General features: G+C 53.1%; 58 protein-coding genes (2 of these 58 cut by a window edge). 36 read left to right on the top strand and 22 right to left on the bottom strand.

The annotated features are described in order from the left end of the window. The 9 genes from metK to ruvX form a co-directional block, all read left to right on the top strand. On the top strand, positions 1-856 hold the 3' portion of the coding sequence (gene metK / locus DFO57_RS11440) for a methionine adenosyltransferase (RefSeq protein WP_013027081.1). The gene continues 296 nt to the left of window position 1, outside the view; only the last 856 of its 1,152 coding nucleotides appear in the window; its start codon lies beyond the left edge, outside the window; it ends in the stop codon at positions 854-856. Positions 857-1,318: 462 nt separating this feature from the next. Beyond that, positions 1,319-2,710: a sugar porter family MFS transporter gene (locus tag DFO57_RS11435; RefSeq protein ID WP_014594508.1), complete on the top strand. Its 1,392-nt coding sequence runs from the start codon at positions 1,319-1,321 to the stop codon at positions 2,708-2,710. 245 nt (positions 2,711-2,955) lie between these two features. Further along, entirely contained in the window at positions 2,956-4,890 is a 1,935-nt protein-coding gene (locus tag DFO57_RS11430; protein ID WP_014594509.1) for a methyl-accepting chemotaxis protein, read from the top strand. Between the two features lie 105 nt (positions 4,891-4,995). After that, positions 4,996-5,508: a SprT family zinc-dependent metalloprotease gene (locus tag DFO57_RS11425; protein WP_042677525.1), complete on the top strand. Its 513-nt coding sequence runs from the start codon at positions 4,996-4,998 to the stop codon at positions 5,506-5,508. A gap of 75 nt (positions 5,509-5,583) precedes the next feature. Continuing rightward, positions 5,584-6,291 carry a deoxyribonuclease I gene (gene endA, locus DFO57_RS11420; RefSeq protein ID WP_014594511.1) on the top strand — a complete coding sequence of 236 codons (708 nt, stop codon included), beginning with the start codon at positions 5,584-5,586 and terminating at the stop codon, positions 6,289-6,291. A gap of 73 nt (positions 6,292-6,364) precedes the next feature. Beyond that, positions 6,365-7,096, top strand: a complete 732-nt coding sequence (gene rsmE / locus DFO57_RS11415) for a 16S rRNA (uracil(1498)-N(3))-methyltransferase (protein ID WP_014594512.1) — start codon at positions 6,365-6,367, stop codon at positions 7,094-7,096. Positions 7,097-7,211: 115 nt separating this feature from the next. After that, a complete protein-coding gene (gene gshB, locus DFO57_RS11410) occupies positions 7,212-8,156 on the top strand; it encodes a glutathione synthase (RefSeq protein ID WP_013027087.1) in 945 nt (314 codons plus the stop codon). 85 nt (positions 8,157-8,241) lie between these two features. Continuing rightward, positions 8,242-8,805 carry a YqgE/AlgH family protein gene (locus DFO57_RS11405; protein ID WP_019104764.1) on the top strand — a complete coding sequence of 188 codons (564 nt, stop codon included), beginning with the start codon at positions 8,242-8,244 and terminating at the stop codon, positions 8,803-8,805. Then, positions 8,805-9,221 (top strand): Holliday junction resolvase RuvX, encoded by a 417-nt coding sequence (ruvX, locus tag DFO57_RS11400; protein WP_013027089.1) that lies wholly within the window; start codon positions 8,805-8,807, stop codon positions 9,219-9,221. Before DFO57_RS11405 ends, ruvX begins: the two co-directional genes overlap by 1 nt. Here the strand turns inward: ruvX and DFO57_RS11395 are convergent. Next, a complete protein-coding gene (locus DFO57_RS11395) occupies positions 9,218-10,213 on the bottom strand; it encodes a type IV pilus twitching motility protein PilT (RefSeq protein ID WP_014605113.1) in 996 nt (331 codons plus the stop codon). The genes ruvX and DFO57_RS11395 overlap by 4 nt on opposite strands. A gap of 15 nt (positions 10,214-10,228) precedes the next feature. Here DFO57_RS11395 and DFO57_RS11390 point away from each other — a divergent pair, with 15 nt between their 5' ends. From DFO57_RS11390 to hemW, 4 genes are read left to right on the top strand one after another with little or no spacing between them, the layout of a single operon-like run. Further along, the gene (locus DFO57_RS11390) at positions 10,229-10,936 is read left to right on the top strand and encodes a YggS family pyridoxal phosphate-dependent enzyme (RefSeq protein ID WP_110015354.1); all 708 of its coding nucleotides are present in this window, start codon (positions 10,229-10,231) and stop codon (positions 10,934-10,936) included. A 12-nt stretch (positions 10,937-10,948) separates the two neighbouring features. Beyond that, entirely contained in the window at positions 10,949-11,503 is a 555-nt protein-coding gene (locus tag DFO57_RS11385; RefSeq protein ID WP_014594515.1) for a YggT family protein, read from the top strand. Between the two features lie 21 nt (positions 11,504-11,524). Beyond that, complete coding sequence (locus DFO57_RS11380) at positions 11,525-12,118, top strand: XTP/dITP diphosphatase (protein WP_110015353.1); 594 nt, start codon at positions 11,525-11,527, stop codon at positions 12,116-12,118. After that, a complete protein-coding gene (gene hemW / locus DFO57_RS11375) occupies positions 12,111-13,250 on the top strand; it encodes a radical SAM family heme chaperone HemW (RefSeq protein ID WP_110015352.1) in 1,140 nt (379 codons plus the stop codon). The genes DFO57_RS11380 and hemW overlap by 8 nt, the downstream gene beginning before the upstream one ends. A gap of 52 nt (positions 13,251-13,302) precedes the next feature. Here hemW and DFO57_RS11370 read toward each other — a convergent pair whose 3' ends face one another. Beyond that, the gene (locus DFO57_RS11370) at positions 13,303-14,037 is read right to left on the bottom strand and encodes a GntR family transcriptional regulator (protein WP_015699576.1); all 735 of its coding nucleotides are present in this window, start codon (positions 14,035-14,037) and stop codon (positions 13,303-13,305) included. Between the two features lie 466 nt (positions 14,038-14,503). On the opposite strand from DFO57_RS11370, the gene DFO57_RS11365 reads away from it, so the two are divergent. From DFO57_RS11365 to DFO57_RS11355, 3 genes are read left to right on the top strand one after another with little or no spacing between them, the layout of a single operon-like run. Beyond that, a complete protein-coding gene (locus DFO57_RS11365) occupies positions 14,504-14,965 on the top strand; it encodes a PTS sugar transporter subunit IIA (RefSeq protein ID WP_105077283.1) in 462 nt (153 codons plus the stop codon). 25 nt (positions 14,966-14,990) lie between these two features. Next, the gene (locus DFO57_RS11360; RefSeq protein ID WP_013027097.1) at positions 14,991-15,260 is read left to right on the top strand and encodes a PTS sugar transporter subunit IIB; all 270 of its coding nucleotides are present in this window, start codon (positions 14,991-14,993) and stop codon (positions 15,258-15,260) included. Between the two features lie 44 nt (positions 15,261-15,304). Continuing rightward, a complete protein-coding gene (locus tag DFO57_RS11355) occupies positions 15,305-16,681 on the top strand; it encodes a PTS ascorbate transporter subunit IIC (RefSeq protein WP_013027099.1) in 1,377 nt (458 codons plus the stop codon). Positions 16,682-16,809: 128 nt separating this feature from the next. Here the strand turns inward: DFO57_RS11355 and DFO57_RS11350 are convergent, their stop codons facing one another. From DFO57_RS11350 to melR, 4 genes are all read right to left on the bottom strand, one after another. After that, a complete protein-coding gene (locus DFO57_RS11350) occupies positions 16,810-17,526 on the bottom strand; it encodes a DUF2884 domain-containing protein (RefSeq protein WP_014605108.1) in 717 nt (238 codons plus the stop codon). Between the two features lie 42 nt (positions 17,527-17,568). After that, positions 17,569-17,895 carry a YggL family protein gene (locus DFO57_RS11345; RefSeq protein ID WP_013027101.1) on the bottom strand — a complete coding sequence of 109 codons (327 nt, stop codon included), beginning with the start codon at positions 17,893-17,895 and terminating at the stop codon, positions 17,569-17,571. Then, the gene (trmB, locus tag DFO57_RS11340; protein WP_013027102.1) at positions 17,895-18,614 is read right to left on the bottom strand and encodes a tRNA (guanosine(46)-N7)-methyltransferase TrmB; all 720 of its coding nucleotides are present in this window, start codon (positions 18,612-18,614) and stop codon (positions 17,895-17,897) included. Before trmB ends, DFO57_RS11345 begins: the two co-directional genes overlap by 1 nt. 198 nt (positions 18,615-18,812) lie before the next feature. Further along, positions 18,813-19,745 carry a transcriptional regulator MelR gene (gene melR, locus DFO57_RS11335; RefSeq protein WP_029569116.1) on the bottom strand — a complete coding sequence of 311 codons (933 nt, stop codon included), beginning with the start codon at positions 19,743-19,745 and terminating at the stop codon, positions 18,813-18,815. Between the two features lie 265 nt (positions 19,746-20,010). Between melR and DFO57_RS11330 the strand changes: the two genes are divergently transcribed. From DFO57_RS11330 to mltC, 5 genes are all read left to right on the top strand, one after another. Beyond that, positions 20,011-21,366 carry an alpha-glucosidase/alpha-galactosidase gene (locus DFO57_RS11330; RefSeq protein WP_029570629.1) on the top strand — a complete coding sequence of 452 codons (1,356 nt, stop codon included), beginning with the start codon at positions 20,011-20,013 and terminating at the stop codon, positions 21,364-21,366. Positions 21,367-21,450: 84 nt separating this feature from the next. After that, positions 21,451-22,863: a melibiose:sodium transporter MelB gene (gene melB, locus DFO57_RS11325; protein ID WP_014594523.1), complete on the top strand. Its 1,413-nt coding sequence runs from the start codon at positions 21,451-21,453 to the stop codon at positions 22,861-22,863. Positions 22,864-23,097: 234 nt separating this feature from the next. Continuing rightward, complete coding sequence (mutY, locus tag DFO57_RS11320; protein ID WP_014605105.1) at positions 23,098-24,183, top strand: A/G-specific adenine glycosylase; 1,086 nt, start codon at positions 23,098-23,100, stop codon at positions 24,181-24,183. Then, a complete protein-coding gene (locus DFO57_RS11315) occupies positions 24,183-24,455 on the top strand; it encodes an oxidative damage protection protein (RefSeq protein WP_013027107.1) in 273 nt (90 codons plus the stop codon). Before mutY ends, DFO57_RS11315 begins: the two co-directional genes overlap by 1 nt. Before the next feature lie 53 nt (positions 24,456-24,508). Beyond that, complete coding sequence (gene mltC, locus DFO57_RS11310; RefSeq protein ID WP_013027108.1) at positions 24,509-25,588, top strand: membrane-bound lytic murein transglycosylase MltC; 1,080 nt, start codon at positions 24,509-24,511, stop codon at positions 25,586-25,588. 973 nt (positions 25,589-26,561) lie between these two features. Here the strand turns inward: mltC and DFO57_RS11295 are convergent. Next, positions 26,562-28,712, bottom strand: a complete 2,151-nt coding sequence (locus DFO57_RS11295; RefSeq protein WP_014605104.1) for an ornithine decarboxylase — start codon at positions 28,710-28,712, stop codon at positions 26,562-26,564. Positions 28,713-29,324: 612 nt separating this feature from the next. On the opposite strand from DFO57_RS11295, the gene DFO57_RS11290 reads away from it, so the two are divergent. After that, complete coding sequence (locus DFO57_RS11290) at positions 29,325-30,308, top strand: MDR family oxidoreductase (protein ID WP_110015351.1); 984 nt, start codon at positions 29,325-29,327, stop codon at positions 30,306-30,308. Between the two features lie 614 nt (positions 30,309-30,922). Beyond that, a complete protein-coding gene (locus DFO57_RS11285) occupies positions 30,923-31,216 on the top strand; it encodes a SelT/SelW/SelH family protein (RefSeq protein WP_013027111.1) in 294 nt (97 codons plus the stop codon). Between the two features lie 14 nt (positions 31,217-31,230). Here the strand turns inward: DFO57_RS11285 and DFO57_RS11280 are convergent, their stop codons facing one another. The 8 genes from DFO57_RS11280 to DFO57_RS11245 all read right to left on the bottom strand — a co-directional run bounded on the left by DFO57_RS11280 (position 31,231) and on the right by DFO57_RS11245 (position 38,086). Beyond that, positions 31,231-31,761 (bottom strand): PadR family transcriptional regulator, encoded by a 531-nt coding sequence (locus tag DFO57_RS11280; protein WP_013027112.1) that lies wholly within the window; start codon positions 31,759-31,761, stop codon positions 31,231-31,233. Positions 31,762-31,844: 83 nt separating this feature from the next. After that, positions 31,845-32,669 carry a siderophore-interacting protein gene (locus DFO57_RS11275; RefSeq protein ID WP_110015350.1) on the bottom strand — a complete coding sequence of 275 codons (825 nt, stop codon included), beginning with the start codon at positions 32,667-32,669 and terminating at the stop codon, positions 31,845-31,847. 199 nt (positions 32,670-32,868) lie between these two features. Further along, positions 32,869-33,063 carry a hypothetical protein gene (locus DFO57_RS11270; RefSeq protein WP_105087643.1) on the bottom strand — a complete coding sequence of 65 codons (195 nt, stop codon included), beginning with the start codon at positions 33,061-33,063 and terminating at the stop codon, positions 32,869-32,871. A 168-nt stretch (positions 33,064-33,231) separates the two neighbouring features. Beyond that, entirely contained in the window at positions 33,232-34,098 is an 867-nt protein-coding gene (locus DFO57_RS11265) for a helix-turn-helix domain-containing protein (protein WP_105087642.1), read from the bottom strand. Positions 34,099-34,329: 231 nt separating this feature from the next. Next, positions 34,330-34,497 (bottom strand): DUF2474 domain-containing protein, encoded by a 168-nt coding sequence (locus tag DFO57_RS11260; RefSeq protein WP_013027115.1) that lies wholly within the window; start codon positions 34,495-34,497, stop codon positions 34,330-34,332. Position 34,498: 1 nt separating this feature from the next. Then, positions 34,499-35,503, bottom strand: coding sequence for a cytochrome d ubiquinol oxidase subunit II (gene cydB / locus DFO57_RS11255; protein ID WP_014605101.1), 1,005 nt, complete (start codon positions 35,501-35,503; stop codon positions 34,499-34,501). Between the two features lies 1 nt (position 35,504). Continuing rightward, positions 35,505-36,917, bottom strand: coding sequence for a cytochrome ubiquinol oxidase subunit I (locus DFO57_RS11250; protein WP_014594530.1), 1,413 nt, complete (start codon positions 36,915-36,917; stop codon positions 35,505-35,507). Positions 36,918-37,702: 785 nt separating this feature from the next. After that, the gene (locus DFO57_RS11245; protein WP_014594531.1) at positions 37,703-38,086 is read right to left on the bottom strand and encodes a helix-turn-helix domain-containing protein; all 384 of its coding nucleotides are present in this window, start codon (positions 38,084-38,086) and stop codon (positions 37,703-37,705) included. Between the two features lie 102 nt (positions 38,087-38,188). On the opposite strand from DFO57_RS11245, the gene DFO57_RS11240 reads away from it, so the two are divergent. The 4 genes from DFO57_RS11240 to DFO57_RS11225 all read left to right on the top strand — a co-directional run bounded on the left by DFO57_RS11240 (position 38,189) and on the right by DFO57_RS11225 (position 40,696). Beyond that, entirely contained in the window at positions 38,189-39,046 is an 858-nt protein-coding gene (locus tag DFO57_RS11240; protein ID WP_014594532.1) for an SDR family oxidoreductase, read from the top strand. A 237-nt stretch (positions 39,047-39,283) separates the two neighbouring features. Continuing rightward, complete coding sequence (locus DFO57_RS11235; RefSeq protein WP_029569123.1) at positions 39,284-39,604, top strand: antibiotic biosynthesis monooxygenase; 321 nt, start codon at positions 39,284-39,286, stop codon at positions 39,602-39,604. Continuing rightward, on the top strand, positions 39,597-39,989 hold the full coding sequence (locus DFO57_RS11230; RefSeq protein ID WP_042677512.1) for an amino acid-binding protein: 393 nt from the start codon (positions 39,597-39,599) through the stop codon (positions 39,987-39,989). The genes DFO57_RS11235 and DFO57_RS11230 overlap by 8 nt, the downstream gene beginning before the upstream one ends. Further along, on the top strand, positions 39,968-40,696 hold the full coding sequence (locus tag DFO57_RS11225; protein ID WP_013027122.1) for a helix-turn-helix transcriptional regulator: 729 nt from the start codon (positions 39,968-39,970) through the stop codon (positions 40,694-40,696). The genes DFO57_RS11230 and DFO57_RS11225 overlap by 22 nt, the downstream gene beginning before the upstream one ends. A gap of 58 nt (positions 40,697-40,754) precedes the next feature. Here the strand turns inward: DFO57_RS11225 and DFO57_RS11220 are convergent, their stop codons facing one another. Further along, entirely contained in the window at positions 40,755-41,261 is a 507-nt protein-coding gene (locus DFO57_RS11220) for a GNAT family N-acetyltransferase (RefSeq protein WP_014605096.1), read from the bottom strand. A 316-nt stretch (positions 41,262-41,577) separates the two neighbouring features. Between DFO57_RS11220 and DFO57_RS11215 the strand changes: the two genes are divergently transcribed. Further along, positions 41,578-43,236: an alpha,alpha-trehalase gene (locus DFO57_RS11215; protein WP_071785178.1), complete on the top strand. Its 1,659-nt coding sequence runs from the start codon at positions 41,578-41,580 to the stop codon at positions 43,234-43,236. Between the two features lie 71 nt (positions 43,237-43,307). Here DFO57_RS11215 and DFO57_RS11210 read toward each other — a convergent pair whose 3' ends face one another. The 5 genes from DFO57_RS11210 to DFO57_RS11190 form a co-directional block, all read right to left on the bottom strand. Then, complete coding sequence (locus tag DFO57_RS11210) at positions 43,308-43,817, bottom strand: ferritin-like domain-containing protein (protein ID WP_013027125.1); 510 nt, start codon at positions 43,815-43,817, stop codon at positions 43,308-43,310. After that, positions 43,814-44,311 (bottom strand): ferritin-like domain-containing protein, encoded by a 498-nt coding sequence (locus tag DFO57_RS11205; protein ID WP_014594535.1) that lies wholly within the window; start codon positions 44,309-44,311, stop codon positions 43,814-43,816. The genes DFO57_RS11210 and DFO57_RS11205 overlap by 4 nt, the downstream gene beginning before the upstream one ends. 503 nt (positions 44,312-44,814) lie before the next feature. After that, entirely contained in the window at positions 44,815-44,979 is a 165-nt protein-coding gene (locus DFO57_RS11200) for a general stress protein (protein WP_006118264.1), read from the bottom strand. A 613-nt stretch (positions 44,980-45,592) separates the two neighbouring features. Further along, entirely contained in the window at positions 45,593-46,411 is an 819-nt protein-coding gene (locus tag DFO57_RS11195) for an alpha/beta fold hydrolase (protein ID WP_014605095.1), read from the bottom strand. A 135-nt stretch (positions 46,412-46,546) separates the two neighbouring features. Next, on the bottom strand, positions 46,547-47,506 hold the full coding sequence (locus DFO57_RS11190) for a sensor domain-containing diguanylate cyclase (RefSeq protein ID WP_013027128.1): 960 nt from the start codon (positions 47,504-47,506) through the stop codon (positions 46,547-46,549). A 440-nt stretch (positions 47,507-47,946) separates the two neighbouring features. Here DFO57_RS11190 and DFO57_RS11185 point away from each other — a divergent pair, with 440 nt between their 5' ends. The 3 genes from DFO57_RS11185 (at position 47,947) to DFO57_RS11175 (ending at position 50,965) form a co-directional block, all read left to right on the top strand. Further along, positions 47,947-48,189, top strand: a complete 243-nt coding sequence (locus DFO57_RS11185; protein ID WP_014605094.1) for a hypothetical protein — start codon at positions 47,947-47,949, stop codon at positions 48,187-48,189. Between the two features lie 112 nt (positions 48,190-48,301). Next, entirely contained in the window at positions 48,302-48,964 is a 663-nt protein-coding gene (locus DFO57_RS11180; RefSeq protein ID WP_013027130.1) for a YfdX family protein, read from the top strand. 417 nt (positions 48,965-49,381) lie between these two features. Continuing rightward, a complete protein-coding gene (locus DFO57_RS11175) occupies positions 49,382-50,965 on the top strand; it encodes a methyl-accepting chemotaxis protein (protein ID WP_072138288.1) in 1,584 nt (527 codons plus the stop codon). A 128-nt stretch (positions 50,966-51,093) separates the two neighbouring features. Here DFO57_RS11175 and DFO57_RS23075 read toward each other — a convergent pair whose 3' ends face one another. After that, positions 51,094-51,150, bottom strand: coding sequence for a hypothetical protein (locus DFO57_RS23075; protein ID WP_353938860.1), 57 nt, complete (start codon positions 51,148-51,150; stop codon positions 51,094-51,096). 1 nt (position 51,151) lies between these two features. Between DFO57_RS23075 and DFO57_RS11170 the strand changes: the two genes are divergently transcribed. The 5 genes from DFO57_RS11170 to DFO57_RS11145 all read left to right on the top strand — a co-directional run. Next, positions 51,152-51,547 carry a thioesterase family protein gene (locus tag DFO57_RS11170; protein ID WP_014605092.1) on the top strand — a complete coding sequence of 132 codons (396 nt, stop codon included), beginning with the start codon at positions 51,152-51,154 and terminating at the stop codon, positions 51,545-51,547. A 295-nt stretch (positions 51,548-51,842) separates the two neighbouring features. After that, complete coding sequence (locus DFO57_RS11165) at positions 51,843-53,129, top strand: PAS domain-containing methyl-accepting chemotaxis protein (protein ID WP_110015349.1); 1,287 nt, start codon at positions 51,843-51,845, stop codon at positions 53,127-53,129. 513 nt (positions 53,130-53,642) lie between these two features. Beyond that, positions 53,643-53,957: a hypothetical protein gene (locus DFO57_RS11155; RefSeq protein ID WP_019104784.1), complete on the top strand. Its 315-nt coding sequence runs from the start codon at positions 53,643-53,645 to the stop codon at positions 53,955-53,957. A gap of 99 nt (positions 53,958-54,056) precedes the next feature. Continuing rightward, positions 54,057-55,343 carry a PAS domain-containing methyl-accepting chemotaxis protein gene (locus DFO57_RS11150; RefSeq protein WP_019104785.1) on the top strand — a complete coding sequence of 429 codons (1,287 nt, stop codon included), beginning with the start codon at positions 54,057-54,059 and terminating at the stop codon, positions 55,341-55,343. A gap of 431 nt (positions 55,344-55,774) precedes the next feature. After that, positions 55,775-56,387 carry the 5' portion of a DUF1868 domain-containing protein gene (locus tag DFO57_RS11145; protein ID WP_028715782.1) on the top strand. It continues 161 nt past the right edge of the window, so 613 of the gene's 774 nt are visible here — the first part of the coding sequence; it begins with the start codon at positions 55,775-55,777; its stop codon lies beyond the right edge, outside the window.

Raw genomic sequence — 56,387 nt, 5'->3', positions numbered from 1 at the left:
GTCTCAGGATATCAACCAGGGCGTTGACCGCAGCGATCCGCTGGAACAGGGTGCGGGCGATCAGGGTTTGATGTTTGGCTATGCGACAAACGAAACCGATGTTCTGATGCCAGCCCCGGTGACCTATGCGCACCGTCTGGTTCAGCGCCAGGCCGAAGTGCGTAAGAACGGCACGCTGCCATGGCTGCGTCCGGATGCCAAAAGCCAGGTGACCTTCCAGTACGACGACGGCAAAATCGTCGGTATTGATGCGGTCGTTCTGTCAACTCAGCACAGCGAAGCGATCTCACAAAAAGATCTGCAGGAAGCGGTGATGGAAGAAATCATCAAGCCCGTCCTGCCTGCCGAATGGCTGAGCGCATCCACCAAATATCACATCAACCCAACGGGCCGTTTTGTTATTGGTGGCCCAATGGGTGACTGTGGCCTGACCGGTCGCAAAATCATTGTTGATACCTACGGCGGTATGGCACGTCACGGCGGTGGCGCCTTCTCAGGCAAAGACCCGTCAAAAGTTGACCGTTCAGCCGCCTATGCCGCCCGCTATGTTGCAAAAAACATCGTGGCAGCGGGTCTGGCCGATCGTTGTGAGATCCAGGTTTCCTACGCCATCGGTGTTGCCGAGCCGACCTCCATCATGGTCGAGACCTTTGGCACTGAGAAAGTGTCTACTGAACAGCTGACCTTACTGGTGCGCGAGTTTTTCGATCTGCGTCCTTACGGCCTGATTCAGATGCTGGATCTGCTGCATCCGATCTATAAAGAAACCGCTGCCTATGGCCACTTTGGTCGCGAACATTTCCCTTGGGAAAAAACTGACAAAGCAGAACAGTTGCGTGAGGCTGCGGGCCTGTAAGCCTGTAAGCCTGTAAGCCTGTAAGCCTGAAAACGTCTCAAAAAGCCCTGCCTCGCGGCGGGGCTTTTTTTTTCTTTTTATTCCTCTCGGGCCTTCAGTTTCCCCCACCTGCACATTTTTTTAACTCAGCTACACTTTCTCTCAGCCTGTGCTCAGCTAATGTGTTAACGCTTACAATTTGAAACGCTTTAGATATCGGCTATTTAGGAATTTATCGCCGTAGTTATTCTTCCTAAAATGCGTTATTTTCAGCGTCATCTGATAGGCGTTAAACAGGGCATTGTCAGAAACTTCGAGGGTGCTATACCTCACTGGTTACTTGACCTTTCTGGGTTATAAATGCTGGATTTCAGGGTTTCAGCAAGTGTAAGCGATTACATCAATGTGATCGGGCTCACTTTTTGCCCAGATAAGGTTTTTTAACATCGATAACAACAATGATGGATAATTTTGGAGGCAACCATGCCTGGCAATTCACATAAAAGCAGAACCTCAAATAAGGCAATGACCTTATTTGTCTGCTTTCTGGCAGCCCTTGCAGGCCTGCTGTTTGGGTTGGATATCGGCGTTATCGCCGGTGCACTGCCCTTTATCGCGAAGGACTTTAACGTTACGGCACACCAACAGGAGTGGATTGTCAGCTCAATGATGTTCGGGGCGGCCATCGGTGCTATCGGCAGCGGCTGGATGTCATCGCGTCTGGGGCGTAAAAAAAGCCTGATGGCTGGTGCGATCCTGTTTGTTATTGGCTCACTGTGGTCAGCCATGGCACCTAACCCAGAAATGCTGATCAGCGCACGCGTGCTGTTAGGCCTGGCGGTCGGTATCGCCTCTTACACTGCGCCGCTCTATCTTTCTGAGATTGCGCCTGAAAAAATCCGCGGCAGTATGATCTCGCTTTATCAGTTGATGATTACCATCGGTATTCTGGGTGCGTACCTTTCCGATACCGCGTTCAGCTTCACAGGTAACTGGCGCTGGATGCTGGGCGTGATCACCATCCCTGCCCTGCTGCTGCTGATCGGCGTGTTCTTCCTGCCAAACAGCCCACGCTGGCTGGCGGCGAAAGGCAACTTCCGTGATGCGCAACGCGTACTGGATCGCCTGCGTGATACCAGTGAGCAGGCGAAGCGCGAGCTGGATGAGATCCGTGAAAGCCTGAAGATCAAACAGTCAGGCTGGGGATTATTTACCAGCAGCAGCCACTTCCGTCGTGCGGTGTACCTGGGCATTCTGCTGCAGGTGATGCAACAGTTTACCGGCATGAACGTCATCATGTATTACGCACCGAAAATTTTTGAGATTGCGGGTTTCGCGAATACCACCCAGCAGATGTGGGGAACGGTGATTGTCGGCTTGGTTAACGTACTGGCAACCTTTATTGCTATCGGTCTGGTGGATCGCTGGGGCCGTAAGCCTACCTTGATTCTGGGCTTCCTGGTGATGGCAGCCGGTATGGGCGTTCTTGGCACCATGCTGCACATGGGCATTCATTCGCAAGGTGCGCAGTACTTCGCGATTGGCATGCTGCTGATGTTTATCGTGGGCTTTGCCATGTCAGCCGGTCCGCTGATCTGGGTTCTGTGTTCTGAAATTCAGCCTCTGAAAGGACGCGATTTCGGTATCACTGTTTCAACCACCACGAACTGGATCGCCAACATGATTGTCGGCGCAACCTTCCTGACCATGCTGAATACGCTGGGCAATGCGCCGACCTTCTGGGTCTACGGCCTGCTCAACGTCTTCTTCATCGTCCTGACGGTGATGTTGATTCCCGAAACCAAAAACGTTTCGCTGGAGCACATTGAACGTAACCTGATGGCAGGTAAAAAGCTGCGCGATATCGGTCAGTAAGCCCTCCTCAGTATGTCCCCTAGAGCCAGTCAAGGTAAGCTGACTGGCTTTTTTCTTGCCGCTTTCCCCACAACTGACAACGAAAAATATCCTACCGTTTCAACGCCCAGACCTTGCCGTTACTGGCTTACACCTCCCCGCTTCGCTTTTCTTTCATTAAAGTCGAAAAAATATACGCCGATAAATTACCTGACGTTTTCATTATAAAAAGCTTTTTTCAGACTTCGCGTTGACCAGGAAATAGCATGAACAATACCAGCCCTAAAAAGACGATGAGCACCCGTGCTCAGATGCTGCTGGCAGGCGGAATGACGATCGTCGTGGGGTTTACTGCGACCATCGGATTACTCAGTTGGCAGTCCTCGAAAGAACAAAAATCTCTTGCCGCTAACTACCTGCAGCAAATTGCTGCTAGTCACGCCGGGCAAATCCAGCAGGAACTGACGCATGCATTGGATGCCGCTCAAAACCTGGGGCAAAGCCTTGCTGCCCTGCCTGCAGCAGGGATAAATGATCGTAAAGTTGCCGACAAGCTGATGGAATATGCATTGAATAAAAACCCTGACTTTGTGTCGATGACCGTAGTGTTTGAACCCGATGCCTTTGATGGCCGTGACAGTGCCTTTGTCGGGCCGCAGGGAACGCCACCGGGTGGTCGCTATGCCTGGTATGTTGACCGGGACAAAGACGGGCGCTACAAAATGAATCCGGCAATGGACTTTCTGCAGCCGGGGGCCGGTAATTACTATTTACTGCCGAAAGAAACGCAAAAGGACACCCTGATTGAGCCTTACAGCTTCGCTTATGATGGCGCAAAACCAGAGTGGTTAACCTCGGTGGCTACCCCTGTTATGGTCAATGACAAACTGAAGCTGGTTGTCAGTTCCGATATCCTGCTTTCCGCCATCCAGAAAAAAGTAAACCAGATCAAACCCTGGCACGAAACCGGCTACGCGCTGCTGCTTTCGAACAGCGGCAACGTGATTTCCTCCCCCAATGCAGGTGAAGCCGGCAAAAAATGGCAGGGAAACAGCAACAGCTACCGTACGGCAGTGACAGAACAGTACGATCCCGTACTGAAAGAAAATGCCATGTACACCTGGTACCCGATAAGCGTGGGCAACAACACGAAACCCTGGTATGTAGGGATTGTGGCACCCGTCAGCCAGGTAATGGCGGCGGCTGACAAGCAGCTTTACTGGGCTATTGCGCTGATGATTGTCAGTATCCTTTCCGTGGGGGCCGTGCTGGGTCTGTTATTCAACCGTAAAGTGATGCGTCATCTTGGCGGTGAACCCGAAGAGGCGGCGCGCATTGCGCTGGCCGTTGCTGAAGGTCAGTTAAACAATGGCATTCAGGTTGCGCCAGGCGACAGCAGCAGCCTGTTTTATGCCCTCAACACCATGCAGACACAGTTGCAGAGCATTGTGGGACAAATCAAAGACGCCAGCACCTCGGTCCAGCAGGGAGCGGGCGAAATTGCCGGTGCAAACCTCAACCTCGCCTCACGCACCGAGGAACAGGCTGCGGCACTGGAAGAAACTGCCGCGAGCATGGAGCAGATTAGTGCAGCTATCCGCATGAACGCGGATAATGCACAGCAGGCAACGAGCCTGACTGAAAATGCCACGCGCATCGCCAGCCGGGGGGAAACCCTGGTCGATCAGGTGGTCACTACCATGGCGCAGATTGATGAAAGTTCAAAGAAAATCGGTGATATCACCACGCTGATTAACAGCATCGCGTTTCAGACCAACATTCTGGCACTTAATGCTGCTGTTGAAGCTGCACGCGCAGGCGAACAGGGGCGCGGCTTTGCGGTCGTAGCCGCCGAAGTCCGGAATCTTGCGCAGCGGACAACCAGCGCCGTGAAAGATATTTCCGCCCTGATTGAGGAATCAGTTGTTCGGGTTGAAAATGGCGTTGTGCTGGTCAACGATGCAGGCAAAACCATGCATGAGATGACAAATGCCGTTTCATCAGTGCAGCGCATCATTGGTGAAATCGTTGCTGCATCCGATGAGCAAGCCCGCGGTATTGCGCAGGTGACCATCGCGGTCAATGAAATGGACGGCACGACCCAGCAAAACGCTGCGCTGGTTCAGCAGATGTCAGCGGCGTCCAGTTCACTTGAGGATCAGGCGCAGCAACTGGCTCAGACAATAAGGCAGTTTCATTAAAATAATGTCATGTCTGCCCGTCGGGTTCGGCGGGTACGACTTTTTTGCAGGACCGATATTGCTGTTGAGTTGAGTTCCACGCCGCTGCCGCTTATGCTGAGCGCCATGAAAACATCCCGTCTTCCCATTGCCCTACAACAAGCCGTTATGCGCGCCCTGCGTAGTGGGCTCGAACGGGCAAATGAAAAGCTCGAACAACATTATCCCGAACCCAGGCTGGTTTATCAGCAGCGCGGCACGGCTGCCGGAACGGCCTGGCTGGAAAAATGGGAAATCCGCCTGAATCCTGTCCTGCTGATGGAAAATCAGCAGGCCTTTATTGATGAAGTCGTTCCCCATGAGCTGGCCCATTTGCTGGTGTGGAAAACCTTCGGCCGCGTTGCACCGCATGGCAAAGAGTGGAAATGGATGATGGAGACTGTGCTGGGCGTGCCGGCGCGGCGCACCCATCAGTTTGAGGTCGAGTCGGTGCGCAGCCGCACCTTTGCTTATCGCTGCCAGTGTCAACAGCACCAGCTTACCGTGAGGCGCCATAATCGTGTCGTTCGCGGCGAAAGCGAGTACCGCTGCGTTCACTGCGGTAGCTTATTGAAAGCCGAGGTTTTTCCCCTTTCCTGAGCGGATTCTCATTCCGCCTGAGCAGGCATTCTGTTACCCTGCCGCCCTTTTAAGGACCAGGGGTAAAACTGGAACATGTCTCGCAAATTTCTCATCACGACTGCACTGTTACTCGCGTCTTTTAACAGCCAGGCCCTAAACCTCAACAACTATCATCAAAATAATTTTCAACAGGCAAAAGCCTACGCCGCAGAGATTAATGACGATGCGCCCGGCAGCTTTTACTGTGGCTGTAAAATTACCTGGCACGGCAAAAAGGGGGAGCCTGATCTGAACAGCTGTGGCTACCAGCCGCGCAAAAATGCCCACCGCGCCGCACGTATCGAGTGGGAACACGTGATGCCCGCCTGGGAGTTCGGCCATCAACGTCAGTGCTGGCAGAACGGCGGCCGCAAAAATTGCAGCAAAGATGCCGACTATCGCCGTATCGAAACCGACCTGCATAATCTGCAGCCGGCAATCGGTGAAGTGAATGGCGATCGCGGTAACTATGCCTACAGTCAGTGGAACGGTACGGATAAACAGTACGGTCAGTGCAGCATGCAGATTGATTTTAAAAACAAGCAGGCGCAGCCGCCCGAACGGGCCCGTGGCGCGATCGCCCGGACTTACTTCTATATGCGCGACCAGTATCATCTGCGTCTGTCACGTCAGCAAACGCAGTTATTTACAGCCTGGAACAAGCTCTATCCGGTCAGCAAATGGGAATGCGAGCGCGACCAGCGCATTGCTCGCGTACAGGGGAATCATAATCCTTATGTGCTTGAGGCTTGCACGCGTTAAAATCCCTGCCCTAAACTAACTGTTTCACAGCCCCGCCGCGTCAACCTCGCGGCGTTTAGCTCTCAGGGACATTATGCGCATACCTCGCATTTATCACTCACAGCCTGTTCATGTTGGCAGTGAAATCACGCTTGATGAAGACGCGTCCGGTCATGTTGGTCGCGTGCTGCGTATGACCAGCGGACAGCATGTAGAACTCTTTGATGGCAGTAATCTGACTTTCGCTGCAGAAATCACGCATGTTGATAAAAAACGTGTAAAAGTATCCATCACGGCAAGTCAGGAAGACGATCGCGAGTCGCCCCTCCATCTGCATCTCGGTCAGGTCATGTCTCGCGGCGAAAAAATGGAATTTACCATCCAGAAATCAATCGAACTGGGCGTTAATGTTATTACGCCGCTGTTTTCTGAACGCTGTGGTGTCAAACTGGATGCCGAACGCCTGGCAAAAAAAATTCAGCAGTGGCAAAAGATTGCTGTTGCCGCCTGCGAGCAGTGTGGTCGTAACCGGGTACCCGAAATCCGTCCGGCCATGGCACTGGAAGCCTGGTGCAGTGAAGCGGAAAGTGGGTTAAAACTGAACCTGCACCCGCGCGCCAGCCACAGCATCAACACATTGCCTCAGCCGGTTGAGCGCGTTCGCCTGCTGATTGGTCCGGAAGGCGGGCTTTCAGCTGACGAAATTGCCATGACGGCGCAGCACGGTTTTACCGATATTCTGCTTGGCCCACGGGTTTTACGTACCGAAACAACGGCCCTGACTGCCATTACGGCACTTCAGGTGAGGTTTGGTGACCTGGGTTAAGCGATACTTTTAGCTCCACTGGGACGCCTGTAATCAACATCGCGTTCTGACTGCTCAGCCCCTTTTTGCCCGAACGAAACGAGACGGTAACCGCCGCCTCCTTCAGGAGATAATAATGATCAAGCTTGGCATCGTGATGGACCCAATCTCATCCATCAACATTAAAAAAGACTCCAGCTTTGCAATGCTGCTGGAAGCACAGCGCCGGGGTTACGAAATCCACTACATGGAGATGAACGATCTCTCCCTGCGCGGTGGTGTGGCTTACGCCCGCACTCGCCTGCTTAGCGTGGAACAGAATGCCGAAAGTTGGTATCAGTTTGGCAGTGAGCAGCAGATTAAACTGGCCGACCTCAACGTCGTATTGATGCGTAAAGACCCGCCGTTTGACACCGAGTTTATCTACTGTACCTACATCCTGGAACGGGCTGAAGAGCAGGGCACGCTGATCGTCAACAAGCCGCAAAGCCTGCGCGACTGTAACGAAAAACTGTATACCGCCTGGTTTGCTGAATTCACACCGGACACCCTGGTCACGCGTTCTAAGCAACAGCTGCGGGCGTTCTGGCAAGAGCATGGCGACGTCATCATGAAACCGCTGGACGGCATGGGCGGCGCCTCTATTTTCCGTGTGAAGCAGGACGATCCGAATTTCGGCGTTATCGCTGAAACCCTGACTGAACATGAAAGCCGTTACTGCATGGCGCAAAACTACCTGCCGGCTATCAAAGACGGTGATAAGCGCGTGCTGGTGGTGGATGGCGAACCGGTTCCTTATTGTCTGGCGCGTATTCCCCAGGGGGGAGAAACCCGTGGAAACCTGGCGGCTGGCGGACGCGGTGAAGCGCGCCCGCTGAGCGAAAGTGACTGGGAAATCGCCCGCCGCGTCGGTCCAACACTGAAGGCCAAAGGCCTGATTTTTGTGGGCCTCGACATTATTGGTGATAGACTGACTGAAGTTAACGTGACCAGCCCAACATGCATTCGTGAAATTGAGGCCGCCTTCCCTGTCTCCATCACCGGTATGCTGATGGACGCCATTGAGAAGCGCCTGAGCTGAGCATAACGCTGGGGCCATGCTCCGTGATCAACCCAACACCGGTGCAGCAATCACGCACCGGTTATCTTTGGTAAAGCATGTGAGAATGAATTTACAGCATCACTTTTTAATTGCCATGCCATCGTTGCAAGATCCCTTTTTTAAACGTTCTGTCGTCTACGTTTGTGAGCACAACGAAGAAGGGGCAATGGGGCTGATTATCAATAAGCCGATGGAAAACCTGACGGTTGAAGGCATTCTGAAAAAGCTCAAGATCGCAGAAGATAACCGCGATCCGGCTATCAATCTTGATAAGCCGGTGTTCAGCGGTGGTCCGCTGGCGGAAGATCGGGGCTTTATCCTGCACTCGGCACAGCGCACCTTTACTTCCAGCATTCGGGTGTCAGACAACACCGTGATTACCACCTCACGTGACGTGCTGGAAGCGATCGGTACAGCCTCACAGCCCGATCATGTGCTGGTCGCGCTGGGTTATTGTGCCTGGGAAAAAGACCAGCTTGAAAATGAGCTGATGGAGAACGCCTGGCTGACCACACCGGCTAACAGTAATATTTTGTTCCAGACGCCCATCGCCGAGCGCTGGCGTGAAGCCGCGCGCAGTATGGGCATTGATATTCACAACATGGCCAGCGATGCAGGTCACGCCTGATGAATACACAAACGTTGTTAGGTTTTGACTTCGGCACCAAAAGCATCGGCGTTGCGGTTGGTCAGCAGCTGACGGGCAGCGCCCGCCCGTTAAGCGCGATTAAGGCGCAGGACGGGACGCCAGACTGGCTGCAAATTGAAAAGCTGCTTAAAGAGTGGCAGCCCGACTTTGTTGTGGTGGGTTTGCCACTGAACATGGACGGCACCGAGCAGCCTTTAACAGCCCGCGCCCGTAAGTTTGCGAATCGCCTGCATGGCCGTTTTGGTATTCGCGTTGAGCTACAGGATGAGCGCCTCAGCACCGTTGAAGCGCGCGCTGGTTTGTTTGAACGGGGTGGCTATCGTGCCCTGAATAAAGGTTCAGTCGATTCCCAGTCAGCGGCGATTATCCTGCAGGACTGGTTTGAAACCCATTAATGAATCACCCCTTCGGCCTGACGGGCTAACCGACTCTGCTCAAAGGTTTGCATTCCGGCCTGCGCGCCGGTTTGCAAAATAGCGGGAATCTGATGCATTTTGCCTTCCCGAATCAGATTGACCACCGCGCTGGTGGCAATCAGCACCTCAAACAGCCCCACGCGTGTCTCATCTGTGGCTGAAACCAGCTGCTGCGCAATAACGGCTTTCAGACTGCCCGCCAGCTGGGTGCGTATCAGCGCCTTTTCATCTGCAGGGAACACATCCACCAGCCGATCCACCGCCTGGACTGCGCCGCGCGTATGCAACGTCGCCAGCACCAGATGTCCGGTTTCTGCCGCGGTTAATGCCTGGCGAATGGTATCGCTGTCGCGTAATTCTCCCAGCATAATCACATCGGGATCTTCGCGTAAGGCCGCTTTCAGGCCCAGACTAAACGAGCGGCAATGCAGCCCCACTTCGCGCTGTTGAATCAGGGACTGCTGGCTGTGATGAATAAACTCAATGGGATCTTCCAGCGTGAGAATATGACGGGCCTGCTGCCGGTTGATGGCATCGACCATGGCGGCGAGCGTGGTGGATTTACCGCTACCGGTCGCGCCGGTAATCAAAATCAGCCCGTCCTGTTTGTTCAGCAAGGTGGGCACGACCTGCGGAAGGCGTAAATCCGCAAGCGAAGGACAGCGGCTGGCAATAATACGCAGCGCCAGAGACAGCCCGTTGCGCTGCATAAACAGGTTCGCGCGCAGGCGCTGCCCGTTAACCAGTGTTAAGGCGAAATCCAACTGCCCTTCTCGCTTCAGCACCTGCTGCTGTTCGCTGTCCAGCCATGACGAGGTAAATCGCGCCATCCAGTCGGATGGCAGGATGGGCTGGCCGGGCAGCGTTTCAAGCCCGCCCTGACGGCGCCAGTACGGCGAATGTCCGTTACAAAGGTGCAGATCGGCGGCGTTATGCTTTACACTAAGCTCCACTAATTCATCCAAATCCATTTTGATCTCCAGACTATGACTTCAATCCAGCACAACTTACAGCAAGTCCGTCAGCGAATCGCTGCTGCTGCAACCCGTTGCGGCCGGTCGCCAGAAGAAATTACGCTACTTGCAGTGAGCAAAACAAAGCCTGCGAGCGCGGTCGAAGAAGCCGCAGCGGCGGGACAGATCGATTTTGGTGAGAATTACGTTCAGGAAGGGGTTGAAAAGATTCAGTCACTGACCTCACATCCTGCCTTGACCTGGCACTTCATTGGCCCGCTGCAGTCCAATAAAAGCCGCCTGGTCGCTGAACACTTTGCCTGGTGTCATACGGTCGATCGTCAGAAGATCGCACAGCGTCTTAACGATCAGCGGCCTGAACATCTGCCGCCGCTCAATGTCTTAATCCAGGTAAATATCAGTGATGAAAACAGCAAATCTGGCATCATGCTGGAGGCGGTTGCCGGACTGGCTCAGGACATCCTGACAATGCCGCGTTTGCGTTTGCGCGGGCTGATGGCGATTCCGGCACCCGAAGAAGATTATCAGCGACAGCTGGCGGTATGCCAGCAAATGGCTGATGCTTTTGACCAGCTTAAACAGCAGCATAGCGACGTTGATACGCTTTCCCTTGGGATGAGCGATGACATGGAGGCGGCAATTGCCGCTGGCAGTACGATGGTGCGCATTGGCACCGCCATTTTTGGCGCGCGAGATTACACACAACCTTCACAACAATAATTGAGGAACTTCATGTTAACAATGACGTTTTTAGTAAAAACGCTAATCGATCTCTACGTCATGGTGCTGCTGCTGCGCATCTGGATGCAGTGGTCACGTTGTGATTTTTATAACCCGCTTGCGCAGTTTGTCGTGAAGATTACTCAGCCGATTGTAAAACCCCTGCGTCGTATCCTTCCGGCTCTGGGTCCGATTGATACGGCCTCCCTGCTGTTGGCCTTTGTGCTGACAACGCTTAAATATCCCCTTCTGCTGCTGATTCAGGTCGGCGTGTTCTCTGTCGATCCCACGAATTTGCTGGTTGGCCTGCTGTCGCTGTTGAAATCTGCAGGTTATCTGGTGTTCTGGGTCATTATCATTCGCTCCCTGATGAGCTGGATCAGTCAGGGCCGCGGCCCGATGGACTATGTGCTGATTCAGTTGACCGAGCCGTTAATGGCGCCGATTCGTCGTATTCTTCCTGCCATGGGCGGCATCGACTTCTCAGCCATGATCGTGATTCTGGTGCTGTATGCCCTGAATTTCCTTGGCATGGATCTGTTCCCGGGTCTCTGGTATTTGCTGTAAATGAATCAAACTGGAACTGTTATGCAAAAAGTTGTTCTTGCCACCGGCAATCCCGGCAAAGTACGTGAGCTGGCGGATCTGCTCGCTGACTTTGGTCTGGATGTCGTGGCGCAAACCGAACTTGGCGTGGAATCCGCCGAGGAAACCGGCCTGACCTTTATTGAAAATGCCATCCTGAAAGCGCGCCATGCCGCGCAGGTGACCGGCCTGCCGGCTATCGCAGATGACTCTGGCCTGGCCGTGAATGCGCTGGGTGGCGCGCCCGGGATTTACTCAGCCCGCTATGCTGGTGAAGACGCCAGCGACCAGCAGAATCTGGAAAAGCTGCTTCAGGCTCTGGAAAACACGCCTGACGGACAACGTCAGGCGCAGTTTCACTGCGTGCTGGTTTATCTACGTCATGCTGCCGACCCAACGCCGCTGGTCTTCCACGGTGCCTGGGAAGGGGAAATTACCCGAACGGCATCCGGTGAAGGTGGCTTTGGTTACGATCCTGTGTTCTGGGTTCCGGCACTGGGTAAAACTGCAGCCGAACTGGCTAAGGCAGAGAAAGGAAAAGTCTCTCATCGTGGTAAAGCATTGACGCTGTTACTGGAAGCGATGCGTAATGCCTGATTTACCGCCTCTGAGTTTGTACATCCACATTCCCTGGTGTGTACAGAAATGCCCCTACTGCGATTTTAATTCTCACGCATTAAAGGATGAGGTGCCGCACGTTGAGTATGTGCAGCACCTGCTGCGCGATCTTGAACACGACCTGCCGCTGATTCAGGGTCGTGAGGTTCGCACGATCTTTATTGGCGGCGGGACGCCAAGCCTGTTAAGCAGCAGCGCCATGCAGATGTTGATGGATGGCGTACGCGAGCGGCTGACGCTGACAGCCGATGCTGAAGTCACGATGGAAGCCAATCCGGGCACGGTGGAAGCGGATCGCTTCAGCGCCTATCAACGCGCCGGTATTAACCGAATCTCGATTGGTGTCCAGAGCTTCAGCCCGCAGAAACTGGAACGTCTGGGCCGTATCCACGGACCGGAAGAAGCGAAGCGTGCCGCAGCACTGACACAGGGTTTAGGGCTGCGCAGCTTCAACCTTGACCTGATGCACGGCCTGCCCGATCAGTCGCTGGCCGAGGCGCTGGATGATTTGCGCCAGGCGATTGCGCTCAACCCGCCGCATCTCTCCTGGTATCAGCTGACGATTGAGCCCAATACGCTGTTTGGCTCTCGCCCGCCAACCCTGCCGGATGATGATGCGCTATGGGATATTTTTGAGCAGGGCCACCAGTTGCTGACTGCGGCAGGTTATGAGCAATACGAAACCTCGGCCTATGCTAAACCGGGCTACCGCTGTGAGCACAACCTGAACTACTGGCGCTTTGGCGATTATCTGGGCATTGGTTGTGGTGCGCATGGCAAATTGACTCAGCCAGATGGCCGTATTGTCCGTACCGTAAAAGTGCGCCATCCGCGTGGCTTTATGAAGGGCAATTATCTTGATAAGCAGTACGACGTTGCAGACGAGGATAAGCCTTTTGAGTTCTTCATGAACCGTTTTCGTCTGCTGGAGGCCGCGCCGCGTGCAGACTTTAGCCGCTATACCGGGCTGCATGAAACGCTGATTCGCCCACAGCTCGACGAGGCCATTGCCGCAGGTTACATCACTGAATCGCCGGAACACTGGCAGATTACAGAGAAAGGGAAACTGTTTCTGAACTCGTTGCTGGAGCTGTTTTTAGCGGAAGCCTAGTGCATTCTGGCCCGGAAGCATCACTAAAGCGACCGGGCCGTTTGCGCGAACATCAACCGCGTTCGGTATTCTGTCTCAGTTGTAACAGCTTCGTATTAATAATGGCGATGTTGACCTCACAGGGCATGCCATCATCCAGATAGACGGTTTCGTTGATCTCCAGCGCCGCCTCATTCGCATTAAAATTCAATAGTCTGAGCTGCTCACCATCGGTAACATTGATGGCATTCAGTTGCTGATCGCGACGCTGAATTTTCTTGCCGGTGATCTGTTCAATGTACGAATATTTTGAGATCTCCAGTCGTCCAAACTCCATGCTGCTAAACAGGCTGACAGGCAGGTGGATATATTCCAGCGCAACGGGGATGTCATCAAAACACATCAGACGAACAATTTTGTAAATCTGGTCACTGTTCTTGATGCGTAAAGCCTGCGCCATATCCGGCCCGGGCACTTTAATGATGCTGGCAGTCAGCACCTTTCTGACCGCTTTATGCCCTTTTTTGTGTGCCTGATAATCAAACGGGGAAAGCGCATGAAACCGGCCTGAGTGATTACTCTTGCCGATGGACCCCACGAACAGCCCGGAGCCTTTCACCCGATAAATACGCTGTTGCTCAATAAGAATGCGGGTGGCTTCCCGCACCGTCGCCCGGGTAATACCAATGTTCTTAGCAATCGCGATTTCCGTGTCCAGCTTATCGCCCGGCAGCAGTCCATCCTGCATGATCTTTGTCAGGATATAGTCGACTACCTCTTTTTGCTTCTCTGTAATGCCATCGAACATCAGCATATTCCCGAATAGTGTGCCCGTGCCTGCGGTGCCCTACAGCAAACCCTGCAGGCCCGGTTTTCGTCACGACGTGCCCGTGAGCAAAGATCCAGATGTGATCCAGCTAACGATTTTGCACTCAAACCCCACGCGCCCCGCCAGAAATGATTCTTGCATATTGTATCTGTACAGGTCGAGGTGCATCATCAAGATGACTAGACAGCTTAAACATGTCTATACGTACAAGCCGGTTTTTGCAACAGCAATTTGTCAGAACTGACGAGTGCAACTTAAATTAATATCTTGTTTTAGAGTAAGTTAATGTCATTTTCGTTTATTCCTCTGTCGTGAGTGGTTTTGTCAGATGAAATAAAAAAGACAAGGCCGCAGGGATAAACAGAGAAAGATGACTGTACAGCTTGATGAATTCTGGAAGCCAGCTGGCTGACTTTTTTGCCTAACCTTTTATCCAGGACATTGTATGCCGAATCTGACCCAATGGCTGAATGCTGAAAAAATTCAATATATTGAGCGCGTATCCGACTGGAAAGCCGCGATTCAGGTCGCGGGCGATCCTCTTCTTAATGAGGGGGCGATTTCACAGGATTACATTGACACCATCATCCGCCTCAAACAGGAAACCGGTCCCTACTTCGTTATTGCGCCGCGCATTGCCATGCCGCATGCCCGCCCTGAGCAGGGTGCCAAAAAGTTGGGATTATCCGTAGTCAAGCTGGCTAACCCGGTCACCTTTGATGCAGGAGAGAATGATCCTGTCGATATCCTTTTTATGTTCTCCGCCCCTGACAGCAACAGCCACATTGAGATGATCTCCCAGCTGGCTGAGGTGCTTACCGATGACGACGTGATGGAACGCGTTTATCAGGCACAAAGCCAACACGCACTCTGTGCCCTGTTGTTAGCAGACAGCATATCCCTTTAACTCGTTAAAATTAAAAGAGGTTTTTATGAAAATTATGGCAGTTTGTGGTTCAGGCCTGGGAAGCAGCTTCATGATGGAAATGAACATCAAAAAAGTGCTTAAAGCGATGGATATGACGGCAGACGTTGAACACGCCGATCTCGGTTCGGTCACGCCAGACGTAGCGGATGTGTTCGTGATGGCAAAAGACATCGCCTACAGCGCTAACCTGCCACCGGAAAAAGTCATCATTATCAATAACATTATCGACCTGAAGGAAGTTGAGCAGAAAATTCGCGACTACTTCAATAAATAACCCTGTCACCCACTTAAAAAAGAACACTTACCGCTGAGGTTATTATGTTTATACAAAACCTTTTACTGGTAGTTGTCGACGTGCTGAAAGTCCCCTCTATTCTGGTCGGGCTGGTCGCCATGTTCGGTCTGATAGCGCAACGTAAACCGCTGCCGGATGTGATAAAGGGTACGGTAAAAACCATCCTGGGTTTTTTAGTACTGGCAGGCGGTGCCACTGTGTTAGTGGGATCGCTGACGCCGCTGGGGGATATTTTCAAACACGCGTTCAACGTCCAGGGCATTATTCCCAATAACGAGGCTATGGTTTCCATCGCCCTGGCGAAGTATGGTGCGCCCACGACGCTGATTATGGCCTTCGGCATGGTGGCCAATATTACCGTCGCCCGCTTTACGCGTCTGAAATATATCTACCTCTCTGGTCATGTCACTTTTTATATGGCCTGCATGATCGCGATTATTCTCTCGGTGGCGGGTTTCGAGGGCGTGCAGCTTATCTATACTGGCTCGCTGACGCTGGGCATGTTAATGGCCTTTTTCCCGGCACTGGCACAGCCCTACATGCGTAAAATCATTGGGCACGATCAGGTCGCGCTGGCGCACACCGGTACGGTTGGCTATGTCCTGTCGGGCTGGATAGGTTCTCTGGTGGGCAAAGGTTCTAAATCCACCGAAGAGATGAACATGCCAAAAAACCTGAGTTTTTTGCGTGACAGCACCATCTCTATTTCCCTGACGATGATGGTCATCTATTTTATTTTGTCCATTTCGGCAGGCAGAGAATACGTGGAGAGTCAGTTCAGCCACGGGCAAAACTATCTGGTGTACTCCTTTGTGCAGGCCATTACCTTCGCTGCCGGTGTTTTTATTATCCTCCAGGGCGTGCGTTTGATTCTGGCCGAAATTGTGCCGGCGTTTACCGGGTTTTCAGAGAAGTTGGTGCCAAGCGCGCGTCCGGCACTCGACTGCCCTATTGTATTCCCCTATGCGCCTAACGCCGTTCTGGTCGGTTTTATTTCCAGCTTTATCGGCGGCCTGGTCGGGCTGTTTATTCTGGGGCAGCTGCACTGGATATTAATTCTGCCTGGCGTGGTACCGCACTTTTTCTGCGGCGCAACCGCAGGCGTTTTTGGTAATGCTACCGGCGGGAAACGCGGGGCCATGTTAGGTGCCTTTGCCCACGGTATTCTGATTACCTTCCTCCCGGTCGCCTTATTGCCTGTCCTGGGCGCCATCGGCCTGACGAATACCACCTTCTCAGACACCGACTTCGGCGTCACGGGGATTCTGTTGGGGAATATGGCCAGATTCCTTGATAAAGGGACCATTACCATGGTGATCACTGGAATTTTTGCCCTGCTGGTTATCTATAACTATGTCGCCCGTAGCAAAACGGTCGTCAAAGAGGCCAATAACGATTGACAGGCATCAGGGGCTGACTCCAGCCCCTTTTTTCAACAACGTGCTAAAGCAGAAAAACGCCAGCCGTGGCGGCGTGACGTTCAGGATGAAAGGCAGACGACCAGGCGGCGCAGGCCGTCTGAAAAGCACTATTTCAGCGAACCGACCAGGGCTTTACGGTCATTCTCAAGCGTAATCACCCGGTTACAAACCGCTTTGCCAAACTGCTGGAAATCGGCTTCCTGATTGTTCCACTCGCTCTGAATGGCGTTTTGCAGGCCGCCAAGATTGCCCATCAAGCCCTGCAAACCGCTACCGCCACCGTTGGACATCGCCTTGCTGCCCATCTCATTGATGCTGTCCTGCAGAATACCGCCCATCGCCTGATTAACCAGCTGTTGACCATCGGCACGCACCTGATCGATCGCCTGATGATGGAAGGTTAAACCATCGCTGCGATGCTCAATAATACGGTTCATCTGGGTTTTTAACTGCGTATTCAGCGTAGCCAGTCGGCTATGTAACCGGCTGGATTCGCCAACCTGCTGAGTAATGATGTTATCCAGCGCGGCACGCCCTTTCTCCAGACGGGATGTTGCTCCGTTATCGATCCAGGGAAGATCGCGGCGTAAGGCATTTTGATAATCAATCGCCTTCTGACGGTTAGCGGCGTTCAGGGCCATCTTCTGACCGTTGAACTGCACATCCCCCAGCGTCGATATCTGCAGATTGCCATTTGCGCCCACCACCTGCACGCTTTGTGGCGTAATCACAACATCATCCTGCGGTTTGACACTGCACTCCCAGGCAGCCTGGGCCTGCGTTGCCGCCAGTAAAAGGCCGGCGACCAGCGCGTTACGAATCATACAATCTCCCTGTCTGGGTGTGAAAGCGACACTGCTGGTAACTTAGTCCCACCAGACGTCAAAGAGTTCGGTAACTTTCACATCCTGCAGCTTGCGGTCTTCCAGCCACTTGCGCACGAGTTCACGATGCTCATCGGTGCATTTACCGGTTTGCTGCAGGCAAATCAGCCCTTCCCACGCCAGATAACCGCTGCCATCGTAAGCCAGACCATTAGGATCGATCGCTTCGTTGATGAACTGGTTCAGGGTTTCATCGATGTCACTTTCAGACGTGCCTTCAGGAAAACGCCAGGCCACGGAAAAGCCCAGTTCCTGGAATTCATCGATATGTAATTTTTTACGTAAACGGCGGCTGCGTTGTGTGGCCATTATTTCACCCTCTCAAACATTAAATCCCATACGCCATGGCCTAAACGCTGCCCGCGCTGCTCAAATTTTGTCAATGGACGCGTTTCAGGACGCGGCACATAGGTGCTGTCTTCAGACAGGTTACGATAACCTGCGATGCTGCTCATGACCTCAAGCATATGTTCTGCATAAGCTTCCCAGTCGGTTGCCATATGGAATACGCCACCCAGCTTGAGCTTACGCATCACCAACTCGGCGAAAGGCACCTGCACGATACGGCGTTTATTGTGACGGGCTTTGTGCCACGGGTCGGGAAAGAACAGCTGAACCATGCGCAGTGAGTTATCAGGGATCATCTTTTCCAGCACTTCAACCGCATCATGGCACATCACGCGCAGATTGCTGACGTCGGCTTCTTTCGCCGAGGCCAGGCAGGCACCTACGCCTGGCGCGTGCACTTCAATTCCCAGGAAGTTTTGGTGGGGAGTGTTTTGCGCCATGGTCACCAGCGAGGCCCCCATGCCAAAGCCGATCTCCAGCGTTACCGGGGCTTCGCGGCCAAACAGCGCGGGCAAATCTACGGGATCAGGCTGATATTCAACACCCATCTCTGGCCAGTAGTTATCCAGCGCCAACTGCTGGCCTTTGGTTAAGCGGCCTTGGCGGCGCACAAAACTGCGAATCCGACGCAACGGGCGTCCATTCTCATCAAATTCCGGGGTGATGACATCATTAATCATGTTGAAGCCTGCTGGTTTGCCTGTTCTGGGAAACGGGCATTATGCAAAGTTCAAAAGCAGAAGCAAGCCTTTGCCACGTTCTGCTTTATTCCTGCGTGCCCTGAAGCGCAATTTCCTGCCTGAGTGTAGAGTAAACCGCAAAAATTTCCTTGTTATGATGCCAGCCTGCAGGCAAAGACGGCCAACGCTATCGGAAACTTATAAAGACATTGTCTGCCGCCGCTGCTGGCTCAGCTTGCGGTACTGCTGAGGAGACATGCCAACATACCTGGCAAACGTGCTGTAAAAACGGCTGCTGGAGCGGAAACCGGCCGTCAGCGCTACATCCAGAACGGTGATATCGGTATCGCTCAGGAGCGCCCTGACATGATTGATCCGCATGGCCGTGATGTACTGTTTTAGCGTCAGCTGCATCACGCGCTGAAAAATGCCCATCGCATAATTCGCATTGAGTTTAACGTGTTCGGCCACGTCATTGATGGTTAAAGCCTGATCGTAGTTATCTGCGATAAACTCCAGCATCTGGCTGACATAAAACTGAGCATGGCGCGAAACGCTGTTCTTGTGCGTGCGCGACGTTTTGTTCACCAGCACCGGCTGCCATCCCGACAAACTAAAGCGCTTAAGCATCAGACCAATTTCATCAACGGCAAGCTGGCGAATCTGTTCGTCGGGACTGTTCAGCTCCTGCTGCCAGCGCTGCACTTCAAACGCGCTGAGCTGCTGCTTCGCCACAGATTTAATCACCATGCCGTGGGTGACATGATTGATTAACTCCCTGTCGAGCGGCCAGGACAAAAACAGATGCATCGGCAGGTTCAGAATAGCCATGTTCTGGCAGCGTCCGGGACGGGTGAGTTGATGTGGCGTACAGGCCCAAAACAGGGTGATGTAACCCTGCTTGATCTGAACGACCTCGTTATTAATGAGGTACTCCACGTCACCGTCAAAGGGCACATTCACCTCAACCTGACCGTGCCAGTGGCTGGTGGTCATGGCCAGCGGCGGACGCAGTTCGATATCCATGCGCTGATATTCAGAATAGAGCGACAGCGGGCTGCGGGTCTGCTTTTCATCGCTGCTGCACATATGCGGGTCGGGCGGAAGTGGTACGACAGGCTGCATAATCATCATTCCCTCTCCTGAATTATCAGAACCCTGCCATATCTGAACGGCTCAGGCCAGTCTCAGAGGCGAGAAATGCGCGGTCAGCATGGCGTTTTCGCCTGTTAGCACACCAGATACTCTTCTTTCCGTGCAAATTTGTCCCGAAAACTCAGATCTGCTCGCCGCCAGCATCAGATCTGAGTTTGTGGGAATGCTCGTTCCGTAAGGCGGAAGTTTCTCGATGAATGGCGTGACATTCTGGCGTTATCCAACCTTGCAATGGAGCGTCCTGATGTCTGCACCCAAAATTACCTTTATTGGCGCGGGTTCCACTATTTTCGTCAAAAATATCCTTGGCGATGTCTTTCACCGCGATGCGCTGAAATCCGCCCATATCGCGTTGATGGATATTGATGCGACCCGGCTTGAAGAGTCCTTTACCGTGGTCAGTAAGCTGATGAGTTCGGCTGGGGCGGCCGGAAGAATCACCTGCCACACCGACCAGAAAGCGGCATTAGCGGATGCCGATTTTGTTGTGGTCGCGTTTCAGATAGGCGGCTATGAACCCTGTACCCTCACTGATTTTGCGGTGTGTAAGCGTTACGGTCTTGAGCAGACCATCGCCGACACGCTTGGCCCGGGCGGCATCATGCGTGCGCTGCGCACCATCCCGCACCTCTGGCAGATTTGTGAAGACATGACGGCAGTATGTCCTGATGCCACCATGCTTAATTACGTTAACCCCATGGCGATGAACACCTGGGCGATGTACGCGCGTTATCCGCATATCAAACAGGTTGGCCTGTGCCATTCCGTTCAGGGAACGGCGGAAGAGCTGGCTTACGATCTCAATCTTAACCCGGCCGATTTACGTTACCGCTCTGCCGGCATCAACCACATGGCCTTTTACCTGGAGCTGGAGCGTAAAACTGCAGACGGGGCTTACGTGAATCTCTACCCGGAACTGCTTGCCGCTTTTGACGCCGGGCAGGTACCGAAACCCAACATGCATGGCAATACGCGCTGTCCCAACATTGTGCGCTATGAGATGTTCAAAAAACTGGGCTATTTCGTCACCGAGTCTTCAGAACATTTTGCAGAATATACGCCCTGGTTTATCAAGCCGGGACGAGAGGATCTGATTGCGCGCTACCAGATCCCGCTGGATGAGTATCCCAAACGCTGCGTCGAGCAGCTGGATAACTGGCGTACCGAGCTTGAACATTACAAGCGCGCTGAGCGTATTGAAAGCAAACCCTCGCGCGAATATGCCAGCGCCATTATGAATGCCATCTGGACAGGTGAACCGGCCGTGATTTACGGCAACGTGCGTAACGATGCATTAATCGACAACCTGCCGCAGGGATGCTGTGTTGAGGTCGCCTGCCTGGTGGACGCCAACGGGATTCAGCCTACGAAGGTGGGAACCCTGCCCTCACATCTGGCAGCCATGATGCAAACCAATATCAACGTGCAGACACTGCTGACCGAAGCCATCCTGACCGAGAACCCTGAGCGGGTTTACCACGCGGCCATGCTGGATCCCCATACGGCGGCGGTGCTGGGCATCGAGGAGATTTATGCGCTGGTGGATGAGCTGATCGCCGAACACGGGGACTGGCTGCCCGCCTGGCTGCACAAATAATGCCTGTGTCTCCGGGCGTGCTGTCCGGCTGCGGCTCTATTCCTTAACAGAAGGCGGGCGCTGGCAACAGCGTCCCGGTACCCGATGAGCATTTCAATAACGACAAAACTCAGCTATGGATTCGGCGCATTTGGGAAAGATTTTGCTATTGGCATTGTTTATATGTACCTGATGTATTACTACACCGACGTGGTGGGTTTGTCGGTTGGCCTCGTCGGTACGCTGTTTTTAGTGGCCAGGATCTGGGACGCAATAAACGATCCGATCATGGGCTGGATCGTAAATGCCACGCGATCGCGCTGGGGGAAATTCAAACCCTGGATTTTTGCAGGCACGCTGGCAAACTCGCTGGTGCTGTTCCTGTTGTTTAGCGCCCATCTGTTTGAAGGCACCACGCAGGTTATTTATGTCTGTGTGACGTATATCTTGTGGGGCATGACCTACACCATTATGGATATTCCGTTCTGGTCGCTGGTGCCTACCATCACGCTGGACAAGCGCGAACGTGAACAGCTGGTTCCCTGGCCACGCTTTTTCGCCAGCCTTGCCGGGTTCGTTACCGCAGGCCTGGCCCTGCCCTTTGTCAGTTATGTTGGCGGCGACAATCGTGGCTTAGGCTTCCAGATGTTTACCCTGGTGTTAATCGCCTTTTTTATCGTCTCCATGTTAGTCACGCTGCGAAACGTGCATGAAGTCTATTCGTCCACCCGCGACGAAACCTCAGGCAGTGACCGCCTGGGGCTAAAAGCCATTGTTGCCCTCATTTACCGTAACGATCAGCTTTCCTGCCTGCTGGGAATGGCGCTGGCTTACAACATCGCGGCTAACATCATTACCGGCTTTGCCATTTACTATTTCACCTACGTCATCGGCGATGCCGGGCTGTTTCCCTACTACCTCTCTTATGCAGGCGCGGCAAACCTCGTCACGTTAATCCTGTTCCCGAAACTGGTAAACATCCTGTCGCGCCGCATTCTGTGGGCGGGCGCGTCCGCGCTGCCGATACTGAGCTGTGGCGTGCTGTTCGCTATGGCACTGGCAGGCTATCACTCAACGCTGCTGATTGTGGTGGCCGGCATCCTGTTAAACACCGGTACCGCGCTTTTCTGGGTGCTCCAGGTCATTATGGTGGCGGACACCGTTGATTACGGCGAATACAAGCTGCACGTGCGCTGCGAGAGCATCGCCTATTCAGTGCAGACGATGGTGGTGAAAGGCGGCTCCGCCTTTGCCGCTTTCTTTATCGCCGTGGTGCTGGGCATGATTGGCTATATGCCCAATATCGTACAGTCGCAGGAAACCCTTGTAGGCATGCAATTTATTATGATTGCGCTGCCGGCTGTGTTTTTTATGCTGACGCTACTGCTCTATTTCCGCTTCTATAAGCTGAACGGCGATATGCTGCGGAAAATCCAGATCCATCTGCTCGATAAATACCGTAAACCGCAAGAGCCAGAAACCCTCCCGCTCAGGATGCAAGACAAGATCAACGTCTGACCAGTAAAAGCCTTTTGCGGGCTTCTGTGAAAGATGTCGCGGGCCGGATTCACATCGTCTGGCCTGCTAATGTCTCCCGGCAGCTCCTGATATTGTCAGGCCCGGCACGACGCTGCCGCACGGGACAGACAGGCCGGTATGAAACAGGCCTTTTCAATCTTCCGGTTTACTCTCACTGGCGCTTATGCTGGAATTCCTGCCCGAATATCGCGTAATCACGGAAATATCCTTTTTATGATGCAAGCCCCGCAGTTCGCGCAACAGGTGCTGGACTGGTATCAGCGCTTTGGCCGCAAAACCCTGCCGTGGCAGTTGGAAAAAACACCCTACAAGGTGTGGCTGTCCGAAGTCATGTTGCAGCAAACTCAGGTTGCCACGGTTATCCCCTATTTTGAGCGCTTCATGGCGCGGTTTCCTGACGTCAGCGATCTGGCCGCCGCGCCCCTGGATGAGGTGCTGCATCTCTGGACCGGTCTGGGCTATTACGCCCGTGCGCGCAACCTGCATAAAGCGGCAAAACAGGTAGTGGACCTTCATGGCGGTGAGTTTCCCCGCCACTATGATGAGGTCGCCGCTTTACCCGGCGTTGGCCGATCCACCGCTGGCGCGATTTTATCTCTGTCGCTGGGTCTTCATTTCCCTATTCTCGATGGCAACGTTAAACGGGTTTTAGCGCGTTGCTACGCGGTAGGCGGCTGGCCGGGTAAGAAGGATGTGGAAAAGCGGCTCTGGCAAATCAGCGAAGAGGTCACGCCTGCTCAAGGCGTCAGCCAGTTTAACCAGGCGATGATGGATCTGGGTGCCATGGTGTGCACGCGATCCAGACCAAAATGCGACATCTGCCCGCTCAACAGCGGATGCGAAGCAAGGGCTAACAACAGCTGGGCCAGCTATCCGGGTAAAAAGCCGAAGCAGACGTTGCCGGAACGCAGCGGTTGGTTTTTGATGATGCAACATGGCGACAAGGTCTGGCTTGAGCAGCGCCCGCCGGTGGGCCTGTGGGGCGGTTTATTTTGCTTCCCGCAATTCACCAGTGAAGAGGCGATGACCGACTGGCTGCATGCGCGCGGCATTCACGCCAAACCCCAGCAGCTTACGGCATTTCGTCATACCTTTAGCCATTTCCATCTGGATATTGTCCCAATGTGGCTGTCATGGCCTTCTGCCGGGGCATTAATGGATGAAGCTGGCGGTCTCTGGTATAACTTAACGCTGCCGCCGCCTGTGGGATTAGCCGCACCTGTAGAGCGTCTTTTGCACGAACTGCGCCATCCCCAGCAGTTGCCTTTAGGCAGCTGTGAGATTAACGAGGAAGAATAATGAGCCGCACTATTTTTTGTACTTTTTTACAACGTGATGCTGAAGGGCAAGATTTCCAACTCTACCCTGGCGATCTGGGAAAACGCATTTACAATGAAATCTCGAAAGAAGCCTGGCAGCAATGGATGGCTAAGCAGACGATGCTGATCAACGAGAAAAAGCTCAACATGATGAACCCCGAAGATCGCAAAGTGCTGGAAAAGGAAATGATTAACTTCCTGTTCGAAGGCAAAGACGTTCACATTGAAGGCTATACGCCACCCGAAGCATAACTTTTTTTGGCCTCAGTACTGGGGCCGTTTTCCAGGTCAGGCACGTATTTTAGATGAATAAAAAGCTGATAGCCCTGCTGGTGATTGCACCCCTTTTAGTTTCCTGTTCCGGCAAAAAGAACCCGACCTATTCAGAAGAGTGGGTGAAGGACACCAACGGATTTGACATCCTGATGGGGCAGTTCGCCCATAACATTGAGAACATCTGGGGTATCAATGAGGTTCTGATTGCCGGACCAAAAGACTACGTCAAATACACCGACAACTATTACACCCGCAGTCATATCAACTTTGAAAGCGGTAACATCACGATTGAGACCATTTCCGGTACCGATCCCGCTGCCAGCCTGCGTCAGGCGATCGTGACCACCTTGCTGATCGGCGACGATCCGGGCAATGTCGATCTTTATTCTGATGTCAACGATATCCAAATCAGTAAAGAACCGCTGCTTTACGGACAGGTGCTGGACAACACCGGACAAGCTATCCGCTGGCAGGGCCGCGCTCAGGCCTTTGCGGACTATTTAATTGCGAATAAATTGCAGCGTCGTAATTCCGGCCTGCATGTAATCTACTCGGTTACCATCCCGATGGTGCCTAACCATCTTGATAAGCGTGCGCATAAATATCTGCCGATGGTGCGCAAGGCTGCTGAGCAATATGGTGTTGATGCGTCTCTGATCCTCGCGATTATGCAGACCGAATCCAGTTTTAACCCCTACGCCGTCAGCCATTCTGACGCACTGGGTTTAATGCAGGTGGTACAGCATACTGCGGGCGTCGATGTATTCCGTATGAAGGGTAAATGGGGCAAACCAAGCCGCAGCTACCTGCTGGATCCCGAGAACAACATTGATGCCGGTACGGCTTACCTGTCATTGCTGCAGCGCAGCTATCTGGCAGGCATTCAGGATCCGCTGTCGCGTCGCTATGCCGTCATTACCGCCTATAACGGCGGTGCAGGCAGCGTGCTGCGCGTGTTCTCCAGCGATAAGGATCGTGCGGTCACTATCATTAACGGCATGTCACCCAGTCAGGTTTATCAGACGCTGTCTAAACAGCATCCGTCTGCGGAATCGCGGCGTTATTTGTATAAGGTGAGCTCGGCGCAGCGGAGCTACCATCGGTATTGATGGCGAAGGGTTTCCCCTGGCGGGGGATTGCTGGTGCAGAGAGGTTTTTGCGCGCAAGGCGCTGGGGTTCTTTTCTGGCTCTAAAAGGTTCCGGCCGCCAGGCGATGGGGTTCTGTCCTCTGGCTCTGAGAGGGTTCCGCCCGCCAGGCGATGGGGTTCTGTCCTCTGGCACTGAGAGGGTTCCGCCCGCCAGGCGATGGGCAGTTTCAGCCTGCCCGTGCAGGCGGACGTGTTAAGGGGCTTACGCCAGCCCCTTAACAATCCCGGCGCCCGGCAGCCGTCGCTGTTCCTTCGTCACTCACTGCGGCCTGACGGGCCGGCCGGATGCGCCTTCCCTGGCGCAGCCGTCCTCTGCGCGGCATCCCTGCCGCTCCGCCCTGGCCTCCATTCTTTCCTCAGCGCTCCGGATGCCTCCTGAAAACCCACGCCTGTAAGATCGAATGTTTTCCCGGAAGACTGGCTTCGCCTGTTGTTAACATGTGCGATCAGAACTGAAGACTGGAAAGCCTGAAGAAACAGAAACAGATGAACCGTAATGAGCCAGAAGGCTTTTCCTGCATCTGAAGCGGCAACGCGGTTTGTTTTACTACAGATATCGAAGCGGGGGTTTTGGGCGGCCTTCCCGACCGCTGAGCGGATGAGGGATTTCCGGATGAGCCGACAGGACGTCGGCGAGAGCCGGGCCGCGCCAGGGATGGCGCGTCCTGGCGGTCCGGCAGAAATCCTGAAGCAGCGAAGGGACCGCGCAGCGGCGGGTGGGCAGGACGGGAGCCCGGGGTCAAGGGGCCGCGGCGGCTGGCGGCCCCTTGTCGGTCGCCCGCAGGGGCAAACTGAAACTCCCTGCCGCCTGGCGAGCGAAACTTTCTCGGAGTCATTAACTGAAAGCTTCGCGAAACGCCCAACCACAGGCACAAACCGATACCTTCTCAGCGCTAACAGTTAAGATCTATGAGCTATCCAGGCGACAGCCCCTTCAACCCACCATCATATTCGCTACCAGATACTTACGTCCGTCAGCGCCTTCCTCGGTGTAAACCCCTTGCAGCTCCGGCGAAAAACCGGGCAGTTGATTGATGCCCGCTTCCAGTGCCAGAAAATAGCGCTGTACCGCCCCGCCCCATGTTTCGCCCGGAACCACACAAAGGACGCCCGGTGGATAAGGCAGAGCGCCTTCCGCCGCGATGCGACCTTCTGCCGTTGCAATAGGTACCAGTTCGACTTCGCCACGAATGTAAGCCTGATGCGCATCCTGTGGGTTCACCTTAACCTGCGGCAGCCCCTGCTCGCGGAACATCATGCGCTGCAGGTCTTTTACGTTATAGCTTACGTACAGGTCGTGCATCTCCTGACACAGACGGCGCAAGGTATAACCCGCATAGCGTTTAGCGTTTTTGCGGTACAGCGTCGGCAACACTTCGGCCAGCAGCGTATCGTCTTTTACATGCTGCTCGAACTGCGCCAGCATCGCCACCAGCATCGCCATTTTTTCCGGACTTTCGGCTGGAGTCAGCAGGAACAGAATAGAATTGAGATCGCATTTTTCCGGCACGATGCCGTTTTCACGCAGGTAATTCGCCAGAATGGTCGCCGGGATGCCAAACTCAGCATATTCACCGCTGGCTGCGTCAATGCCTGGGGTGGTCAGCAACAGCTTGCAGGGATCGACACGGTACTGATCGCGATCGTATCCGGCGAAACCGTGCCATTTAGCGTTGGGTTCAAAGCTGAAATACTGCAGATCGCGAGCGATCGCTTCCGTTGGTGCATCCTGCCAGCGCTGGCCGTTTACCCTTTCCGGCACGAAAGGCAGGATCATGTCACAACGATCAAAGATCGCTTTACGTGCCTCGATCCCCAGCATCACGCACTCATCCCACATGCGGCGCCCCGCCTCGCCCTGATGCATTTTGGCGTTAATATCCAGCGCGGCAAACAGCGGATAGAACGGGCTGGTTGAAGCGTGCAGCATGAACGCGTTATTCAGGCGCTTATGCGGGCAGAAACGCTTTTGCCCACGAATATGGTTATCTTTCTTGTGGATCTGCGAGGTCTGCGAAAAGCCCGCCAGCTGCTTGTGCACTGACTGGGTAACAAAAATGCCGGGATCGTTTTCGTTCAACTCCAGCGTCAGTGGAGAACAGCCTTCCATCAGCGGAATAAACTGCTCATAGCCCAGCCAGGCCGAGTCAAACAGAATGTAGTCACACAGATGCCCAATGCGATCCACCACCTGCCGCGCGTTGTATACCGTGCCGTCGTAGGTGCCCAACTGGATAATCGCCAGCCGGAAGGGACGCGCCTCGTTAGCCCTTTCAGGCGCCACTTTCTTGATCTGTTCGCGCAGGTAGCCATCATCGAAACAGTGCGCATCAATGCCGCCGATGAAGCCAAACGGATTACGGGCCGCTTCAAGGTAAACCGGCGTCGCGCCCGCCTGAATCAGCGCACCATGATGGTTGGACTTGTGATTATTGCGGTCAAAAAGCACTAAATCACCGCGCGTCAGCAACGCATTGGTGACCACTTTGTTCGCGCTTGACGTGCCATTTAACACAAAGTAGGTTTTATCCGCGTTAAACACTTTGGCGGCAAACTTTTGCGCATGCTTAGCCGACCCCTCGTGAATCAGCAGGTCGCCCAGCTTGACGTCAGCGTTACACATGTCCGAACGAAAAACGTTCTCGCCATAGAAATCAAAAAATTGCTTACCCGCTGGGTGCTTTTTGAAAAATGCGCCGCCCTGATGGCCAGGACAGGCAAAGGTGCTGTTCTGCATATCAACATAGCGGGTCAGCGTTTCAAAAAACGGGGGCAGCAGCGCGGCTTCATAAGCCTGAGCCGCCGCTTCCAGCGCTACCCAGTCCTGCGGCTCGCCATTCAGTTCGCCGGTCACGCCGGGCAGGTGCATCACCTCTTCTTCAAAGGCATTAGCAACGAACACCGGTAAATTAAAACCCGTGTGGCGTAACAACGCCAGCACGCCACTGCGCGTATCAGCCAGCGAGACGACAACAGCCGCCACATCGGTAAAATCAGTATTATCCAGCGTGACCACGTCGCGCGCAGTATTCAGGGTCAGGTTAGGCGCAACAGCAGCGCTGGCAGCAATTTTCAGTGGTGTCATAACACAAATCCCTAACAGTCAGGGAGTGGGTGCCTGAGGCACGGCAATGGGGAAATTTCCCCGGCGAATAATGTCTGACGCGATAAACCGATAGACATCAGTAAAGAGTAGTCCTTACTCATGTCCAACAGCAGCGGCCCGGTTGGCCTCACCGCATAGTGAACGATGTGTGTGTAACTGACATGACGAAGAACAGATCGCGCGCGAATTCAGGCGAGTGGGAACACGTGCAGTTGCACATTGAACCGGACATGGCAGCGTCCTCTGTTATCGGGCGGTGGCGAGAAAAAAGTGGCCGTCATAATGTCATTTTTTATCCGCAGGAACAACCCGACAACTTTAAATATCAGGTCAATAAATGAAAAATATAAAACCATTAAATATCAAAAACTTATAAAAATACACCTATGAATAACCGCTTAAGTTTCTGTTATTTATGCGCAATTATGCATTTTTCAGCACGCTGGCAGTCGCTCCCTCATTGCCACTGAAATCGCCACTGAAATGCCTCAGGTTTGCGGCAAGCCTCGCACTTGTCGGGCCAGTGCCCTACCCTAATCGACGCATCGGGCGTAAACTTGCCTGATTATTCTTACGCCTAACGGAGGATACATGTTTAAGGCAATGGTCATTGATAAGGACGAACAAGGTTACCGCTCTCAGCTAAAAGAACTCTCCGAAACACAATTACCCGATGAAGACGTCACCCTCGACGTCAGCTATTCCACCCTCAACTACAAAGACGCGCTGGCCATCTGCAATAAAGGACCGATTGTGCGCCAGTTTCCAATGGTGCCGGGCATTGACTTCGTGGGACAGGTCACAGCAAGTCGCCATCCCGACTGGAAACAAGGCGATGCGGCGCTGCTCACCGGCTGGGGGGTCGGGGAAAAACACTGGGGCGGGCTGGCTCAGAAAGCCAGCGTGCCTGGCGACTGGCTGGTAGCCGTGCCTGAAACGCTAACCCCGTTGAATACCATGGCCATCGGAACGGCGGGCTTTACCGCCATGCTGTGCGTGCTGGCACTCGAAAAACAAGGCATTACGCCTGCCAGCGGCCCGGTTTTGGTGACCGGGGCCAGCGGAGGCGTTGGCAGCTTCAGCGTCTCTCTGCTGGCAAAACTGGGCTATAACGTCATCGCCTCCAGCGGGCGAGCCAGCGATGAAGACTATTTAAAAACCATCCTGGGCGCAGCCGAAGTGATAGATCGCGACGAGCTGGCTCAACCGGGTAAACCCCTCGGGAAAGAGCGCTGGGCCGCCGCCATCGACAGCGTCGGTAGCCATACGCTGAGCAACGTGCTGGCCGGCACCCAGCGTGACGGCGTGGTCGCGGCCTGTGGTATGGCACAAGGCCTGGATCTGCCCGGTAGTGTCGCGCCCTTCATTCTGCGCGGTGTGACACTGGCTGGCGTAGACAGCGTGATGTGCCCTAAACCGCTGCGCCAGCAGGCCTGGCAGCGGCTGGGGCAGCTTCTGGATGACGCGTTACTGAACCAGATAACAACGGTCATTCCATTGCGTGACGTGCACCAGGGCGCACAGGATCTGCTGGATGGCAAAGTTCGGGGCCGTCTGGTGGTTGACTGCGCTTAACGTTCGCCTTCCGCCAGGGGCGACGAAGGCGGGCGCATCAGTCATTCGCTTAGTTCCTGAATTGCCCCGCTCGCCCCTTCCCTTACCACTTCTGGCTGCCGGGAAAGTGCTGCCAGCGGGCGATAACTTCACCTGCTGGCAATGCCCGGCTCATCCAGACTGAGCCTACGGGCGGGCTATCTTCCCCGCCCGCAGGCTCGCATTACTGCTGACAAGCCTGGCTCATGGGCTTACCTGAGCATCCTGAGCATCCTGAGCATCCCGAGCATCCCGAGCATCCCGAGCGTCCCGAGGCATCTTACAGAGGGCCTCCTGACTTACCGCCATCTGTTTTTTTAGGGCTTCCCACTCACGTCAGACAGCCTTACCCCGGCCCCTTCGCTGTCGGTTCCGGAGCCGCTAATTTGATGTTTTATCAGAATAAACGCAGGGGCACACCGGTACCGTTTCGGCCAGCGATGCGGTAAGGTTTGCGCTGCTGTCTGCCACGGGTGAGGATTCGCGTCAGGGTTAGCAACGTATAAAGAAAACAGAAAACCCATGCGAAAAGCCCGGCCGGCATGCTTGCGGCCCCTGCTGGCCTGAGCGTTAATTAATGATAAAGAGAGGGAAAGATGCAAAAACCCGTGGTCGTCATTCACTATTGTACCCAATGTAACTGGCTGCTGCGCTCCGCGTGGATGGCACAGGAACTGTTACAGACCTTCGCACAGGATCTCGCCAGCGTGACGTTGCGTCCCGGCACCGGCGGCGTATTTGAAATCACCCTGGATGAACATCTGCTGTGGGAGCGCAAGCGCGATGGCGGATTCCCGGATGCTCAGGCACTCAAGCAGCGGGTAAGGGATATTTGTTTTCCGGAGCGTTCGCTAGGGCATATCGATAAAAACCGATCGGACGACAGCTGATCGTCCACGTCAGATTAACTGCGGCTGATATCCTCTGCCGCAGTCATCAGAGCAGCGACGATTGTTTGCCGGGTTTCATCGGTAATGTCCTGCTGCGCCAGACGCGTGTTCAGGGCAGTTTTAAAATGATCGATCGCCTGCTCAATTTCAGGAATGCTGCGGTTGTTGACCAGCACTGCCAAAGACGATAACCGGTCGATGAGACCTGACAGCGGCTGTGCATCGTGCTTTAGCATGGCCTGCCCCGTTTCGGTGAGCACGTAAGCCTTACGTGCAGCCTGAGGGTCACTGATGTGAATAGCCCCCATCTCCTCCAGCCATGTCAGATTCGGGTAAATGATGCCTGGACTGGGCGAATACTCGCCCTTTGACAGGTCTTCAATGCATTTAATCAGCTCATAGCCATGTGTCGCGCGCTGCGAGATAAAATGCAGCATCAGCAGACGGATCTCGCTGGCATCAAGCATTTTCTCACGGCGCTTGCGCCGTCCACTGCAGGGCGCATCGCGGTTATCTTGCCCTGAACGTGCCGAATCCATTTTCATTATCTGCCTGAGTCAGTGGAAAGAGCCTGATGGTAGTGGGCCATCAGGCGAAATTCAATCAACGGCAGGTCACTTAAATTCAGTTAACGAACGGCAGCGGGTTTTTGATGCCAGTAGGCCACGGCGCGCACCAGGTCAGCGTCAACCCCGCGCTGTGTGGTGAAATAGTCACACAGCTGTTTTACGAACTGCCCTTCTCCGGTCAGCCAGATAAAAGCGTCGTGCTGCGGAATCGCGATCCTGTCCAGCGCGGCCGTCAAATGTGGTAAATCCGCCAGCGTCATCTTGCCGCTGCCAAGCCAGTTAACAGAGGCATTGCCGGTATCGCCCAGGTAGGCTTGTCCGGTCACCTCATCAGCACAGGCAAACAGATGCAGCGCCTGAGCCTCCACACTACTGCTACGCCGCCTGAAAGCAGGCAACCCGGTTTCGTCACAGACGTAAAGCTGAAAAGCATAATCCGTTGGCACCAGCAGAGAGCCACGCGGTCCACCAACGATCAATCTGTCACCCGGCTGTGCCTGGGTTGCCCAGTCGCTCGCAACACCGCTGTCGTGGATATAAAAATCCAGCGTCAGCGATGACGCACCATCAAACGCCAGCGGCGTATAGTCGCGCGCGACAGGGCGCAATCCGCCTTGCCACTGAATACCGTCATCGTTGATCGTCGGCAGTGCCAGCGGCGCGCCGTCAGCAGGGGGAAAGAAGACCTTAATGTGATCGTCAAAACCGGGAGAATGAAACCCCTTCAGATCGTCGCCCGTGAAGACAATGCGCCAGAACGTCCCGGCAATTCGGGTTTTCTCGGCGACGTGGATAGCGCGGAAGCGCAGTTCGTTACGCACGCGTTCAGGTAAGCGGCGGGAATAAGATGTAGGCACGAGGACTCTCCGTAAACGCGGCTGCATGCAAAGAAGCTGTTTTCGCGCCGCTTAAGTAAATAGAAATCATTCTCATATAAACCCGCTAAGAATAGCCATGATATATCTTAAGAACAATGACGAAAAATGCGATACGTTGTGAAAAAACGCGGACAAAAAGGAAGGAAGCACAGAAAACGAAAAAGGCGCTCAGGCGCCTTTTAAGGGGATAGCGGTAATAACGTGGTTACCGCGCCGGGTTTTGCCCACTGCCTTGCGGCAGGGAGCTGTCACCGAGTATCTCGCTATGCGTCCCCTGCGATCCAGGATGTAACCCTGTGGGCACATTGGCAGGATCGGTCAGTTGTGCGGCAGCCAACGTTGGGGTCGCACACAGCGCGATAGCCAGCAGCATCGCTGATATCTGAGAGATTTTAATCATGTGTTTTAGCCTGATAAGGCGTAGAAAGCAGGTGAATATTCCAGCCCTGAGAAATAAAAGCCGTGGTAATGGCGCCTCTGTGAGCTTCAGGAAGAATTTTACGCCTGCACAGCTAATCCGCTTATAAAATCGTGCGTTTTATCACATTATGGCGCACGTTATGTGCATTCAGCCCTGGGTAACCGGGATGAAAAATACGCCTTCGATTCTGTCCTGCGTGCTTCGGGCCAAGTCCAGACACAGTAAATCCATCCCCGGCCGACAGGCTACGCCCAGCTTGGGCAAATGCAGATAATAAATGTCTGCGATGAACCGCGTGAGCTGGTCCGGCACCCCGCTCCACGCGAGGCTGGCGTAGAGGCCTGGCGCAATGGTGCGAACCGGCAGGGCGGAATGTGCATCAGCCGTTTGCTGTGCTTCCAGGCCACGAAACAGGCTAATATGCTGCTGCTCGACAGAGCCGTTCCCCGGCCCGTACTGGAACCCCAGCCAGCCCTGCGCGGCCCCCTGACGGGCGCGAACAACCTGGCGCACCTGCTCAGCAACGCGATGATGGCGGTCGCTTATATAGTCGCCATAGCGGCACTCCCACTCCACTGTCTCACCCTGTAGCTGAAGGGCTTCTTCACGTATAACCAGCACCGCCTGCTTGACTGGTGCGCGCTGCGCAATGCGGCCGTGAAAATGGCGCACAGGTAAGACTCTGTGGCGACGGAAGGCGCCTGGCGTCATCATAAAGTGGTTTTTAAAGACCCGGTTAAAATTCTGCTGATTTTCGAAGCCGAAGCGCACCGCAATATCAATCAACGGCATCCGGGTCAGCCGCAGCGCCATGGCGGCGAGAGTCAGGCGTCGTTTTCGGGTATAGGCCGCCAGGGTTTGCCCGGTCATCTCTTTAAACAGACGCTGCATATGCCATTTGGAGTAGCCAGACTTGAGGGTAATCTGGTCGATATTGATGTCGTTGGTGAGATTGGCCTCAATCCAGTCGACTAAATCATTAATATGCTGTTTTTTTATGGTTTGACTTAGCATTGATGTATGAACAGAAAACAGAAGGGAAATTCGTCATAAAAGAGTAACAAAAAGCCTTAGGGATTGTAATGAAGCACCGGGTAAACGAGAGGGTGGAAAGGCAAAAAGCGCATTAATTGCCTGGGTTACTATTTAAAAAGCCAGCCCGAAGGCTGGCTGAGTAGACAGGCAGAGTGCAGCCTGGCGTAAAGCGCGCGTACTGCGGTTAAGAAACGTACGGAGAATAAATCCTCAGTGGCTTCGCATACCGGCGGCGGTCATCATCATTCTGAACAGCGTGGCCACCACACCGAGCGCCAGCACACTTGCCCCATAGATGACCACCAGCCACAGCACACGTTTCCACCACGGCGACCGGGTTTCATTCTGACGTTCTTTGCTGTCGACCTGGGTTTGCATATCAATGGTATCCTTCGTCTGCTTTGATTTTTCCGCGGAACACGTAGTAGCTCCAGAAGGTGTAGCCCAGGATCATCGGGATAATCAGCAGGCTACCCACCAGCATAAAGGCCTGGCTCTGAGGCGGTGACGCCGCCTGCCAGATCGATACCGATGGCGGAATAATATTCGGCCAGATACTGATACCCAGACCTGAGAAGCCCAGGAAAATCAGCGCTAACGTGAGAAGGAAAGGCGAATAGTGCGCCTCACGCTTGATCGCCCTTCTCAGCCCCCAGGCACTCAGCACGACCAGGACTGGTACCGGCAGGAACCAGAACAGATTCGGCATGCTGAACCAGCGGTGCGAAATATTCTCATGCGTAAACGGCGTCCAGATGCTGATCACGCCGATAATCACCAGCAGTGCGATAAGCAACGGCGTTGCCAGAGCGGACATCTTGCGATGCAGCTCATGCTCGGTTTTCATAATGAGCCAGGTACAGCCCAGAAGTGCATAGGCCACCACCAGTCCTACGCCGCAGAACAGCGGGAACGGCGCCAGCCAGTCCAGTGTGGAACCGGCGAAGCTACGACCTGATACCGGAATGCCATCCAGCATGGCACCCACCGCAACCCCCTGGCTGAAGGTTGCCAGCAGCGAACCGGCGATAAACGACTTGTCCCAGAACGCCCGGTGATGCTCCACGGCCTTGAAGCGGAACTCAAATGCCACGCCGCGAAATATCAGCCCAATCAGCATCGCGGTCAGCGGAATGGAAAGCGCATCCGCAATCACCGCATAGGCCAGTGGGAAAGCGCCATAAAGGCCCGCACCGCCGAGCACCAGCCAGGTTTCATTACCATCCCAGACCGGCGCAACGGTATTCACCATCATGTCGCGCTCACCTGCATCCTTATTAAAGGGAAACAGCAGGCCGATGCCCAGGTCGAAACCGTCCATCACGATATACATCAGAACAGCAAAGACAATAATCGCGAACCAGATAACAGAGTAATCAACCATCTCAACGCTCCTCATTCTTGTGAGTGGCGGCAGAGAGCGGACGTGCTGGCGTTTTAATCTGGCCGGGACCACCCGTTTCAACAATATCGCCTTCGCCCGTGACCGGACCTTGCTTAATCAACCGCATCATATAGTGATAACCCACACCGAATACGGAGGAGTAAACCAGGATAAAGGCGAGCAGGCTGATACTCATGTGCATTTCACCATGCGGTGACACCGCATCAATAGTGCGCTGCACGCCATAAACCACCCAAGGCTGACGGCCAATCTCGGTGGTGAACCACCCCGCTAAAATGGCAATCAGGCCGGAAGGGCCCATCAGCAAGGCAAACCACAGGAAGGGACGTGACTGATACAGGCGACCTTTATAGCGCAACCACAAGCTGACCACGCCCAGCGTAATCATCAGCAGCCCCAGCGCCACCATCACACGGAATGACCAGAAGATGATGGTTGAGTTTGGACGATCTTCCTTCGGGAAGGATTTCAGCGCCGGCACCTGCTTATCCAGGCTGTGCGTCAGGATGAGGCTGCCCAGGTAAGGAATCTCCAGCGCATACTTGGTGCGCTCCTCCTCCATATCCGGCAGCCCAAACAGAATGAGCGGTGTTGCCTCACCCGGCGGATTTTCCCAGTGGCCTTCAATCGCCGCAATTTTTGCCGGCTGGTGCTCCAGGGTATTAAGCCCGTGCGCATCCCCAATCATTGCCTGAACGGGTGCGACAATCAGGGCCATCCACAGCGCCATCGAAAACATCTTACGAATGGCGGGATTGTCGTTGCCTTTAAGTAAATGCCAGGCGGCTGAGGAGCCGACAAAGAAGGCGCTGGCCAGGAAGGCCGCTACAGACATATGCAGCAGGCGATAAGGGAAAGAGGGGTTAAAGACAATTTTAAACCAGTCTTCCGGCACGACAACGCCGTTCTGAATAAGGTAGCCCTGCGGGGTTTGCATCCAGCTGTTTGACGAGAGGATCCAGAACGTCGAAATCAACGTGCCGAGAGCCACCATGCAGGTCGCAAAGTAGTGCAGGCCCGGACCGACGCGGTTCCAGCCAAATAACATGACGCCCAGAAAACCGGCTTCCAGGAAGAACGCCGTTAAGACTTCATAGGTCAGCAAGGGGCCGGTAATACTGCCCGCGAACTGGGAAAAGCCACTCCAGTTGGTGCCAAACTGATACGCCATCACCAGCCCGGACACCACGCCCATGCCGAAGTTGACAGCAAATATTTTTGACCAGAAATGATAGAGATCGCGATAGGTTTGATTACGCGTTTTGAGCCACATTCCCTCCAGCACAGCCAGAAAACTGGCCAGGCCGATCGTAATGGCTGGAAAGATAATATGGAAGGAAACAGTAAATGCGAACTGGATCCTGGCGAGATGAAAGGCATCTAATCCAAACATTGCTTACCTCTTTGCCACATAGAACACCGTATAGTTACTTATAATTAACAACTTATGTACAAAGAACGTCATTCCATTGCACAGAAAAATTCCATGGCGAATGTAAAACGCTTCGCCTTGGTGAAACAGAGACAATTGGATAAGTAAAAACTATAACAGTATTTTTTGATTTAGATCATTTTTTTGTTGAAAGATCTTTTATTTAAAAAACAACGAGGAAAGGTTAATTACAGCGTAGCTTTGTGACATTATTGTTATTAAATTAGGGGATAAAAAAGTGAGTTCCTGTCCAGACAGGCTTAGCACGAAAAAACGCGCAACCCGCTGTTTTTAGCTGTTATTCAGCACAACTCCGCGCACCTGCCTCGGGCTAAAATGCACATCCCACACTGAAATTATGTGTTTTTTTATATCCTTAGCAGGGTATTTATCTTATCTACCCCTTCTGAGGTTATTTTTCAGATTGGGACATATTTAATGAACTGTAAAAAAGCGTTTATCCGCCGCAGGCGGCCTGGATTAGTTTGCTATTTATGTTAAAAAAATATCGAACATGTAAATGACCCGGTGTTCATTAACTGGCAGTGCCATTATTTACGGGTGCAGCCTTGTCAAAATAATCGCAGTAGTAAAAATGATGTTAAAAGCTACGGGATATCATCGCCAGGTTGCAGATAAGGCCGACGGTTTATCTCCGCTAAGCGTTGCGCATTCGTTAGCGGGCATCGTCTGGTCAGGGAACGTCGCTTCGTCCCGGCAGGCGCTCGCCCGTCAGGATCAACAGGCTATTCAGCGGCAGTGTCCTTTTCGCGGTGAGACAGGATGCGCTCAAGATTCTCTTCTAACCAGTCTGCCAGCCCTACGACCTGCTCCCCGACTTCACGCCCCAGCGGCGTCAGGCGGTATTCCACATGCGGCGGCACGACATCATAGGCTATACGTTGCACAAAGCCGTCCTCTTCCAGATAGCGCAGGCTCTGGGCCAGCATACGTTCACTGACGCCCCCCACCGCACGACGGAGTTCGCTAAATCGCAGCGTTTTATCTTTAAGCGCAAGCAGGATCAGCACGCTCCAGCGACTGGTGATACGCTTTAACAGGTCGCGTGACGGACAGTTAACATTGAGCAACTCGCCCCGGCTAAATTTTTCGCTCAGTTTTTCAGACATTTAACGCTTTCACCCCATGCTAACAATTCTGTAAGTACTTACTAAAAGTTAGTTTATCGCTTAGGCTGCATTTTACCAACTGTCATCTTAAGGAGTAACCTCATGATCGCTGTTACGGGTGCCACTGGCCAACTGGGCCGTTTAGTCATTGATGCATTAAGCAAAAAAGTTGCGGCAGACAAGATTGTTGCTACCGTGCGCACGCCTGCTAAAGCGGCGGATATTGCCGCATTGGGCGTTAACGTGCGTGAGGCGGATTACAATAAACCTGAGACGTTAGCGGACGCCTTTGCAGGAGTCGAAAAATTGCTGCTCATTTCGGGAAGCGAAGTCGGCCAGCGTGAACCTCAACACAGAGCCGTTATTGAGGCCGCCAGGTCCGCAGGTGTGAAATTTATTGCCTATACCAGCCTGCTGCATGCGGATACCTCTCCGCTTTCGCTCGGGATCGAGCACCGCGCAACCGAAGCCATGCTGGCGGCGTCAGGTGTGCCTTATGCCTTGCTGCGCAACGGCTGGTACACGGAAAACTATGCAGCGAGCATCGCACCTGCTCTGGCACATCATGCGTTCATTGGTGCGGCGGGCGAAGGACGGATTTCGTCTGCTGCGCGTCAGGACTATGCCGATGCGGCGGCTGAAGTGATGGTTCGTGACGATCAGGCAGGGAAGGTCTACGAACTGGCAGGCGATCACAGCTACACCCTGGCTGAATTTGCCGCTGAGATTGCCGCGCAAAGCGGTGAGCAGGTTGATTACGTTAACCTGCCGCAGGCAGACTTTGCGGCGGCGCTGAAAGGCGCAGGCTTACCGGCGCCGTTAGCGGACTTACTGGCGGACTCTGATGTCGGCGCGTCTCAGGGCGGTCTGTTCGATGATTCCCGCGCGCTGAGCCAGCTTATTGGTCGTCCAACCACGCCTTACCAGGACGTGATTCGCGCCACGCTGGTACAAGGATAAGATCAGCCGAATCGCAGGCGTTTTGCCCTGCGATCGCGCCGTTGTTTACCGGAGCAGAGTCGCCGGCAGGCAACGGCGGATTTCTCCCCTGTCGGTTTTTACTCTGCCAGGCGCACGTCCCTTCTCTCTTCTCGCCCTGCCCTTCTCCAAATGGAGCACGCCATTGTTCGGTACACGCCGAAGCATCGCATTCTGCCGCGCGTAAACTGCCCGCATGCTTACTCATGGAGATCTAAAATGATTGCTGTTCTTTTTGAAGCAGAAGCCTTACCCGCAGCGCAACAACGCTATCTTGCGCTGGCGGCTGAGTTGTCGTCCGGGCTGGCTGAATTACCGGGGTTTATCCAGATTGAAAGGTTCCAGAGCCTGAGCACGCCCGGAAAGATCTTATCGCTCTCCTGGTGGGAAGATGAGAGTGCGGTAAAAAACTGGCGAGAAAACAGAGAACATCAGTCAGCGCAGGAAGAAGGTAAAAGCCATATTTTTTCACATTACCGGATACGCGTTGCTCAGGTGATGCGCGACTATTCAGGGCCAGAGGGACGTCATCATGTTTGATATTCATGTCGTATTCAGCAACACGCCAGGCGCGCTTGCCGCCTTTGGCACGCTTCTCGGCCAGCATGGCATTGGTCTGGAAGGGGGCGGTGTGTTTTGTACGCCCCAGGAGAGCCACGCCCACTTCCTTGTTGAAGATGGCCCCAAAGCCCAACAGGTATTGTCGCAGGCTGGTTTTGACGTCAGGGACGTTAAAAAGCCACTCATCAGAAAGCTGGCACAGGCGCGGCCGGGGGAGCTGGGCGAAATTGCGCGGATTATTGCGCAAAACGGCATTAATATATGCGTTCAGTACAGCGATCACAGTAACCGCCTCATCCTGCTCACAGATGACGATTTGCGGGCTGGCGACCTGACCCGTCAATGGACATGCGCGACAGAATGAAACTGATCCCTTCCCGCCATCATCAGGATAATCAGCCCTCGCTGGAGATCAGCATGTCTGTGGTCGCCTCGGCGATGGCAGATGCCTCCAGAATGCACATGCTTTGCGCATTGATGGATGGCCGGGCATGGACCGCCACCGAGTTGAGCGTGGTGGCCGATATCGCCCCGTCAACCGCCAGTGGCCATTTGAATAAGCTGCTTGAGACGGGCCTGCTCGTCTGTGTGGTGCAGGGAAGGTATCGTTATTACAGCCTGGCCGGTCGCGAGGTTGCCAGCCTGCTGGAAAATCTGATGGGCGTTTCAGTAGCGCCCGGCACCCCGCTTAAAACCACGACGCCAAACCGTCTGAGGCGAGCCCGAACCTGCTACGATCATCTGGCCGGCGAAATTGCCGTAGCCATCTATGATTTTCTGCAACTGGAAGGCTGGATATGTGAGGACGGCACTGGGCTCACGCCACGTGGCACAGCTAACTTCGCAAATGCAGGGATTGCGCTTGCGCCCCGCTCCCGGCGAAAAGCCTGCTGTCCCTGCCTGGACTGGAGTGAAAGACGCTTCCATGCGGGAGGCGAAGTGGGTGCCGCCTTGTTACGCTTTCTGTTGCAAAAGCACTGGCTGGTTCAGGCGCCGGGATACCGGGAACTGGTTGTGACAGACAGCGGCAAACTGGCCCTTCAGCGCCTGTTCAACATCAGCCTGAGCTGACGCACACTTCACGTCGCCCGTTAGTTCTACGGGTGACGAAGCACGTAAGGCTTATTGCTCAGCGTTCGGGTTCTTTGTCCAGCCGCATCAGCAAGGTATCGTGATAAACGCCGTTGACATAAAGCGCGGCCACATCCGTGCCATAGGTCTGAAACCCTGCCGAGCGGTAAAGCCGGACGGCCGCCGTATTGGTGGTGCTCACGGCGAGCTTCAGGCAGCAGCATTCACCGGCTTCGGCTATCGCGGCCGTAAGTAACGCCTTTGCCAGCCCGCTTCCACGCCATTCCGGGCACAGATACATTCCCCAGATCGTGGCGTAATGGCGCTGTTTCTGCGCGGCATTAAAGCGCACACCGACGATGCCGCCCAACCGGCCCCGATCGTCTGCTCCTGCCAGCACGCAGTTTTCACGTAGCCTTGCCGCAAAAAACGCGTCAGGCTGATGACGCTCAGTGTCATAATCTGCGCCAAAGGCAGCGGGATGACGCTTGAGCCCGTCAAGCCTGATAGTCCGAAATGCCGCCATATCCCGGTCAGTGAGACGCTGTAAGGTATAAGGTTTCACGCTAAATTGTCCTTCGCGGTCTTGTTCACGCCATTGTGCTCCATCGTGACATTTTTGTGTATTATCACCTTCACCTGCGTCATAAACATTACCCTCCGGGTAGATTAAAATTTATTTCGTTGTTACCTAAGAGATTCATCTGAAATGCATTTACGGCTAAACCCGCCATATTTAGTTGAATTGACTGTGTTTTATTCAATGCATACGATTAATAGACAATTTTTATTACGTTCATAGACAATCTGCATTGTTGTTCCTGCCTGCGAGAGGTCTATAATTCCTTCTTTGTGCAACCCCGTTCGCTCAGGAGGCCGTTATTAATACTTATCGCCAGCAACTCAATGCATTCGAAGAGAATCGTGCCGGGGCGGAAGTTGAGTATCAATACGATCCCCATGAACTAAAGCTGGACCGCATGCAAGATTCTGAACCCGAGCCGGAGCTGATTGAAGGCTTACCGGCTCCGGATGCGCTGACGCCTGCCGATCGCTACCTTGAGCTGTTCGAAGCCGTCCAGATGTCAGGCATTTTCGAGGACAGTAAAACTTTCCCCGACTGCTCGCCTAAGTACGATCCTCTGGATGTGCTGATGCGCTATCGTCGTCAAAAGCGCAGCAAGGAGTTCGACCTGTCGCGTTTTGTTGCTGAGCATTTTTATATGCCGGGCATTAATGAAAGCTTTTACGTCTCGAATCCCGACAAGACGCTCAACGAGCATATTGACGATCTGTGGCCGGTGCTGACCAAAATGCCGCAGCAGCATATGCCGCACTCATCGCTGCTGCCGTTGCCCAAACCCTATGTCGTACCGGGCGGTCGCTTCGGTGAAACCTACTACTGGGACTCTTACTTCACCATGCTTGGTTTGGCGGAGTCGGGCCGCGACGACCTGCTGCGCCACATGGCGGACAACTTCGCGTGGCTGATCGATAACTACGGCCATGTCCCAAACGGCAACCGTACCTATTACCTCAGCCGCTCACAGCCGCCGGTGTTCGCCCTGATGGTTGAGCTGTTCGAAGAAGATGGTGTGCAGGGCTCTCAGCGCTATCTGGAGCAACTGATGAAAGAGTATCAGTTCTGGATGGATGGCGCGGGCTCGCTGATGCCAAACCAGGCTTACCGCCATGTGGTCAGAATGCCTGACGGCTCGCTGCTGAACCGCTACTGGGACGACCGCGATACGCCGCGCGACGAATCCTGGATTGAAGATGTGGAAACGGCGCGTCATTCAAAACGTCCGGCAAGCGAAGTTTACCGCGATCTGCGCGCAGGGGCGGCATCGGGATGGGATTACTCGTCACGCTGGCTGCGTAACCCAAAACGCCTGGCCAGTATTCGCACGACACAATTTATCCCTATCGATCTCAATGCGCTGTTGTACAAGCTTGAGTTGATGATAGCCACGCTCTCGCATGCTAAAGGTGAAGAGCTGACTGCGCTGGCCTGGCAGAAAAAGGCCGAGGCGCGTAAGCGGGCGATTACCCGTTACCTGTGGGACAGCACGGCAGGAGTCTTTCGCGATTATGACTGGCGCCGTGCGCGCTTCGGTGCCTTTACCGCCGCCGCCGTCGTGCCGCTGTTTGTCGGGCTGGCAACGCCCTATCAGGCCCACCTGCAAGCTATCGCCCTGCGCCACCTGCTGCTCAGCAACGGCGGCCTGCTGACCTCAATGGTGGAAAGCGGTGAACAGTGGGATAAACCGAACGGTTGGGCGCCCATGCAGTGGATGGCCGTTGTGGGCTTAAACAACTACGGGGAAGAGTCGCTGGCGAACGAGATTGCCGTTAACTGGCTGACCACGGTGAACAATTTCTACCAGCTGCACCATAAGCTGGTAGAAAAGTACGATATCAGCGGCGATCGTGCCCGCCCGGGCGGCGGTGGCGAATATCCGTTACAGGACGGCTTCGGCTGGACAAACGGCGTAACGCGTCGCCTGATGGCGATGTACGGTCATTTAATGGCTGACTAACCGCCGCAGAAGCACGTAAAAAAGCCGGGAACATTTCCCGGCTTTTTACCGCCTGCGGCACCGCAAACGCATTATTTCTTCGCTTCAACGCCCGGCTGCGCGGAGCGCTGCAGGAACTGTTGCGTCACCTCAGGCAGATGCTGGAACAGCCATTCAGCCATCGCAATCTCCTGATTGCGAATTTCGCTCAGCACTCTGACACCTTCACTGTCACCGACCTGTTCTGCTGCCGCAATCAGGCTGGTATAGCTGGCGATCTCTGCGTTCTCGAACACATAGCCGCTCATCGCCCCTTTCACGACTTCATCAGAGGTGAACATACCGCCGATCGCCTGCCCCATTGCCGCCATTTTTCCCATCACGTCTTTCATGATGGAGTGGTCAATGCCGTGACGATCCAGCAGTTGCTCAAGCAGCTGAAGCTGATGTTTGGTTTCTTCCAGATGCTGTGCCAGGCGTTGTTCCAGTGCCGGGTAGTGCTCAAGTCGGCCCGACATTTTGCTCAGCATGCTCTCGGCCTGCTTCTCCATGGCATGCGCATCGCGTAGCCAGTCATGATAGTTTTCAATGGCCGTGGTCATTTTGCTGCTCCTTCAACCGTGCTGATTGCCTGAGCAAGAGTGGTGAGTTTTACATCGGTTTGTTTTTCTTCCTCAAGCGTCAGTGCCAGCAGCTTCGCCGCTTTGGTGTAGCCTAGCTTGAGTGCCAGCGCCTGCAGGGTACCGTAGGTCGCGATTTCATAATGCTCAACTTTTTGCGCCGCTCCGATCAATCCCTGATCGCGTACCTCTCCCTTTTCTACCGACTCGATAATTTCCTGTGCTTCTTCCGCCAGCCCTTCCAGCGCATGACATTTCATACGTTTAATTTTTACCTCGGGCGTGGCCTCAACTAATTCATCCAGACGCTCAATTTGCCCGCGTGTCTCTTCAAGGTGCTGATTAAACGCAGCAACCAGGTTTTCATCACTGGCAGCGCGCGCCATTTTTGGCAGAGCCCGGGCAATCTGTTTTTCTGCACTGTAAACATCTGACAGGTCGTGGATGAAAAGATCATTTAACGTTTTAACAGTCATGAAAAGAGCCTCATTAATTAAACAGCAGCACCGAGGTTTCAGCGCCGCTTCAGTCAATCGCACTTTATATAACCTTAGTGGAGTTGGCGGGAATAGTGTTTAACTTTGCAAAACCTGACAACATAAGTGGCATTAAAAATGCATTTTTTTCTTTCATTACCAGTGATTTATCTTTTTTAATTTAAATTTATTAAAAATGAGGATCTGTTTAAATTCAGCCAAATCTGTACGAATATTCCCATCCGCGTACAACTTAGCACCCAAGGAAAATAATGCCCATTCCGCCCATTGGATTGAGGTTCCATTTTTTTATATTTATTTTTTGATGTCAGCGGAGCGCTGAAAAAGACACCGGAAAGGGGGCGTTCTTTCCGGTAAGATTCTTGCGACCTCACACCAGAGCGTGTTTTCACAACAGGTCAGACGGGAAGACAGAAGCGTACTGAACGTATTTCCCTTTTTTAAACCGCCAAAGATAATAGCAAGTCATTGTAAGTAAATGATTAACTACGACGGCTTACTTTACCTCCTTTGCGGCCTGCTTCGATCGCTCGCTGCGGGTCATTCTTAAAGTTCCCACCGCTGTTCTGCCCGCCTTTACGCCCGGCCTCTGCCGCGCGCTCTTTATCTGCGGCGAAATTACCCGCGCCACCACGATATTGCGTCATTCTGTATTCTCCTCAAATTTCATTATTCAACTGGCACAGTTAAAGCTGCATTACCTTAAAGGCTACAGAATTAAATGTAGCCATAAAAATCACCTTATCAAGCATAAACGCTGAGCGCTGGCGTGGGTTGCCAGACAAAACCATTTTGCGGCTCATCCCTTTAATTCTTTAGTAACGAAACTATCTAAACAAGAAACTTAACGAGAATGGCGATCATGTCAGCCCTGTGACAGCCACTCTTCCCGCCCCCTATTAATCGATCGATTCATTAAAAAGTCCACCCCGTTTTTCTTTATAAGCGAAGCGGTAAATCGGATCAGCATCACGGAACGTCGTCAATATGATCAATAAATGTTCTTTTTAACCACGCCTGATAAAGCAAATTCAACAACATCACACTTCCATCATCTGAAAATAAGCGAAGCGGTAAATTCGTTAATTATCGATGTTTCTGTTAAAAGCAGATCATTAAATAATCAAAAAAGCATCAATTAGTAAAACGGTCATGAAAAATAAAAGAGAAGAAGGTAAAAAAGGTGTTTTAAATAAGCGAAGCGTTGAGGAATAAAAAAAAACGCCCTGACGGGCGTTGCTTTCAGATTATTCTGTTCCGTTACTGTTGTAAAAACGTCAGTAAATCCTGATTGAGTTGGTCCTGATGCGTGACGGCAAAACCATGTGGGCCATTGTCATAGATCTTAAGTTCCGAACCCGGTATCAGCGCATGTGCCAGCTTGCCCGTGGCTTCAAAAGGCACTATCTGGTCATGACTGCCGTGAATAATTAAGGCTGGCACATCCACTTTCCCCAGATCTGCGCGGAAATCTGTTTCGGCAAACGCGGTAACACAGTCCAGCGTTGCTTTAAGCGATGCCAGTAAAGCGATGTTTAAGGTCTGCGTGAGCACGCCTTCTGAAACCTGCTGACCGGCATTGGTGCCATAAAACGGCGCAGCAAACTCGTTGATAAACTGCGCGCGATCTTTCAACAACCCCTGTTTAATGCCGTCAAAGACCGATTTCTCGACACCTTCGGGATGATCGTCAGTCTGGCCGAAAATCGGCGTTACCGCCCCCAGCAGCACCAGCTTTTTAACCTTATCTGTCCCGTATTTGCCGATGTAGCGTGACACATCCCCGCCGCCCATTGAGAAGCCAATCAGGGTCACGTCTCTGAGTTGCAGATGTTCAATCAGGCAATGAATGTCGTCAGCAAAGGTGTCGTAATCGTAACCGTCCCAGGGCTGATCGGAACGCCCAAAGCCACGTCGGTCAAAGGCGATGGCGCGGTAGCCGCGTTCTGCAAGAAAATTGAGCTGACTGTCCCACATGTCCGCATCCAACGGCCAGCCATGACTAAACAATACTGGCTGACCTTTACCCCAGTCTTTGTAATAGAGATTATATCCATCTTTGCTTTTAAACAGACTCATGCGTGCCTCGCTCCAGGTGGAAGTCATTACGCCTCAGGCCTCCGCCGCTCATGTTGCCGCGACAGCGCTGGCAGAATGGTGATACCACATAAGCCTGGCAGAGGGCGAAAAATGTTCCAGTCGCGGGAAGCGTCCTTATAAGCCTTCCCCGTGTGACAGGGCGACGCCACATTTGCCATTTTTTTTGATGCTGTACATGGCCTCATCGGCCCGGGCGAGCGCGCTGTCAAAGTTCTCGGGGCTGTTAACCTGAACCACACCAATCGAAGCGCCAATGGACGCTGTACCGTTAGCCAGTTCGAAGGGCTGCAGGGCAGCTTCAAGACAGGCTTGTGTGAGTTTATCTGTGAGCGGATGGGACAAGGCGAAAGGGATCAACAAAACAAATTCATCTCCGCCCAGTCGGCCAATAATGACATTAGACGGACAGGCGGCGATAAAGCGCTGGCTGAGCTGAATCAGAACGTCGTCGCCGCTGCGATGCCCCAGCGTATCGTTGACGTGTTTGAAATTATCTAAATCAATAAAGGCAATGCAAAACACGGCTTCCGTTTTCATATCGCGAAAATGGGTGAGTAATGCATGGCGGTTAGTTAACTGCGTAAGAGGATCATGCATCGCCAGTGTCGCCAGCTGCTCTTCGTACTGTTTCTCTTTGGTCATATCAATATGGGTGCCCGTTACTTTGGAGGGCCTTCCCTGCTCGTCCCATTCGCTGACCCGACCGCGATCCAGTACCCAGGTGATCTTGCCCGTTTTGCCCACCATGCGGTGCAACGCCTCATAGAAAGGTGCCTTTCCGTTAATATGATCGTAGAAAGCCTTCAATACGTCGCTGGCATCGTCCGGATGCAGGCAGGATTTCCATACGTCGAAATGCGCACCGACTTCTTTGGGCTGAAAACCCAGCATCGATCCCCAGCGTCGGTTAAAAATGACCAGTTTGCCGCTGGGAATATCCAGCTGCCACAAGCACAGTCCTGTTCCGTCCAGTGCGGCGCTTAATTTATTACGGGCATCGTGCGCAATACGCTTTAATCGCGCATTGTGCTTTTTTAAATTCGCGATTTGCTGCCGCAGAGCTTCTTCAGACATAGCGATTACTGGAAAGGGAAATGACTATTTTGCCAGTGCCAGAGGTTGTGTAAAGCAGCCTACTCAAAAGAAGACGAGACGCGGATAAAATCCACACACACAGGATTTCCCACGCTTAACGGCCACCGGGCCAGCACACGACAAAATCTTAAGGGGAAAAAGACAGTGTGTTTCCTCTGTCGTTACCCGCCTTATTTTCCCGTTAACAGGATGATGAAAATTCAACCTGATGTCAGCCTGTACGTTTTCTTCTATAGAAAACTCAGGTTTCTTAAAGAACGGAGGACCTGTTACAAACTCATTCATCTAACTCAATGACTTTTAATGAAAAATAAAGATGACAAATGTAACGATGACATTTTTCTGCAAACTCATAATCACACTTAAATATCTTTCGGGTGTTAATTAAAGACATCAGCACGACATCAAGGAGATAAATTATGGCCCGGTTAATGACCCTTTCTTTTCACGGCAGCCAGTGTGAAAACCCGTCACAGCAGGATGTACACCTTACCGAAGCATGCTTTTCAGGCGATATGTTTTTTACCCAACTGCGCGGCAGCAACTGTCCTGTAAAAGATTACGCCTCAGACAGCACGGCTCCCGATCGTTTCTGTGTCAGTAATGCTGTTCTGGATAATCATTTCCACAGTAGCAAAACCCAGACGGCGATATTCATCTGACAATCACTGTCTATGATTTTTCCGGAAAGATTTATTACCCGTAATAAGGCACGCTTTATGTAATTAATGACGTTAGCACCTTTCGGATGCATACATACAGAGGATTAATATCATGAAAAAGATGATTGTTAGCTCAATGATTGTAGCCGTATTAGTGTTTACTGGCGGAGCCGCTGCCGCTGAATCTTTTAAAGACAGCCACACGTTAAATAACGAAGTCGTATCCGCGCAGGCGGCCCAGGCGATGAATGATATTCAGCTTTCTCGCAACGCGTTATTTAACGGTCAGACGCAACAGGCAAAAGCGCTGGCCACCCAGGCAGAAACCTACCTGAAAGATAATAGCGTGGACTGGACCAAATATATTCGCTACGACAAGAAAGCCCCTATGAATGGCGATAACTATATTCGTATCGGTTCCGACGTCTCCGTTTCAGAAGATTATCAGTTTTCGAAACAGAAAAATGATGCTATCGATCAGGCCAACCAGCACATCAAAGCGGGTGATAAACAGGGCGCGCTTGATGCGCTGAAACTGGCAGGCGTTGCCGTTACCGAAACGCAGGAACTGATGCCGTTGCAGCAGACTGAAAACGATGTTTCCAGCGCACTCGCCATGATGAAACAGGACAAATACTATCAGGCAGGTATGTTGCTGAAATCCGCTGAAGAAGGGGTAATTTATGATACTCAAACCTATTCTGAGCTTCCTGTGAGCCCAACGATGCACCACACCCAAACGGGCGCTCATGCGCAGACAGGGAGTAAAGGCTAATCATCGCAGTTAATAAAAACGACGTTATTTAACTGCTCTGTCGCTTTCATTATTTCGAATGAAAGCGACATTTTTTATACATATCCATTAGCAACTTTCTCCATGTTTTTTTCTGCATTAGCGTTTTGAATCCCTTCACCTCCGCAAAGCGAAATTGCTTTCTCTTTATTAAGCTGTTTTGTCACGTGCTTATGGAACGGCTAAAAGTCACGTGACTGCTCGTAACATACGGTTATGTTATCCCCACGGCATCGTATCCTTTCTATAGATAACCCAGGTAATTATCTGCGGCTAACCTTAAGGACAGGTTTTATAAAAAAAGGAGGTGCGGTTATAAACTGCCACTCTTCTTTGCCGATAAACGAAATGTAATGGCTTTTATCACAAAAATAATAAGATCACTTATCGGGGAAAAACATGAAAATCACAACCGGCCGTAAAATCGCCTTCGCGTTCGGCATCATCGTTATTGTTTCGCTGATTGGCAGCAGCTTGTCGATCGCCAATTTTCTTAAACTGCGTCAGGCCAACACCTGGAACATCCACAGTTATCAGGTCATGAGCGTCAGCGACAGTATGCTGACCGATATGGTGAATATGGAGACGGGCGTGCGTGGGTTTGTTGTTTCAGGCAATGACAATTTCCTGGCACCGTTTAACGCTGGTAAAACCGCTTTCGATCAGAAATACAATCAGCTTCGCAGCATGACGGCGGATAATGCCGAGCAGCAGCAAAGGCTGACCTCGCTGCTTGAACTGCATAACAGTGTTCAGGCTGTGGACGATCAACTGATCGCCTTGCGCCGGGATGTAAACAGCGGCAAACAACCGCTGGAAACGCTGACGCATTTCTTTCAGGAGGGCCGCGATAAGGCATTTATGGATCGCTATCGCGCCCTTGCCGCTGAATTCAACAACGCTGAAGCTACGCTGTTAGCTAAACGCTCTGAAGAGGTGAACAGCCTGGCCTTTGCCACCAAAATGACGCTGAGCCTGGCCGGTATTATTACGATTCTGCTTTCGATTATTCTGGGTACGATTATTACGCGCAGCATTATCCGCGCACTGGGCGGCGAGCCAAAAGCGGCGGCCGATATTGCCGGAATGATTGCGCAGGGTAACCTGACCGTGGACATTGCTGTTCCGCTTAAAGGCCAGGGCAGCCTGATGGCGTCGCTTGAAGCTATGCGTCAGCAGTTGGTCACCATCGTCAGCGGCATTCAGTCGTCTGCGGAGCTGATCAACAATTCAGCCAACGAAATCGCGCAGGGCAATATCGATCTGGCTCAGCGCACAGAAGAGCAGGCTGCCGCGCTTGAACAAACGGCTGCCAGCATGGAAGAACTTACCGCCACCGTTCGTCAGAATACTGACAACGCACGTCACGCGAATACTCAGGCCGACACTACATCACATGTGGCGATCCAGGGCGGGGATGTCGTGAAGCAGGTGGTGGAAACCATGCGCTCTATTTCAGAAAGCTCGGGCAAAGTTGCCGAAATCATTTCAGTCATTGAAGGCATTGCATTCCAGACCAATATCCTGGCACTTAACGCCGCCGTTGAAGCCGCAAGAGCGGGCGAAGGTGGGCGCGGATTTGCGGTCGTCGCCGGTGAGGTGCGTTCGTTGGCCTTACGCAGTTCAACCGCGGCCAAAGAGATCAAAGATTTGATCACACAGTCGGTCGAGCATGTGGCGAAAGGCTCAGGCCTGGCAAGAGAAGCCGGTAATACGATGGAGGAGATCGTGAAATCGGTGCAGGGCGTAACGACCATTATGGGCGAAATCACCATCGCATCGGACGAGCAGAGCAATGGTATCGGTCAGGTCAGCATTGCCGTTAGCCAGATGGATCAGGTTACCCAGCAGAACGCCGCGCTCGTTCAGCAGGTTTCCTCCGCCGCGCAGGGCATGCTGGAACAAACCGTGATGCTGCGCAACGCAGTGTCTATTTTCCGCACCGAAAGAAGCGGCACTCTCGCGACGCCGGCTTTCCGATAACTGACGCGCTTTTTTTCCGATAACCGCGTTTTATCGCCTCACCCGGGCCAGCGCCTCGCTGGCCCGGCCATGTTACAGCATGATATATCACCGTACGCGGTCCCCGCGCATCCCCAATAAAAAGCATTTCACAAAGCGCCAATGATCACTAAAGTGAGCATAACCTCACTCACTACTGGCGCTATTATGTTTACGAAAACGTATCAGGTTGACGAAAAGCACATCGATTTTCAGGGCGTGGTGGACGGACTCTACTATCCGTTTTATATGGAATGGACACGTCACGCTTTTATGAAAGAGCACATTGGTGTCGATCTCGAAGAAGAGTTTACCGCGGGTCGTATTCATATGCTGCTGGAGTACACCCTGCGCTTCAAAAAGAGCCTGAAGAAAGGTGATGAGATGCAGGTGACCTGTACACTGGCGGCCAATGAAAAACGCAACCGCGTTAACTTCATCCAACAAATTCTGGTGAATAATGTCGTTTATGCCGAGGCGGTTTTCACCGGCACCTGTCTGGAAAACGGTCGCCCTGCCATCCCTGAATTTTTGCGCAGTGCAATACCGGATAACCCGTCATAACGCGGCTTCAGGCCGCTTCATTGCAGCACCATCCGCTCCCCGACACTGACAGTGTTGAGAGCGAAACCTACGCTGAAGGGCATGCGCATTGTTGACGTCACCGCATGCCCTTTGTGAATAGCGTGATGCACCTCACCAGACTTTAATTGTGTCCATAATGTGACCTAAATATGACACGCGCGATGCCGATAACGTTAGTGGACCCGAGCCGATCGACCTCCCTGTAAACAGGTCGCTGTCTCTCCACTACGTGGTCAACTCTTTGACCTTTTTACGGCTATAAATGGAGAGTGCTATGTTTTCCTTTACGCGTTTTAAACCGGGCAAAACCCCGCTGAATGTCTCCGACGATCGGAGTAACGTACAGGCGATCAAAGCCTGTAGCGGCTGGATTGAATTTACGCCCGAGGGCATCATTCTTACGGCCAACCCGGTCTTCCTGGCGGTCACGGGCTACCAGCTCAGTGAAATTACCGGCCAGCATCATCGTATGTTCTGTAAGCCAGACTTTGTGCGCTCTCGTGAATATGCCGAATTCTGGGCAACCCTGGCATCAGGCCAGTCTTTCAGCGGCATCTTTGAACGCTACAGAAAAAATAAAAGTCTGCTCTACTTAAGCGCCAACTATTTCCCCGTGAAAGACAAACACGGCACCGTGAAGAAAATCATCAAAATCGCCAATGACATCACTGACCGGCATGAAGAGCTGACGCATAAAGAAGCGATTATTACTGCGTTGAACAACTCCATGGCGATGATCGAATTTACCCCGCAGGGCGAGATCCTCAACGCCAATAAAAACTTTCTGACGCTGATGGAATACGATCTTGCGGCGATTCAGGGTAAACACCACCGTATATTCTGTTTTGATAGCTTTTACAAAGAAAACCCTGATTTTTGGCAGAAAATTCAACATGGACGCGCATTCACCGGGCGTTTTGAAAGGGTAACGGCATCAGGAAAACGTGTCTGGCTTGAGGCCAACTACAACCCGGTTAAAGATGCTGCGGGGCACATTTATAAAGTGATTAAGCTGGCTTCGGATATCACCCAACGTGTCGTCACGGCGCAGGAGGTTGCGGATATTGCCATGAATACCTCTGAAAAAACGTCGCATCTCACCGCGAATACCAATGAGGTTCTGAGCCAAACGGTGCGAAATGCAGAATCCATGGCCTCTCAGGTAACAGCCGCTGCGGAGATCAGTGACAAACTGAATTATTCGGCCAAAGACATCAAAGAGATTGTCTCCACGATTCACAACATTGCCGGACAAACCAATATTCTGGCGCTGAACGCCGCCATTGAGGCCGCACGCGCGGGCGAAGCGGGACGTGGTTTTGCGGTAGTCGCGGAAGAAGTCAGACGTCTTGCCGCCTCCACCTCTCAGGCAACGCAGAAAATCAGTAAGGTGGTTGAAGAAAATGCCAGTCTTATCGGCGACATGCATCAGCAGCTTGATGGCATCAACAGTTTTCTCACGACGGAAAACGACAAGATGATTCATCTCTCAGACAGTATTCAGGAAATTTTCAGCGGTGTGAACGAATGCGTTACGGTGATCCATCGACTGAATGTGTGACGGCACAGGCGATGTTGCAGTCTGACATTGGCGACACCGCCTGAGATGTCATCGCCACGGCAGCGCCCCACCCGCTGGCGCGTGATTGTTTGGCTCGTCAGTCCCTGCCACTATCCGCCCTCTACGCGCCTGTATTTTATTCTCGTCGCCTGCGCGTCAGCCCGGCAGAGGCCCACCCGCTGGCGCGTGATTGTTTGGCGCGTCAGCCCCTGCCACTATCCGCCCTCTACGCGCCAGTATTTTAATCTCGCCGCCTGCATGTCAGCCCGGCAGAGGCCGGTACTGGGGATTGCGCTATCGCCGGTATCTTTTGCTGTCCATCTGAGAAAGGGGAGCGGACGCTATCACCTTGCGCTGCGCTCCTCAGGTATTTCGTTGTCTTACGCAGAGCGCCTTCGCTTAAGCCGATGATAAAAACGCAGCTGGGTTGCCCGAAGTGAAATCAGTCCAGCTGAACGAACGCCTGTCAATCAAATCATCCCCCGATTCACTTGGATAACAAAAACGTCCCCAATGTTTTTTGCCATCATTCAACAAGTTATGATTAACAATTCCGCCGGTGTGCTGGCAATTTTTAATGGTTTCCGTCCTGAAACAGGCCGTCCGCTGCCCCTGCCGTTTTTTCAGTCGGAACAGCAAACATGGCGAGGGAACCCGCTAAATTACTGCTGCTCGCGTATTTTAAACACCATCTCATCTTCGGGCTGCACGCCAGGCAAGAAAGTCCGCGTGCTTATACCGCACTGGATCGCTTTGCCTGCCATTGTGATAAACATCACTTTTTTTAATCTATTTCTAAATATGAATCCATCAGTGCCGATAATCTAAGACGACCCGCGCCGGACGCTTTACTTTTCACAGGCAGCAAACTCCCCGACACAGGCCCAAATCGTTTGTCCCTTTTATCTGAAAAAGATGGAGAGCGTTATGTTTGCCCTGACACGTTTTATACCCGGTAGCGCTTCATGGGGGTCCGCAGATGATCAGACCAACACGCAGGCGATCAAAGCCAACATTGGCTGGATTGAATTTACGCCTGACGGCAGCATCATTACGGCAAACGAGCCTTTTCTTGAACTGACGGGTTACACGCTCAACGAGATTGCGGGTCAGCACCATCGCCTGTTCTGCGATGATAACGTCGTGCGCTCCAGCGACTACGCGCATTTCTGGCAAACCCTGGGCGCCGGTCACTCCTTCAGCGGCATTTTTGAGCGCTTTCGCAAAAATCACAGCCGGCTGTATTTAAGCGCGACGTATTTCCCTGTGAAGGATCGTCACGGCGCGGTAAAAAAAGTCATCAAAATCGCCAACGACATTACTAATAAACATGAAGCGTTGAAGCATAAAGAAGCCATTATCACCGCCCTAAATAACTCTATGGCCATGATCGAGTTCACCCCGCAGGGCGAGGTTGTTGATGCCAATAACAATTTTCTGAAATTAATGGGCTACCCGCTTGATGGCCTCAAGGGCAAACATCATCGTATGTTTTGCTATGATGAATTTTATAAAGAGCACCCTGATTTTTGGCAAAAGATCCAGCAAGGCCGGGCTTTTACTGGACGTTTTGAGCGGGTCACCGCCTCAGGCAAACGCGTCTGGCTGGAAGCCAGTTACAACCCTATAAAAGATGATGCTGAGCACGTTTATAAGGTCATCAAACTGGCATCTGATATTACCGAACGTGTTGAGAATGCTAAACGGGTTGCTGACATTGCCGTCACAACGTCGGAAGAGACGTCTCAGATCACCTTTAATGCAAATGATGTACTGGGTGAAACCATCCGCAATGCGGAATCGATGTCGTCACAGGTCAGTGCGGCAGCAGAAATTGGCGATAAGCTCAATCATTCTTCGATGGATATTAAAGAAATCGTCTCGACGATCAACGCCATCGCCGGGCAAACCAATATTCTGGCGTTAAACGCCGCGATTGAGGCGGCACGTGCAGGCGAAGCGGGGCGTGGATTTGCCGTAGTGGCCGAGGAGGTCCGGCGACTGGCGGCCTCAACATCGCAGGCGACCCTTAAAATCACCAGAGTGGTGGAAGAAAATACCACCCTTATTGAAAACATGACCCAGCAACTTGAAGAAATTAAACGCTTTCTTACCGCCGAGAATGACAAAATCAGCAACCTCTCGCGCAGTTTTCAGGAGATTAATCGCGGGGTGAATGAATTCGTGACGGTTATTCATCGGCTCAATGTATAGACGTGGGAAAGTCATGCCAGCGCTGAATACGCTGGCTTCTTCTTGCCCTGGCTAACAGGACAAATACGATCCACTGCGCCCCGCCGATTAGGTTGCGTCCCGCAGGCTGAATGCACCCAACCCGGCCGAGAACGCCGGCGCGCGGTTCCTCTTCTGGACATCACACTCTCCCTTCATCTTTTAGTCACAGACATTCGCCAGGATGGCCGATTGAGATGCGCGTCCCCTTGATTAACCAGCACGATGATGCCGGGATCTGTGCTCCCGCGCAGGTGTGTTATCGCCCCCTCATCATTGCATCAGGCTTCTGCTGTCCTGTGACATCCCGGCCAGACAGAGAAGACGTCCTCTCTACATGCCCGTGCAAGATCGCACAGGCGAGGAACCCATTAATGATTTTGCCGGAATCTGCTCAATACTGAGGTAGGACGATGACAACACGGAGAATGCTGTTGAAAGGTACGATTGCCACTCTAGGCGGTATGGCCGCCGCCCGCGCTATTGGTGCGGAACACCGCCCTAACGACGTGGGCCGTAAGTTTGCCGCGGACGGCCGGGTTGTGCCGTTTAGGGGAAACACGATTATTTGCCATCTGCCGCAGCAAGGTGAAGGCTCGGAACCCTTCGATGCCCTGCTTGATGTCTATCGTGAGTTACCCGGTGAAAGCTGGTCACGAAAGGTCACCGCGCTGCCTCCCTCCAGTTATCATATGACCGTTTTCGGCGGTGCCAACGACAAGGAAAGACGCTATCCCCTGTGGCCTGCTGGGTTGGCTCTTGATATGCCTATGGAAGAGTGCGATCGGATCCTGGCTGAGCGCCTGCGGTCGTTTAAGCTGGGTGAAGATGCCGCGCCATACCGCATGCGCGTTAATCCGGAGGCGCCCTCTGCGCATGAAACCCCGTTAACGCTGCGCCTGTTAACGGCCGATGCAGATACGGAGAAGCGCTTGCGCCAGTTGCGCGATCGCCTGTCTGAAGTCACCGGCATTCACGAGCCGGGCCACGATCGTTACCAGTTTCATATTACGCTGGGATATCAGG

It is taken from the genome of Pantoea sp. AG702 (assembly GCF_003182295.1).
Classification (GTDB): Bacteria; Pseudomonadota; Gammaproteobacteria; order Enterobacterales; family Enterobacteriaceae; genus Pantoea; species Pantoea ananatis.
Note: the sequence above shows the minus strand (reverse complement) of the source record. Positions and strands in the feature narration are given on the sequence as shown.

Excerpts from the sequence above, each read along its gene's own strand:
- DFO57_RS11345 (WP_013027101.1), bottom strand. The coding sequence starts at position 17,895 with ATGGCCACACAACGCAGCCGCCGTTTACGTAAAAAATTACATATCGAT.
- mltC (WP_013027108.1), top strand. The coding sequence starts at position 24,509 with ATGAATAAAAAGCTGATAGCCCTGCTGGTGATTGCACCCCTTTTAGTT.
- DFO57_RS11370 (WP_015699576.1), bottom strand. The coding sequence starts at position 14,037 with ATGTTCGATGGCATTACAGAGAAGCAAAAAGAGGTAGTCGACTATATC.
- DFO57_RS11355 (WP_013027099.1), top strand. The coding sequence starts at position 15,305 with ATGTTTATACAAAACCTTTTACTGGTAGTTGTCGACGTGCTGAAAGTC.
- melR (WP_029569116.1), bottom strand. The coding sequence starts at position 19,745 with ATGATTATGCAGCCTGTCGTACCACTTCCGCCCGACCCGCATATGTGC.
- DFO57_RS11170 (WP_014605092.1), top strand. The coding sequence starts at position 51,152 with ATGTTTACGAAAACGTATCAGGTTGACGAAAAGCACATCGATTTTCAG.
- mutY (WP_014605105.1), top strand. The coding sequence starts at position 23,098 with ATGATGCAAGCCCCGCAGTTCGCGCAACAGGTGCTGGACTGGTATCAG.
- DFO57_RS11315 (WP_013027107.1), top strand. The coding sequence starts at position 24,183 with ATGAGCCGCACTATTTTTTGTACTTTTTTACAACGTGATGCTGAAGGG.
- DFO57_RS11285 (WP_013027111.1), top strand. The coding sequence starts at position 30,923 with ATGCAAAAACCCGTGGTCGTCATTCACTATTGTACCCAATGTAACTGG.
- rsmE (WP_014594512.1), top strand. The coding sequence starts at position 6,365 with ATGCGCATACCTCGCATTTATCACTCACAGCCTGTTCATGTTGGCAGT.
- DFO57_RS11175 (WP_072138288.1), top strand. The coding sequence starts at position 49,382 with ATGAAAATCACAACCGGCCGTAAAATCGCCTTCGCGTTCGGCATCATC.
- DFO57_RS11240 (WP_014594532.1), top strand. The coding sequence starts at position 38,189 with ATGATCGCTGTTACGGGTGCCACTGGCCAACTGGGCCGTTTAGTCATT.
- DFO57_RS11385 (WP_014594515.1), top strand. The coding sequence starts at position 10,949 with ATGTTAACAATGACGTTTTTAGTAAAAACGCTAATCGATCTCTACGTC.
- hemW (WP_110015352.1), top strand. The coding sequence starts at position 12,111 with ATGCCTGATTTACCGCCTCTGAGTTTGTACATCCACATTCCCTGGTGT.
- DFO57_RS11165 (WP_110015349.1), top strand. The coding sequence starts at position 51,843 with ATGTTTTCCTTTACGCGTTTTAAACCGGGCAAAACCCCGCTGAATGTC.
- DFO57_RS11235 (WP_029569123.1), top strand. The coding sequence starts at position 39,284 with ATGATTGCTGTTCTTTTTGAAGCAGAAGCCTTACCCGCAGCGCAACAA.
- DFO57_RS11225 (WP_013027122.1), top strand. The coding sequence starts at position 39,968 with ATGGACATGCGCGACAGAATGAAACTGATCCCTTCCCGCCATCATCAG.
- DFO57_RS11195 (WP_014605095.1), bottom strand. The coding sequence starts at position 46,411 with ATGAGTCTGTTTAAAAGCAAAGATGGATATAATCTCTATTACAAAGAC.
- DFO57_RS11405 (WP_019104764.1), top strand. The coding sequence starts at position 8,242 with ATGAATTTACAGCATCACTTTTTAATTGCCATGCCATCGTTGCAAGAT.
- DFO57_RS11380 (WP_110015353.1), top strand. The coding sequence starts at position 11,525 with ATGCAAAAAGTTGTTCTTGCCACCGGCAATCCCGGCAAAGTACGTGAG.
- DFO57_RS11180 (WP_013027130.1), top strand. The coding sequence starts at position 48,302 with ATGAAAAAGATGATTGTTAGCTCAATGATTGTAGCCGTATTAGTGTTT.
- DFO57_RS11360 (WP_013027097.1), top strand. The coding sequence starts at position 14,991 with ATGAAAATTATGGCAGTTTGTGGTTCAGGCCTGGGAAGCAGCTTCATG.
- DFO57_RS11295 (WP_014605104.1), bottom strand. The coding sequence starts at position 28,712 with ATGACACCACTGAAAATTGCTGCCAGCGCTGCTGTTGCGCCTAACCTG.
- ruvX (WP_013027089.1), top strand. The coding sequence starts at position 8,805 with ATGAATACACAAACGTTGTTAGGTTTTGACTTCGGCACCAAAAGCATC.
- melB (WP_014594523.1), top strand. The coding sequence starts at position 21,451 with ATGAGCATTTCAATAACGACAAAACTCAGCTATGGATTCGGCGCATTT.
- DFO57_RS11230 (WP_042677512.1), top strand. The coding sequence starts at position 39,597 with ATGTTTGATATTCATGTCGTATTCAGCAACACGCCAGGCGCGCTTGCC.
- DFO57_RS11395 (WP_014605113.1), bottom strand. The coding sequence starts at position 10,213 with ATGGATTTGGATGAATTAGTGGAGCTTAGTGTAAAGCATAACGCCGCC.
- DFO57_RS11265 (WP_105087642.1), bottom strand. The coding sequence starts at position 34,098 with ATGCTAAGTCAAACCATAAAAAAACAGCATATTAATGATTTAGTCGAC.
- DFO57_RS11250 (WP_014594530.1), bottom strand. The coding sequence starts at position 36,917 with ATGTTTGGATTAGATGCCTTTCATCTCGCCAGGATCCAGTTCGCATTT.
- DFO57_RS11155 (WP_019104784.1), top strand. The coding sequence starts at position 53,643 with ATGTTTTTTGCCATCATTCAACAAGTTATGATTAACAATTCCGCCGGT.
- endA (WP_014594511.1), top strand. The coding sequence starts at position 5,584 with ATGTCTCGCAAATTTCTCATCACGACTGCACTGTTACTCGCGTCTTTT.
- DFO57_RS11210 (WP_013027125.1), bottom strand. The coding sequence starts at position 43,817 with ATGACCACGGCCATTGAAAACTATCATGACTGGCTACGCGATGCGCAT.
- DFO57_RS11185 (WP_014605094.1), top strand. The coding sequence starts at position 47,947 with ATGGCCCGGTTAATGACCCTTTCTTTTCACGGCAGCCAGTGTGAAAAC.
- DFO57_RS11290 (WP_110015351.1), top strand. The coding sequence starts at position 29,325 with ATGTTTAAGGCAATGGTCATTGATAAGGACGAACAAGGTTACCGCTCT.
- cydB (WP_014605101.1), bottom strand. The coding sequence starts at position 35,503 with ATGGTTGATTACTCTGTTATCTGGTTCGCGATTATTGTCTTTGCTGTT.
- DFO57_RS11270 (WP_105087643.1), bottom strand. The coding sequence starts at position 33,063 with ATGATTAAAATCTCTCAGATATCAGCGATGCTGCTGGCTATCGCGCTG.
- gshB (WP_013027087.1), top strand. The coding sequence starts at position 7,212 with ATGATCAAGCTTGGCATCGTGATGGACCCAATCTCATCCATCAACATT.
- DFO57_RS11275 (WP_110015350.1), bottom strand. The coding sequence starts at position 32,669 with ATGCAGCCGCGTTTACGGAGAGTCCTCGTGCCTACATCTTATTCCCGC.
- DFO57_RS11390 (WP_110015354.1), top strand. The coding sequence starts at position 10,229 with ATGACTTCAATCCAGCACAACTTACAGCAAGTCCGTCAGCGAATCGCT.
- DFO57_RS11190 (WP_013027128.1), bottom strand. The coding sequence starts at position 47,506 with ATGTCTGAAGAAGCTCTGCGGCAGCAAATCGCGAATTTAAAAAAGCAC.
- DFO57_RS11205 (WP_014594535.1), bottom strand. The coding sequence starts at position 44,311 with ATGACTGTTAAAACGTTAAATGATCTTTTCATCCACGACCTGTCAGAT.
- DFO57_RS11435 (WP_014594508.1), top strand. The coding sequence starts at position 1,319 with ATGCCTGGCAATTCACATAAAAGCAGAACCTCAAATAAGGCAATGACC.
- DFO57_RS11260 (WP_013027115.1), bottom strand. The coding sequence starts at position 34,497 with ATGCAAACCCAGGTCGACAGCAAAGAACGTCAGAATGAAACCCGGTCG.
- DFO57_RS11245 (WP_014594531.1), bottom strand. The coding sequence starts at position 38,086 with ATGTCTGAAAAACTGAGCGAAAAATTTAGCCGGGGCGAGTTGCTCAAT.
- DFO57_RS11350 (WP_014605108.1), bottom strand. The coding sequence starts at position 17,526 with ATGATTCGTAACGCGCTGGTCGCCGGCCTTTTACTGGCGGCAACGCAG.
- DFO57_RS11365 (WP_105077283.1), top strand. The coding sequence starts at position 14,504 with ATGCCGAATCTGACCCAATGGCTGAATGCTGAAAAAATTCAATATATT.
- trmB (WP_013027102.1), bottom strand. The coding sequence starts at position 18,614 with ATGATTAATGATGTCATCACCCCGGAATTTGATGAGAATGGACGCCCG.
- DFO57_RS11200 (WP_006118264.1), bottom strand. The coding sequence starts at position 44,979 with ATGACGCAATATCGTGGTGGCGCGGGTAATTTCGCCGCAGATAAAGAG.
- DFO57_RS11150 (WP_019104785.1), top strand. The coding sequence starts at position 54,057 with ATGTTTGCCCTGACACGTTTTATACCCGGTAGCGCTTCATGGGGGTCC.
- DFO57_RS11280 (WP_013027112.1), bottom strand. The coding sequence starts at position 31,761 with ATGAAAATGGATTCGGCACGTTCAGGGCAAGATAACCGCGATGCGCCC.
- DFO57_RS11430 (WP_014594509.1), top strand. The coding sequence starts at position 2,956 with ATGAACAATACCAGCCCTAAAAAGACGATGAGCACCCGTGCTCAGATG.
- DFO57_RS11425 (WP_042677525.1), top strand. The coding sequence starts at position 4,996 with ATGAAAACATCCCGTCTTCCCATTGCCCTACAACAAGCCGTTATGCGC.